Here is a 57671-nt window from a genome sequence, read left to right as displayed (position 1 = left end):
GCATGACGCCGAAAAAAATAGCTGACTTGATTGATGCCATTTTTTTCAAGCAGCTTCTTTCGAAAAAGCAAGTTGATGATACTACCTATGACTTTGAACTTCATGGACGCTCCATTGTGTGGAGCGTCCGTTTAAGTTTTTACTCAACATTTCCATTTAGCTTACCCTTGGTGACATTGTTGAATAAGGAGTACATAGGTCAGATACCACATGTTAATGTCAGTGGGACGGTATGCCTTGAAGAAGGGGATACTGTCTTAATTGACTACCATTCGCCCAAAGAACTTATTGAGGTTTTCCTTCTTCAAACTTTGAGAACGTTGGATCGTTCTTCTCTTAGAGTATTTAAAGATGAACTTTACGATGAGTTAGAAGGTTTTATTCACGGTGTTGATACTGTTAATTCTTTCTTTCGGGCTGGTCAGCAGGCTGAATTTTTGACACTGCGTATTGCGCCATCAATCAACTTTTTGGCACCTTACGATGTCTATCCAGTTGCTATCGCGAAAAACTTTAACGATATCTCAAGTTCTTTCAGTAATACGCAAGTGCTTAGCAAACACCAGTTGGTGAAAATTGTCCACATTCCTTTGATGACCCCAGTTGTTCCTCCAACGTCAGATGAAAACCCACAACGTTTTATTTCGGAAATAAAACAGCAGATATCCGAAGAAAATACACAAACACTAATCGAGCTCATTGGTGATAGCTCTAAAAGGCATCGTCAGTATTTTATTTTGTTAAGTATGCCAAGAAGTGATGGAAGTAGAAGTGAATTTCTTTGCCAATTTACCTCTAAAAATCCAGCGTTTCATCCAGTGCTAGAGTGGGATGCAGATTGGAAAATCAAGTTCTTTTTGCTAAATAGGCACAACAAAGAATACTTATTGGAAAGAGGTGGAGCTAGTTTAAGTCTAAACAATAAGTCAGTAGCGGTCATCGGGTGCGGATCTGTTGGTAGTGAAGTGACCATGTTAGTTGCTAAGTCAGGCGTTGGATCTCTTAAGCTTGTTGATGGAGATCTGCTTGATGCAGACAATATCTACAGGCATAGCTTAGGAGGTCGTTATTTAAACTTCAAGCCATCAGACAGAGACAGAAAGGTTCGGAAACATTCAAAGGTTAGCGCACTAGCTAAGGAACTATCGGTAAACCTCCCGCATATTAATGTAGAAACTTTCCCTCATGCACTCTCAGTTGAGAACATAGAAAGTGTTATTACAGGAGTAGATTTAGTTATTGTAGCTATTGGTAACCCGTCCACTAGCTTGTTGATTAACAGTAACTTGAAGAAACATAAGTTTAACAATGTTATTTTTTGTTGGAATGAGCCCCATGGTTATGGTGGACATTCCATTGCACTAAACTTAGAAGAGGTTTGTTTAGAATGTGTCTTTTATGGGAATAGTGATTCCGACCCTTCGATCCACTTAGTAGAATTTGGGCAGCCCATATCTAGAAACTTAACTGGTTGTGCCGGTGTATTTACACCATTTTCTTATCTAGATTCCACTAAAACAGCGACATTAGCAGCTCAACAAGCAATTACATTTTTGACGTTTGGCACTATTGCGTCACACGTGTCATCGTGGAGAGGTACTGACTCTGGTACTTTACTGACAACTAATAGATTCAAAACAATGGCATTGTCTGAAGACGTGACTTTAACAAGAAATAATGGGTGCAAGTGTTGTGACAATGGAAGCTGAGAACTGGCTTATTGAGTCAGAAGAATATGGTGATTTTGAAATTAAAGCTGATGTTATAGATACGTTGATAAGCCATCGTCAGTTACGATCTCAAGACTTAGAAGCTGGCGGCGCACTTATTGGTTGCATACATACTTCAGATAAAATGCAATCTAGCGATTTAACCACCCCGCAGCCAACTGACCGACGTTCTAGGTGTTCCTTTTATCGGTCTAGTGCTCATAACCATCTCTTAAATGAAAAATGGAAATCTAGCAACGGCAATGCCTATTTAGTGGGGCTTTGGCATACACACCCAGAGCCTATACCTAATTACTCAAACGAAGATAAACGTGATTGGGTCAAAGTGTTAAAACAAGGGCAATATGAGGGAACGCACTTGATGTTTATTATCGTTGGTCAAAGAAAAATGCGTCTTTGGGTTATAGACAATGAATCCTTTAGAACTTCACTTATAGGAGAGTATTCCTTTGAAAAGTAGTACTTGGGATAAAATTAAATGGTTATGGAAAACTTTTTGGAATGCGAAAAAAACGTCTTACCCTCGAACTAAGTGGGGGACAGGGGTCATTATTGCTTCAGTAGGTGTCCCGCTAGCTAACGTTGGACTTTTCACTGTGGAGTTTATCTTCGATCTACCTATCAATAGTATTTCTTATATTAAGAAAGAGTACTCGATGTTGTCTGGTGGTCTAGCGATACTTGGTGTTTTAGCGGGTATAGCATTAATCTACTCAGAATGGAGAAATACCTCACGAAGCACTGCAAAGGTTTTAATATCTTCAATGCCAAATACTAATTTGGAGTTTCCCGAAAATCTTCTTGATCCCGCTGAAAAAGAATCGTTTCGAGAGCCTGTAATACTTGGCGTTCCTTCTAGTACATATGAAGACATTAAGATGCAGTTAAGGCTCTACAATGCCGAATTAACCGCTAATATTTTCAATAGATTTATAATTCAAGAAAATTGTAGAAAACTGTACATTGGTGGGCTGGCGAGAATTCCATTTCTTGTCTCTTATGGAGTACTACTTCGTAACACAAGCATCGACGTTCATTTTTTTGACAAATCTCATAAAGAGCAGCGAGAGTGGATACTCTTAAACGAAGAGAGAACTGAGCTTTCTTATGCGTCTGAATGCAATTGTGTTACTGCAAATGCTAATGGAGACATTGCACTTGCCGTCTCATTTACATGTGAAATTGATAAGGAAGTGATCCCTAATGAGCTCAATGGGCATACACTTTTCATAAGATCAAACGTTAGCCCCCAAAGAAACCTGATAAAAAATCAAGAAAATCTTAGTGAAGCGGCAAGCTTCATTTCTTCAATAGTTGACGAACTTTCACAAAGAAAAAATGTAAAGCGAATACATTTTTTCTTAAGTGTGCAATCTTCGTTAGCTATAGCAATAGGACAACGATATCAAGAAGGTGTGCATCGGAAGTGGGTACTTCACAACTTTAATGCGGAAGAAGGGTTATATGATTGGGGACTAGAGATATCCTCATTGGGAGCAGAGTACTTTAACTCATTAGAGCTAGTAAGCGGACGATTTACAGAAAAAGCGATATGAGCACGTTCATTAAATGTTAGATAGATTTAATGTTTCAGCACGGTTCTACTTTCAATTAAGTTGAGAATTTTTGTTTAAATTTCTCAACTAATCTTCTCCATAGGAAATTTGCCAATGATCTACCTTAGTCTCGATAGGAAAAGGAGTTCTCAATATTCTCAACATTGTTAGTTAATTATTGCGAATCCTGAATCACCCGAATCGCTAGTTATCCTAAAAACAGCTGCTCTTGAGCGGCTGTTTTGCTATTTGACGTCGCCTAAATTTAAAACTCACTTACTCACTCACTTACTTAGCTTAAAGGCTTAAAGGCTTAAAAGCTTAAAACAAAAAACGCCCCGAAGGGCGCTAAAGTTAAACGAGCAAAAAAGATTCAGGCTAGTTTACTTGTTGTTTAATGTACTCACCCAGTTCTGAGTGGTGCATGATTTTCGAAACTGGCAGTATCTTTTCAGCAGGACCCCAAGCAAACACGTTCACTGGTGTGTGAGTGTGTGTACCTGTACCCCAAACGATGTTTTGACCGGTTGCTTGTTCTCGAGCAAGTAGGTTGCCACGGTCGTTATATGGGAAGAAAGCATCGAAATCGTTGATAGCAGGCACTTCTTCTGCCGACAAGTATTTGTGCTGAGCCAATCGGTATGGGTTCGGCTTACTGGCTAATACGTTTTTCGCTTGTTCCGCTGTAATAGGGAACTCACTATTCTTGTTGACGATCTCAGCCAGTTTTTCAGGTGTTTGCAGCGATTTATCTAGCTTCTGAAATTCGCTGATCATGCCGTAGTAGCTTTGCTTCTGATTGTATAAACCATCAAGAATATCGAATGCGCCAAAGTTAAAGTTGGGTGCATAGTCGCGGTCAGCAAAGGCTTCGCCAGAACGTTTCTGTGGTTTTGGTAGGTCGTTAGAAGAGTAGCTGAAACCGAAAGAGCCTGTTTCGTGGTCTGCGGTCACAATCACGATCGTGTCTTCACGATCTTTTGCCCATTCATAAACCGTTTGGATCGCTTCATCAAACTTGAGCAGTTCATGCAGCATGGTGCCTGCATCGTTACTGTGTCCCGCCCAGTCGATTTGGCCACCTTCGACCATTAGGAAAAAGCCATCTTCATCTTTGGATAGGATGTTGAGTGCTTTTTGTGTCATCTCTTTCAGGCTTGGCTGAGTTCGTTCGCCACTCTTTTTCTTGTTGCTGTAAGCGATGCCATCATCCATGCCTGAGTAGGCGAATAGGCCAAGTAGTTTATCGCCCTTAGCATCGTCTAGCATGTTGCGATTAAACGCCAGTTGGTAGCCGCCTTTCTCTGCTTCAGTCAGCAGGTTACGGTCGTCTTTACGCTTCGATTTGAGATAAACATCACCTTGAGTCAGTTTCTCAAGTTGCTTATAGGTTTCACCTTTGTCGTTGGTCGATTTAGGGATCCAATGACGTAGTCCTCCAGAGAGCATCACATCAGCGCCCGTTGCTAACATGTCAGATGCAATTTGATTCTCTAAAGAACGGTGAGGTTGGTGAGCGGCGAAAGAAGCAGGGGTCGCGTGAGTTAAGCGCGTGTCGGAAACTAAGCCGGTCGCTTTGCCTGCTTTTTTCGCTTTCTCAAGTACTGTCTCAACATGGTTACCCTGGGAATCGATACCGATCACTTCTGAACCGCTGTAGATACCCGTTGCAAGCATGGTCGCAGAGCAAGCTGAATCCACTACGATTGCGTCTTCCGGATGCGTTAGGGATGAACCAATAACCCCTTCTTGAGCAAGTTGATAAATGGCCGTTTTGTTCCCTTTATAGATGGAATTTGGCGCTTGGTTTGCGTAGGTTTCCAATAAGCCAACTTGCTGAGGTCCCATGCCGTCGCCGATCATCAGAATGACATTTTTGATTTCTGCTGAAAGTACGTTGAATGAGAGTGTAGAGGTTACCACTGCGGTAACAATTGGTTTCATAAAGTGCTTCATTAGTTATCCCTTTTTATATAAGCGGGATGATTAGAACACCGATTTGTGTCAAAGTCGTTTCATATTTGTTTCATCAATATGAAATTGAGCAATAACTCAAGTTTTTAGAAAGGCCTAAAAAAAGGCTCACATTTCTGTGAGCCTTTGTCGTATTTAGGAGAGTCCAAATAAATGGACTGTGTCATGGCTAATGTCAAGCAAGTGGCAGTTCTGCAACCACCTGATTGAACGCGACTCGAGCTTTCTGAGCTTGCTCTGATAACTCAACTTTTTTCGCTTGAGCTGTGCTTAGGTTGTTTTCAGCCTGCTCAAGTGCTTGTTGTAGGTTTTCAGGAAGCTCATGTGTTTCCATTTGTGCACCCTGTTCAAGAACATAAGCGCGGATTTCTTTCTTCACATCAGCAAGGGCTTTATAAGCTTCACGTTCAAGTTCTGCGGCTTCTTGTGCTGCGTCTTTCTCTTTCTCGAACTGTGCCAGTGCCATCCCTTCTGCCGACCATGGATCCATGTCTGGCAGCTCTTCGATGTTAATCGTCGGCTCGATGTAACTCTCTTGGTGACGTAAATCGAGGCTCGTTGCACGAACGGCTGAAATCATCAACATCACAGAGATAGCCAGTAGCGGTAAGCCACCAACAATCGCAGCCGTTTGAAGCGTGCTTAGACCGCCCAAGAACATCAGAATCGTTGGTAAGAACGACAGTGTGAATGCCCAGAACATACGGTTCCAACGCATTGGCTCTTCGGTCACGTTGTTCTGAACCACAGAAGCCAAAATGTAAGATATAGAGTCAAAGGTTGTCGCCGTAAAAATAATACACAACAGTGTAAATACGGCGATCACTAACGTGCTCATTGGCAGTTGTGCCAGCATCGAGAAGATAGCTTTGGTTGCGCCTTCTTCGTTTAGGATTGCAACGACATCTAGCTCACCAGATAACTGTAGGGATAAACCGTAGTTACCTAAGATCATGAAGAATAAGAAACAGCCTAATGAACCAAAGAAGATAGAGCCTGACACCATTTGTTTAATGGTTCTGCCGCGAGAGATACGCGCAACAAACAGGCCCATGCTTGGTGCAAAAACTAGCCACCATGCCCAGTAGAAAATGGTCCAATCTTGTGGGAAATGGGTATTTTCGAACGTACCGTAGCCGCCGAATGGTTCAGCCCACGTTGCCATCACAAAGAAGTTAGACAATAGGCGACCAATCGAGTCTAGACCCGTTTCAAGCATGAAAATCGTTGGGCCAGCGATTAGGACGAATATCAATAAGCCCATTGCGCCCCAGAAGTTGATGTTACTGAGGATCTTGATGCCTTTTTCCAAACCCGCATACGATGAGTATGCGAATATCGCAGTACAAACCAGAAGCACCATAACTTGAGTGACGTTATTTTTTGGTAGGCCGAATAAGTGGTTAAGGCCTTCAGTAATAAGAGGTGCTGCTAAACCTAACGTTGTTGCTGCGCCGCCTAATAGACCAAAGATGAATAGGATATCTACAACTTTACCTGCAACGCCGCGGCTATGGTGTTCACCCAATACTGGCATTAATGCGCTAGAAATTTTTAGTACAGGTTGTTTACGTACATAGAAAAAGTAGGCAATTGGAATAGCAGGGATTAGGTAGATAGACCAAGCAATTGGACCCCAGTGGAATAAACCATAGGTCGCAGCCCAACGAACGGCTTCTTCACTGCCGGGTTCTAGTTGAAAAGGCGGTGATTGGTAGTAGTAAGCCCACTCGATACAACCCCAATACAAGATACTTGCCCCGATACCACCACAGAAAAGCATTGCTGCCCATGAAGCGGTTTTAAATTCAGGTTCTTCATCGGCTTCACCCAGTTTAATTTGTCCCATATCACTGAACACAACGTAGACCATGAAGGCACAAGCTGCGAGTCCAAGCGCTAGGTACAAGAAACCAAGTTGGTCTGTCATAAAGGTTTTAGCGACCGCGATCCAGTCTGCTCCTTGCGTCGGGAACATAATCAGCGGGAAGATGATCGTGAGTAGGAGTGCTATCGCACCAAAAAAGGTTGGCTTATCAATAAGCGCAAAAGAGTTTTTCACGAGTATTATTCCATTAAAATGAGAGCGGAATTATGTCGTGAACTCGTTTTTTAGGACAAATCAGGTGTGTTGTCGTGACGACAAATCGATTTTTTGCAATGAAAGAGGCTCAGAGCAATAGGGACAATGTAAGCAGTGCTGTGCAAACAATGCACGTGGTGCAGTGAAAGGAATGCCGTAAAGGAAAGTAAGGTTATATAAGAGCGAGAAGAATGCCACCAACCGTTGCCGCTGCGGATAAGTATTGCCCTGCTGAATAAGAACCATCGTCCTCTTCTTCAATCTTATCTGGGTGATCCATACCTAATGCGCCGTGAGCAAATGACTCAACCTTATCAGTAACGGTCGCGTTTTCAGCTTCGACTTTCTTGGCTTCTTTATCGATTTCTTTAAGGGCAGATAATAGGGCTTTGCCCTCATCGGAAAGCTTAACGGTATTTTGCTCAACCTTAAGAGGTGCAGGCTTGTCAGCTTCAATGCTTTTAGCTTGTGCGTTCATTTGCGAAGGTGAATACAGCTGAGTGTTACTCGTTCCTACTGGCGTCATATCGCTCTCCTTACCTATCCTTAAATAGAGTATCGGCAGAGGTGTGAAAAACTTGTGCATTTAATCACCGTGGTGATGTTTTTTTATTCGCACAATATATCTTCGTCTGCTTAATCAAAACTGCTTGGTAATTAAGCAATTCCTATGCCGATATCAATATTTATCTTAGGGCGCGATTGAATAAGCTTTTAGTTTGCCAGACTTATAGCATGCCAGACCTAAACTTGAATAAGATTAAGTCTGGATAGCGATTTTAGTCGCACTTGAGATCGGCTCCGCGCTTAGATAGGTGCTTATATGCCTTCATTCGGTTCTCTTTCTTAACAAAGCGAGCCGGTGGCGAGAGAACTTCAAGCTGATAGTCACTGCTATCCGATGAGATCTCTTCAACTGGGCTGATGATGGCAATTTTCAAATCAGGGTTACGACGTAGAATCGATGCTGCCGTGCCTAAACCACCTTCGGTGTGGAACTTACCGGCCACATGAATCACTTGTTGGTCTGGGTTTGATGCGAGGTAATCAACAATCGACTCTGCCATGGTTTCGTCCCATGTGACTTGAGCCGCAAACTGTTTTTCTGTTTGCTCTGGTGTTCCGTGATGCATCGAAGCCATGAACTTTTCTTTATAAGGGCTATCGCCAGTATCCACTTCTGAAGCAATCCATTGACGTTGTTCCGTCGTTAGCTGATCTAGATAGGATAATCCTTTACGGCCGATACACTGTACAAAGGGTTTTGGTGCGTTTGCCGCAATGATATCGACGTTGTTGGTTTTAGCGAACTCCACTAACGCGCGGTAATCACTTTCGTAATTTGGCCAAGCAGCCGCTTGAGACATAAGAACTTGTTCGCCAATCTCATCATTTAGATATTGGTTTAATGTGTTTTGATGCTCTCGAGTGAATTGTTCCATTGAAAGCGCAATGTTTGATGTGGCATTGCGGCGCGCTTTTAAGAAGTCTGTTTGAAAGCGATGGATTGCCGAGTGAGTGTGCCATTCGCCAATAAGAACCACATCAGCGTCAATCAGCTGTTTAGGTAATGCATTGAGAGAAAGCGCTTCACCTTGTGGAGACGCGAATTGGTAGTCGTAGAATGTGGAAACGGCTTGCGTTTGCGTGTTAGCCACTTTTTGAGAAGTGCTGTTTGAAGGTTGATTAGCACAAGCTGTAAGCAGGGTAGCTAATCCGATAAGAATAATACGTTGCATGAAATGCCTCCTTGAAGAACACGCATACTAAAGGAGGCAAGATGAGATTTCAATGCAAACGATAATCAATATCAATTAAAGTTGTTTGCGGTACACTCGTAGCATAAAGTCAGCTTCACAGTTGAATTGCTCTGCATCGGTGAGTTGTTGTTTAAATTCTTCACTCGCTTTCCAAGCAAACGGCGTCATCTGTAGCAGGTCGAATGCGTCTGACCCCGATAGTTCCATCATATAGTTTAGTTGCTCTTGGTGCTCAAGAGTAAAACCTTCGATCACTTCTGGATCTTCATCGTGCAAACGAACGCCATCATAAATCGCATCGCGCAGCTGATACAGGTGTCGGCTAGCAGGTGTCACGGTAATCACCACACCATTGTCTTTGATCGTGCGTTGCAGCTCTTCTGCCTTGCAAGGCGCGTAAATGCGTAGAATGCCATCTAAGCTATTTTCAGCAAAGGGTAGGCGATGACTCGAAGCGACTGAGAAGGCGACCGCTGGGTAGCGTTTAGCGGCATATTTGATAGCAATCTTAGAGATATCTAGGCCAAAAGTAGCGCCATTCTTTTCTTGAAGGTTTACCGCAATTTCGTTGGTGTAATAACCTTCGCCACAACCAATATCTAATAGGCTAGGAGCCTCTTCTGGCAGATAGCTAGCGCATAAACCAACAACGGCTTGGCGCATTGGATTGTAGTGGTTGCCTTCAAGGAAGCGGCGACGAGCCTGCATCATCTCTTTGTTGTCACCTGGATCTTTTGAGCGTTTGTGGTGTGCTGGCATCAAATTGACATAGCCTTCTTTCGCTAGGTCGAACTGATGGTTCTTCTCACATTTAAACGTACGATCGTTTTGAGATAAAGGTTGGTGACACAAAGGGCATTGGTAAGTCATTGCAAACTCGAGGTAGAAATTTCAAGTCCAAAATTTTAACAGGAAGCATAGTGGGGCGCTAGAATAAACGCAGCTGTCTTGGCTAACGGCAATCCGTGAATAGGTAGAGCCAGTTAGTGAAGAGATAGAGCCAACGTATGGTTGGCTCTATTGGTTATGAGCAAGTCACTGATAGAAACAGTGAACTCGGCTTCTAGCTAAAGAAGTTAACTTGGTTCTTTAACGACTCAGCTTGTTTTTGAAGTTCATCAGCACTGTGAGAGGTCTTAGCGCTCGTTTCACGGCTCTGCTGGTTGAGGTCGCTGATCGCATGTGCGTTTGCAGCGATTTCTTGAGAAACCTGAGCTTGCTCTTCTGATGTCGCAGCGATTGTTTCAGCTTGAGAAGCAATAGATTCAACTTGAGAGGCAATCGACTCTAGAGCCGTACCGGCTTCTTGCGCTTTATCGAGTACTTGGTTGGCATTCGATTGGCTTTGTGTCATCAGGTTTACGGCATTGTTAGTGGAAGATTTTAACTTCTCGATGATGCTCACTACGTCTTGCACTGACGTTTGTGTACGATGAGCCAATGTTCTTACTTCGTCAGCGACAACGGCAAAACCACGACCCTGGTCACCCGCACGTGCTGCTTCTATCGCAGCGTTCAACGCAAGTAAGTTGGTTTGTTCTGCGATGTCATCAATCATCTTGGTGACGGTTTGAATGCTTTCGCTATCAGAACTCACTTGTTCGATGGCCGATGCTGACTTGTCTAATTGATCATTCAGCTGGGCAACATCAATACACACACCTTCAACGACTTCTAAACCTTTCTGGCTGTCTTCATTTGCAAGGCGAACATTTTCAGCAATGCTGTTCACTTGCTGCGCTACAGATTCTGCAGAGGTGGCCATCTCTTCAATGGCCGTAACGACTTGCTCAACCTGTGCTTGCTGGCGATCAGATTGACTCAAGTTGTGGCTGGCATCTTGTGACACACTGCTTGAGCTGTTCTGTACTTGGTCACTGGTCGTACGTATCTCGCCCACGAGTGTATTCAATTGAGCTGCCATGTTCGCAACACCGGTATTTAGGTTGCTGATCTCGTTTTTCGTCTGCTTGCCATTGTTTGGAATATGCAGGCTCACTTCGCCTTTTCCTAAACGCAGCATGTACTCGTTTAACGTCGTTAGTGGCGTCAGTGTACGGTTTAACACGAAGGTTAACGCGACGATGGTAGCGGCAGCAATCAAGGTAGCAATTATAGCGATGAGCTTGAGTAATTCATCACTGCCCTTGGTCACTTCCTTGATAAAAGTACCGCCAAGCAGTTTCCAATCCCACCCGGGAACTTCAGTGTAGACAAGGTACTTCTCACCAACGGTTTCTTTAACCTTGTATGGATATAGAATTAGACCTGATGGCTGTTCAAAGATCTGATAGAAAGGTTTGTTGCCGTCATAGTCAGCAACATCAACAATCGATTTACCACCGCCCACGTTAGTTGGGTGCAGTAAGTACTGGCCTTGATGCTCTTTCTCATTATCAACAATGATGGTGTATCCCGTATCCCCCCAAGAAACAGAGCGTAGAGATTCAAACAGGCTTTGAGTCGCCTCTTCTACTGGCAAACCAATGAAAGAGACACCGTTTACTTTGCCTTGAGCATTGGTCAAAGGCGCATAGTAGGTGATGTAGCGTTGACCGAAGAGCTTAACTTGAGAGTAATAAGGCTGGCCATTTTTGAGCTTGCTATAGCCTGGATGATTTTTCCCTAGCGTGGTCGCAACGACTCGTTCGCCTGAAGGTTTTTTAAGAGACGTAGAGACACGAATAAAGTCGTCGCCAAATGGGGCAAATAGGGTCGCTACGGCGCCGGTGTCGCGAGTAAAGCTATCGACGAGTTTGGTGTCATTGATTAGGCTCTCACCGTATTGAGTCATGTTAGGAATAGAATGACCGTTGAACTCAACGTCATAACTTTCAACATAAACACCTGCTAGGTAGCCGTTACGAAAAGTGGATTCTAAAACTTTAGCGGTATGCAGGTAAGCATCAAACTGACCAGAGATGGTTTTGGCCATCGCTTCTACTTTGGATTGGTGTTCTTTTAACGTGTTGTCTAATAATACCTGTGAGGCATTGCGGTACACGAGTGTTGCAATGGAACCAAAGGCGATAAGCAAGCACAGCAAAATGACCAACTTAAGTTGGAAGCCAACACTTTGATTTTTGTATTTCTCGAACATGAATTCACTATCCTGTCTTCATTGAGGTGTTGTTAAGTGGTTTTAAGGAAGTTTGTTATTGAGCTTTCTATCATAGGTACTTATTTATCGGCAGTAATTGATAATAATTAATGAATTGATAGTTATATTTATAAACTAGAGTGATGAGAACCACGTGGCGTGGGTTTAAACGAAGAGGCGATGGACTACTGGCTTGTGTTAAGACGTTGATTACTGGACGGTACGTGTGAGGTTAGGGGCAATAAAAAATGCAGCTTTATGAGCTGCATTTTTATGTCTAATTGAACTCGCTAGAGGCCTAGTTTGAGGAAATTACCGTAATCAGCTGGTGGTTTTCGCCAGGCTGTAGCGTTTTGCCTGCTTCTAGGCTTGGTGCGTGTAGTGTTGATTCTACACACATCATGGTTAGGTAACCGTCGTCTTGCATGTCGCCCATAGCTGTTGCGCCTTCCGCCCACGGGTTCCACAATACTGCAGAGTTATGACCGTGGTTTTCAACTGTTAGCGTGCGATCCAGCTTTTTGTCAGCAACAAAGATTTGCGCTTCTGGTTGCGTGTAAACGCGGTCAATCGTGTCGGTTAGTACTAGTTCAGAACCACCTTGGCAGATCTTGCCACCTTGCAAGCTATCAATGTACTCAGCACCCATACCGGTTGTGGTTGTGTTGTGAATATCACCAACGTTTAGGTAAGTGTGCAGTGCTCCAGAGAAAGTCCATGGTTGTGAATCTGTATTTTTCACATCCAAAGTTACTTTTAGTTGGTCACCAATCTCAACATTTAAACGTGCATCGAACTGATGCGGCCATACTGCCAGAGTTTCTTCATTCGGCTTTAGGCCTAGGCTTACAATCACACCCGCTTCGCTTTCACGGTGCTCAACTAATTGCCATTCGCTTGAACGTGCAAAGCCATGTGCCGGTGCTGCAATGCGACCAAACCAAGGCCAACATACTGGAATACCACCACGTAAGGCTGTTTTTCCATCGAATTTAGCTTGTTGGCTCATCCAAATAAGGTCTTGTTGACCTTGTGGTTGGAATGACACCACATGGCCTCCAAACAATGAAATGGCTGCGTTTGCTTTATCGTGGATAACGCGAACCAATTTTACACCTTCGTGTTCAACGATAGTCACGTTGTCAGAAAGTACTGTCAGTGTAGGCAGAGTAGATAAATCCATTACATGATCCTTCTAAGGAAATTGAATTCAAATGCTGGCTAGAACAGTGCTTGTGATTTTATGAGCGACAAGCAGAGCCAGTATTGGAATTAAATTTTGCGTTTTGACTTAAGTTTTAGGTTTAGGTTAAGTTTTAGTGTGTGACTAGCCAAGGCATTTTGGCGATCGGGGGCGAAGCCGTTTAAAAGATAGCGGGTATTAAAAAGGCGACACTAAGGTCGCCTTTTTCAAAGTCTGCTCAAAACAGTCTTCGCTAATGCTTATCTAAAGCTATTTCTAAAAAGAAATTACTTAGAGATGTGAGCGATTAGGTCAAGAACTTTGTTTGAGTAACCGATTTCGTTGTCGTACCAAGATACAACTTTAACGAATTTGTCAGTTAGAGCAACACCAGCTTTAGCATCGAATACTGAAGTTTGAACTTCACCGATGAAATCTTGTGATACTACTTGGTCTTCAGTGTAACCAAGAACGCCAGCCATTTCGCCTTCAGAAGCTTCTTTCATTGCAGCACAAATTTCTTCGTAAGATGCAGATGCTTTTAGGTTAACAGTTAGGTCAACTACAGATACGTTAGCAGTTGGTACACGGAAAGCCATACCAGTTAGAAGGCCGTTTAGTTCTGGAAGAACAACGCCTACAGCTTTAGCAGCACCAGTTGAAGATGGGATGATGTTTTGAGAAGCACCACGGCCACCGCGCCAGTCTTTAGCAGAAGGGCCATCTACAGTTTTTTGAGTTGCTGTAGTAGCGTGAACTGTAGTCATAAGACCAGACTCAATGCCCCACTTATCGTTAAGTACTTTAGCGATAGGTGCAAGACAGTTAGTAGTACAAGAAGCGTTAGAAACGATGTCTTGACCAGCGTAAGATGCTTGGTTAACGCCCATTACGAACATTGGAGTTGCATCTTTAGAAGGACCAGTAAGAACTACTTTCTTAGCGCCAGCAGTGATGTGCTTACGTGCAGTCTCGTCAGTTAGGAAAAGACCAGTTGCTTCAGCAACTACGTCTACTTCGATAGCATCCCACTTAAGATCTTCTGGGTTACGCTCAGCTGTAACACGTACAGTTTTACCGTTAACGATTAGGTTACCGCCTTCAACTTCAACAGTACCGTTGAAACGGCCGTGAGTTGAGTCGTACTTAAGCATGTATGCCATGTACTCTACGTCGATTAGATCGTTAATACCTACTACTTCGATGTCTGCACGCTCTTGAGCTGCGCGGAATACGAAACGGCCGATACGGCCAAAACCGTTAATACCTACTTTGATAGTCATTGTAGTTGCTCCACAACTTAATTTCTGATTAAAGATAACTGGTAGTAAAATTACAGAATCCAGTATACATCTGCAATAGATAATCCGACTTAACTTGTTTAATGTCAAAAAAAAGCGACGCTTTTCTTAACAATTGGGCGTAAGTGGTTGAAAATTGACCATTGCAAGTGGCTCTGTACCCTTCCAGTTGGGTAAAATACCCCTAAATGATGATTCACTTATGAGTGTATATGTACAATGTTTCCTGGTGAGAAAGTATGTGCTACAAAACGACTGATATGCAAGCCTTTATAGAAAAAAGTAAATATAATAACAGAGAATGTGGAGAGATATTAACGTGGTTCAAAAGGGAGGAAATATGATAAAGCCTGATGAATACTGGCGTGAGCGCCTAACGGACGACGAATTTGCTGTGTGCCGTGAACGTGGTACTGAAGCCCCATATAGCGGTAAGTTACTGCACAACCATAACACTGGTGTCTATAGCTGCACATGCTGTGAAAGCCCTTTGTTTCTGTCGGATAACAAATATGACTCAGGGTGCGGTTGGCCAAGCTTTGATGCTCCAGTGAATGATGAAGCAGTACGCTATATAGAAGATCTAAGTCACGGAATGAAGCGTGTGGAGATCCGTTGTACTGCATGTGATAGCCATTTAGGTCACGTTTTTCCTGATGGCCCACAGACAACAGGTGAGCGATTCTGTGTTAATTCTGTGTCGTTAATTTTCAACAAAAATGACAAAAGTACGAAATAACTTGTCACAATTGTTTAATCCTTACAGGTCGTACTTGTCGATTAAGGACTATTGAACAACCCAAGATTTCAGAATTAACTCTAGTACAAATAAAAACAGCTACCATGAAGTAGCTGTTTTTTTTGTGCATGAAGAAATCAAAACTAATAGTTCGGCACTATAGACGCGGTGTAAACGCCGTCTTCAATGGCTTCGACAATCTTTTCAGCATCATCATTGAATTGCTTGTATTGAGGTTTGTCGAAACGATACAGCACAGTGAGCTCAGCTTCAGAAGCAATGGGCACATCAAAGTCTTTGGCAACCATTGCCCACACATACGCTTTTTCCATATGACCAAGGCTGTGGTTGATACTGGCCATCGACTTGAAGATTTCAGTGTTGACGACCGAACCATTTGAAAGCGTTAACGCATTATTGAGTAGCTTAAGCGTTTTTGCATGATCGCGGGTGGTATAGAAGGTGGCTAAGGCATATTGCATTTCTGCCGTATTTAACACTTCTTTCCCTTCTAGTTGTAGGAAACTGCGTCTGGCGTTGGTGTCCCCGGTTTGTGACCACAAGAAGTAAAGCGTTTCCGGTGTATTGGATTGTGATAGTTCATCTACAATACGCTCAGACTCTTCGATGCTGTGCATTAAAGAAGTAAAGCGACGCTCTTGCAGCTTAGATTGATCAATCGTCTCGATCTGCGCCGCAAGCTCTAGGCACTTTTTGTACGCAGTGACTAACTTGAACTCTTTAATCTTATTGGCTTCGGAGGGCTGCTTCTGAACTTCAAATCGATGCCAGATGAGGTCGGTACGTGCGACGCGACATTGCCCATCGTTCATGTTCAATTCCTCACACTGCAGCCCCGGATTACTTTGACAGAGTTGATCGGTATTTTTATTTCCTTCAAGACACCCAACCAGAGTGAAAGGTAATAGGCTAATCGCCAACCGTTTCATCATTTTCATATTCCTTCACTTGTGATCGAATGCACTTATTATCGGTCAGGTTCTTGACTCAATTCTGTTACGGGTTATTTTCTGGTGAAAATTGTTAAAACTAAGGCTTTATCATGGATGCAGAACAACTTCTTAGCGCAATGACACCCGAGGTCTACGAACGTTTAACTTACGCCGTTGAGACGGGTAAATGGCCAGAAGGTACGGCGCTCTCTAAAGAACAGCGCGACTCTTGTATGCAAGCAGTTATGTTATATCAATCTAAACATAACTCCGAAGCTCAACATATGACAATTGCAGCTGGTGGTGATATTAGCTTTAAATCTAAGTCTGAGCTTAAGAAGCAATTTAAGTCAGACCAAGAAGATATTGTTAGGGTTAACCCGAATCATTAGGCTTAAATTACAACAAAGGGGCGGCACTGTGCCACCCCTTTAGCTGTTAAGCCGTTTATTTATAAGCAATAAAACGATTTAGTTCACGTTAAACGCCTGCGATACCCATGAAACGACTGGGTTAATGCGAAGGTTTTGGTTAAACCTATAGCTAAACCTAAACCTAAACCTAAACCTCTGAACCTATAGCTCTAAACCTCTAAACCTATAGCTGAACAAGCTTATAAACTCATCTCACCGCGCAACACTTGTTGCATTTGATCCTTCACTTGTTCGTAGCTTAAGTTTTGGCTCAACAGGTAATGTAACTTCGCCAGTGCCGCTTCTGGTGTCATATCGTAACCACTGATAACTCCAGATTCTGCTAGTGCACAACCCGTCGCGTAGCCACCCATATTGACTTTACCGGCCAAACACTGAGTTAGGTTCACTACAATCACACCTCGTTCTGATGCATCTTTTAAGTGCTGAAGTAGCTCTTGATTTTGTGGTGCGTTACCAACACCAAAAGTAAGCAAAATCATTGCGTTAACAGGCTGTAGTAGCGTGTTGCGAATCACCTCATGTGAGATACCTGGGTACATAGTGATTACGCCGATGGGTTGCGGAGTAATGTTATGAACCTTGAAAGCACCTTCAGGTTGCTCGTTTACCTTAACGTTATTGCTGATCTGGATATTGATACCCGCTTCTAGCAATGGGGTTAGGTTTGGAGAGGTAAACGCATTGAAGCCATCTGCGTGTGATTTTGTGCTGCGGTTACCGCGCATCAACTTGTTGTTGAAGAACAGTGTCACTTCGTTGATCGGGTAGTTCGCTGCAATGTGCAGAGCATTCAGCAGGTTTGCTTGTCCGTCTGAACGTAACTCTGCCAATGGGATCTGAGAGCCCGTAACAATCACAGGTTTGCCGAGGTTTTCCAGCATGAAAGACAGAGCAGAGGCGGTGTAAGCCATCGTGTCTGTACCGTGTAGGATAACGAAACCATCGTACTTATCGTAGTTCGCGCGAATATCATCAGCGATAGTCTGCCAATCAAGTGGCGTCATATCTGAAGAGTCCATTAATGGAGAGTATTCATGAATGGTGTACTCAGGCATTTCTGGGCGATGGAATTCAGGCATGCCAGCTAGCTGCTTATCCATAAAACCTGCGACTGGGACATAGCCGTGGTCCAAAGACTTCTGCATGCCAATTGTGCCGCCGGTATACGCGATATAGATGTGTTTTCTTTCCATGGCGTTTAATACTTAGTGTGATATAGGGAACAGGGGGGCGATTATAGCGAATTATCATGCAATAAAAAGAGGCGCCTCACACAGAGGCGCCTCTTGGTAACAAAGCGTTGAGCTTATCTTATTGAACTTGGCAGTTTAAGCAAAAAGCGTATCGGCCTTGTGGGTCGTTAAAGTTGCCTAACAGCTGGCTATCTTGAGCTAACTGCTGAGTAACAGGTTGTAAACTGCTTGGAATCATTGATTCGATATCAAAGCCTATCGACATCTGAACTTGATTCATAAACTCTTGAATAAATTGTTCAGTCGTTGAAAGTGGTTCTTCTACCCAGTAGATGTTGTAGGTTTCAAGCTCTGCAAGTGAAGCCGCTGCCGCAATCGCATCATCAAAATCACCAATTTCATCGACTAGACCTTTCTGGATTGCATCTTGGCCAGTCCATACTCGGCCTTGAGCGATCTGGTCGACAGCATCGACTTCCATGCCGCGATTCTCTCCAACTAGGCTGATGAATCGGCGGTAACCGTTTTCAATGCCCATTTGGAACGCATCTTTCGCGCCGTCGCTAAGCCCAGTCGTAATACCAAGACCAGAGAAAGGCGACGTACCAACGCCATCAGTGTAAACACCAATATCGTTCAACCCTTTTTCGAAAGTTGTGATAACACTAAAGATACCAATCGAACCAGTTAAGGTCGTTGGTTGAGCCAAGATCTTGTCCGCACCCATCGAGATCCAGTAACCACCCGAAGCGGCAAGGCTAGACATAGAGACAACAACCGGCTTGCCCGCTTGCTTGATCGCTTCTATTTCATTGCGAATCACTTCTGAAGCAAATGCGCTACCACCTGGGCTGTCTACACGAAGTACAACGGCTTTTACTTTGTCGTCGTTGCGCGCTTGGCGAAGTAGTGCTGCTGTGGTGTCACCACCAACGGTGCCACGTGGCTGCTTACCATCCATAATTGCGCCGCTAGCAACAATCACAGCAACATCGTGCGATTCACTGGTTAGGTCGGGAAGCATGGTTGTACGGTACTCGTAGTACCCAAACGCGTTATAGCTGTCTTGACCATCACTGCCGAAGACGTCAGCAAGCTCTAGTCGTACTTGCTGGCGAGTCGCCAGTTCGTCAACTAAACCAAGCTTCTCTGCCAGTTTTGCGATATCGCCATCAACCGACTCAAGGTCTTTTAAGAAAGAGTCCATGCTTGGATTCAGCGTTTTCGCGTCGATCTGACGGTTGTTGCTTACGTCATCAACGTATGCGCCCCACAGTTGACCTAACCAACGAGAAGCAGATTCTTTCGCTGCATCTGACATGTCGTCACGAATGAAAGGCTCGATAGCTGACTTATAGGTACCAACACGGAACACGTGCGTGTTGACGTCTAGCTTCTCTAATAACGTTTTGTAGTAAAGCGAATAGGCGCTGTAACCTTTAAGAAGAACCCCACCATCTGGTGATAGGAAGACTTTAGTTGCGTAGCTGGCTAGGTAGTATTGGCTTTGGTTGTAAAAGTCACCCACCGCATAAATTGGTTTGCCTGTTGCTTTGAACTCGTTGAGTGCTTTAGCAATGTAGCGAAGCTTGGTCAGATTGGTTTCTGGCAGTTCTTTGAGTGCTAAAACGATACCAGTAACGTTGTCATCGTCTTTGGCGTAGCGAATCGTTTCAACAATATCAAACAGGACGTTCTCTTTCGGAAGGTCTTTGCCAAGCAGTGAACCTGTGACCGAATCCATCGGGTTGATATAGCGACTTTGCTCCACGATAGGACCAGACAAGTTAAGTACTAAAGCCGATTCCTGTGGAACAGTGGGCTGAGCTGTGTCTGAGTGGAAGTATACAAAGTAGATGATGGCGATACTGAGTAAAAAGAAGAGGTTAACGAGCGCAAGACGCACAAACGTGATGAGCTTCCAAATCCCTTTAAAGATCATACCTATAAATTTGAATATCTTTTTCATTATGTCTCCGCAGTGAGATCACGTGGCTTTAACAAGCAACAGTACTATTAATCTCAATAATATGAACTGCTTAGTATCCTACGATAATTCCCTAGCTCAAACTACACCAAGAATTGTTAATCGATATATATTCTCATTAAGTGTAGACAAATTAAGGGTTTCTGAACGATTAATACCTTCAGCATTATGATCGGTGTTACAAAAATGTAAACGGTTGTTTGAACTTTTGGTGATTGAGTTATATTGTGGTCAGACCACAAGGATATAATAATAGAAGTGATGTCTGCCATGTACCCACATTTACTCGAACCACTCGATCTTGGATTTACTCAGTTACGTAACCGTGTATTGATGGGATCAATGCACACGGGTTTAGAAGAAAATAAAGAAGGCCTCCACAAGCTTGCCGCGTTTTATGAAGAGCGAGCAAAAGGAGGCGTTGGCCTTATTGTTACCGGTGGTTTCTCTCCTAATTTACGTGGCAGATTGACCCCATTTAGTGCTGAGTTCAGTAAAGTTAAGCACGCAAAAGCTCACCAAGTTGTTACCGAGGCCGTGCATAAGCATGGCGGTAAAATTGCCCTTCAGTTGCTACATGCTGGCCGCTATGCAATGCACCCATTCGCGCAAAGTGCTTCGGGCATCAAAGCGCCAATCGCTAAGTTTGCACCGAGTGAGATGAGCCCTCGTCAAATTAAAAAGACCATCGGTGCTTTTGCCAACAGTGCAGAGCTAGCTCAGGTTGCTGGCTATGACGGCATTGAGATCATGGGCTCTGAAGGCTACTTGATTAACCAATTTATCTGTAAGCGTACCAACATGCGTTATGACGAATGGGGCGGTTCTTATGAGAAGCGCATGCGTTTCCCATTAGAGATCGTTAAATCGATTCGCGAAGCGGTGGGTAAAGATTTCATCATTATTTTCCGCTTATCGATGCTGGATTTGGTTGAGCAAGGCAGTACGTTCGAAGATGTTGTACTTCTAGCTCAGAAGCTAGAAGAAGCGGGCGTGACCATTATTAATACCGGCATTGGTTGGCATGAAGCTCGTGTTCCGACTATCGCGACACAAGTTCCAAGAGGGGCATTCTCTTGGGTGACGGAAAAAGTAAAACCATATGTGTCGATCCCAGTGGTGACATGTAACCGAATCAACACGCCAGAAGAGGCCGAACGTATCCTCAGTTCAGGACAGGCCGACATGGTATCAATGGCTCGTCCATTCTTGGCTGACCCTGATTTCGTTAATAAAGCCGCTCAAGACCAAGCTCAGTTCATTAACACCTGTATCGGTTGTAACCAAGCGTGTCTTGATAACGTATTCAAAGGCAAACGAGCGAGCTGCTTGGTGAACCCTCGCGCTTGTTACGAAACTGAAATTGTTGTGCAACCAGCTCAAGCAACCAAAACCATTGCCGTCGTCGGTGCTGGGCCAGCAGGTTTAGCTTGTGCAACAACGTTGGCACAGCGTGGGCATAAGGTTGATCTGATAGAGAAAAATGACCGTATCGGCGGACAATTTAGATTGGCAATGCAGATTCCGGGTAAAGAAGAGTTCAGAGAAACGATTCGTTACTTTGCTAATCAAATCGACGCATCAGGCGTGAACTTAAAACTGGATACTGAAGCGACGTTTGAGATGTTGTTGAAGTACGATGAAGTCGTGATGGCTGCCGGTGTTGAGCCAAGAAAGCTTGATATTGAAGGGATTGACCAAGAAAACGTAATCGATTATCAAACCTTGATTCGTGAAAAGACACCAGTAGGCGAAAAAGTCGCGATTGTTGGTGCCGGTGGTATCGGTATTGATGTGGCAACTATGCTGACAGAGCCGACTTCTCACAGCTTGGATGACTGGCTGCATGAGTGGGGCATTGATAAGAATATGGAACACCCTGGTGGACTTTATCCTTACCCTGATTCGTTCAGTGACAAAACGGTTTGGGTGATGCAGCGTAAAGCGGGTCGTGTCGGTAAAGGTCCGGGTAAGACTACAGGTTGGATTCATAAACGCACATTAGAAAAACGTGGTGTGAACTTACTTGGTGGCGTGAGCTACAACAAGATTGACGACCAAGGTCTGCACATCAGCATTGGTAAGAAAGATCAGGTACTCGATGCCGATTCCGTTATCGTGTGTGCGGGTCAAGTTTCAGTTCGTCCATTCGAAGACATGTGGCAAGAGTTTGGTGGCAAACTGCACGTGATAGGCGGTGCCGATTACGCGGGTGAACTGGATGCCGTGCGTGCGATTCGACAAGGTGTTGAGCTGGCGATTAAGCTCTAACAACAAACAGAATGTTCTCGTTTGATAAGTTTGAATCAGAAAGTTCAATAAGCTGAACTAGACGGGTAACTAAGCTTGGACTAGACAGATAAATAAGGCTCCTAAGTCATAGATTTAGGAGCCTTTATTGTTTTCAGTATTGTTTGAACTATTGTGTCAATTGGACAGCCGTTGAGATTTATTATCGTTTGTATTCTGTGCTACAGTTCAACTATACAAACAATAAAAATTAGTAAGGACTTCAAATGGATGCTTTGGATCTATTGCTCAACAGACGCTCAATCGCAAAACTCTCTGATCCGGCACCTGAAGGTGTGGCGTTAGAAAATATCATTAAAGCGGGCTTACGTGCTCCAGACCACGGCGCATTGACACCATGGCGCTTTGTTATCGCACAAGGCTCAGGGTTACAGAAGCTCTCTGATATTTTGGTTCGTGCGGCACAAGCTGACGAGAGCGAAGAAGCGGTCATTGAGAAAGTTAAAAAAGCGCCGTTTCGAGCACCAATGGTTATCACTATCATCGCAAAGGTAACTGAGCACGAAAAAGTGCCCGCGTTCGAACAACACCTATCTGCGGGTTGCGCTGCACAAGCCATGCAAATGGCTGCCGTCGCTCAAGGTTTCCAAGGTTTTTGGCGCTCAGGTAAGTGGATGTTCCACCCGGAAGTTCACCAAGCTTTCGGCCTAGAAGGCGACGATGAAATCGTTGGTTTCCTATATTTGGGTACTCCGGGCTGTACGCCAATGAAAGCGCCAGAACGTGACTTCTCAAAGTTCGTCGAGTTCTTGTAAAGAAAGCTGAAGCTTGAATAGTGGAATGCTAACTGTATAAACAACCAGTTTTCCTTGATTTCTAGGGGCCACATTAGATAATGTGGCCCTAATTGTTTGTAGCATCTGGAAAAACATGTCTCGTCTTATCATTGCTGAAAAACCAAGCCTAGGCCGCGCCATTGCCGCCGCACTACCGAATCCACAGAAGAAAGACCAAGGGTTTATCAAATGTGGCAATGGGGATGTGGTGACTTGGTGTATTGGACACTTATTGGAGCAAGTTGAGCCGGACGCCTATGACGACCGTTATAAGAAGTGGAACCTAGCCGATCTCCCTATTGTGCCAGAGCAATGGCAGTTAAGACCGCGTAAGACGTCAAGTAAACAGCTTACGGTGATCCGAAAGCTATTGAAGGACGCGACCCAAATTGTCCATGCGGGTGACCCGGATAGAGAAGGGCAGCTGTTAGTCGATGAAGTGATCGACTACTGCAAGGTATCCAAGGCCAAGAAAGAGTCGATGGACAGGCTGCTGATCAGCGATTTGAACTTACCAGCGGTGAAGCGTGCGCTCTCTCAAATGCGCAGCAACCGCGACTTTATTCCACTGTCTATTTCTGCTTTAGCACGCTCTAGAGCCGATTGGCTGTATGGCATGAACATGACTCGCGCGTATACCTTGCTTGGTCAAAAGGCGGGTTACCAAGGCGTGTTGTCGGTAGGGCGAGTGCAAACACCAGTACTTGGTTTGGTTGTAAGACGTGATGAAGAAATCGAGAATTTCATTCCTAAAGATTACTTCACTCTGCACGCTTTGATCCCTTATCAAAACAACGGCCAGAGCTTTGATATTCGAGCGCGTTGGAAACCAAGCGAAGCATGTAAACCTTGGCAAGATGAAGAAGGCCGCGTGCTCAATCGAAAGCTGGTTGAGAACGTGGCTAACCGAATTGCGAATCAACCTGCAACGGTGACAGAATCAGAGCAAAAGCAAAGCAAACAAGCGGCACCGCTCCCTTATTCGCTGTCAGCTCTGCAGATTGATGCGTCCAAGCGTTTTGGAATGAGTGCTCAACAGGTACTCGACACTTGTCAGTCGTTGTACGAGAAACACAAACTCATCACTTACCCGCGTTCTGACAGCCGCTATCTACCTAAAGATCACTACTCACAAAGAGAGTCGGTCGTGGATGCTATCGCTAACAATGCGAAAGAGCTGCAAAGTGGTGCTCAAGGTGCGGATCTTTCTCTTAAATCCAAAGCATGGAACGACAGCAAGGTCGATGCTCACCACGCGATAATTCCTACTCCGAAAAAGTCATCGGTGAACGGCCTGTCTGCCAACGAGATGAAAATCTATCAGCAAATCGCTCGACAGTATCTAATGCAATTCTATCCACCTGCGGTTTTTGCCGATGCTAAGCTGGTTTTTGATATCGCTGGTGGCGTGTTCATAGCTAAAGGACGTCAGCTTATCCACCCGGGCTGGAAAGTGTTGATGGGGAAAACGGACACTGAAGAAAAAGGTGATGGTACGGATACGGTTCCTCCATTGGATAAAGGAACCGTGTTGACGTGTCGTGAAGGCGTGATTGGTGATAAGAAAACCGAACCACCAAAGCACTTCACGGAAGCGACCTTGCTACAAGCGATGACAGGTATCGCGCGCTTTGTTGCAAATAAAGACCTTAAAGCCATTTTGAAAGAGACCGATGGCCTTGGAACGGAAGCAACCCGAGCGGGTATTCTAGATACTTTGTTCAAGAGACAACTGTTAACGCGACAAGGTAAAAGCATCCATAGTAGCCCTGCAGGTAGAGGTTTGATTAATGCTTTACCTGAAGACTCGACCTTTCCCGACATGACAGCTCACTGGGAGCATCAGTTGCAAGGTATGGCTGAGCGAAACCAAGCGTATCAACCCTTCATGCAAGCGCTAGAAAGTAAGATCGATGGCTTAATGGGTAAGGTAAAAACAGGTGAAGTCCCTGAATCCCTGCGTCATCTTCCTAAAGTTGAAAGACCAGCATTCAAGCGCCGTAAAGGCGGTGGGACAAGGAAGAAGACTTACGCGAAGAAAGGCGCTAAAAGTTAATCAGTTAGAAACTGAAAGCTAACAACACCCATTATTGATATTGGGAATCAATATTAACGACCGACCTTGCGCCCACAACGTTTAAACAGCTGCTGCCAATAGTCTACATGGCGACGAGTTGATGATCGAAAGGCGTGATGCGCATCTTTGATGGGAAAGTAATAACTGTGCAAGTCAGGCTGCGCGTCAAACATACCAAGTTGCGGGGCTAACTGCTGATAGTAGCCATCTAATTGCGCCATGTACGGCTGAACTTTGCCTATATATTGCTGCTCGAACACATTGTTGATATAGCGAAACTTAGTCGTATCTCGTTGTTTACCACAGATGATATTGTCATCAAAAGTTGTCAGCTGTTTGGTGATGGTATCAAGTTCGGCTGAAGCTCGCGTGAGCGAGTAGTATAAATCCCCGAGCGTAGAGCTCTTTTCTAATACTTCTTGAACCTCAGTAGTCTTTCCCGAAACGAGCGGAACGTTTAACGCTTGATTGATATGTTCTAAGGCATCACTGGTTTGTCGTACTTGATCGCCGATATCAGCGTGTAACCACTGACTACCACGCATTTGTGACTGCATCGCATCGCTGGCATAGATTAGATTCCACTGGTGCCGCGGAAACTGTGCGAGCTTCTGCTGCTCGATTTCTCTGAGTAGTTCTACGACCTCAGGGTCTAATTCGCTACCGGATAAGCATCTCCCGACACCTGCAAGTAGGGCGACTTGATAATCGTAATTACGAAACTCATCCGCGACTTTCCCAAGAACCGAATTTCTTTCTGCAATCAGATTGAACAATCCACACTGACGAAGCTGGTAACTGTCGATTAAACCGATAGAAAGCGAGGGCACGTCAAGCAGCAGTTCTCGTTTTCTCGGTAGGCTTTCAAATTCCCGTTCCTCTTTTATCTCGTCAGCATCTTGTACTCTGGCTATCTTTGTTTGGTAGTCGTCGAATAAGTCTCCGGGGCCATCACTGAAACAGCCGGTTAGCATCACCGTCAGACAAAACAGTGTTGAGTGCTTAACTAGGTTTGAGAGAGGGCCATCATTCATCTGCGGGTTACCAGTCTATTTTGCTGCCATCGAAATTGAAGAAGTGACCACTTACTTCAGTATTCGCGGACTCGATGACTTTTATAAGCCCAGAAGCTGAGGTGTCGGTGTCGATCAGAGCATTAGGGCCGCCCATTTCAGTCTGTACCCAACCTGGATGCAGTGCTAACACCGTAACGCCGTTATCGGTTAAGTCGTTACTTAAGCTCTTCACAACGGAGTTTAGAGCGGCTTTGGAGGAGCGATAGATGTAGCCGCCTCCTGAGGTGTTCTCTGACATGCTACCGACTCTGGAAGACAGGCAGGCGATCTTTTTGACGTCACTACTTTCTATAAGAGGTAATAGAGTCTCGACAAGCTTTAATGGCGCAATGGTGTTGACTTCGAATACACGGCGCCACTCTTCGACATCGGTATTACCCAGACCATAACCTTTAGGACCATAGTAGCCAGCGTTGTTGATCAAGATATCAATCGACTCTATTTGCGAAGTGAGGTGGCTCACCGCTTGGTAATCGGTTATCTCTAATTGAATGCAGGTCAGGTTGCTATTGTGGTCTGCGAGAGAGAGCAGTTCTTTTGCTGAATTGGCATCACGATAAGTCGCGTACACCTTATGGCTACCTTCCAAGTATTGTTGAGTCAGGCTTAAGCCAATCCCGCGATTTGCTCCAGTAATGAAAATAACGCTCATGGTGATTCCTTTTTAGTTCAATTAGTTAAGTTTGATGGCTTAACACGAGAAAATCAACGCTCCACCAACTGGCCATTAGCATTCCTATAAAAATCATTACTGCTGCTACTGAGCCGCAGATCACCCCAAAGATGAGTATTAGGTTTTTCATTGCTGTCTCTTTTTAAAGCTAAGATAATGATAATTATTATCATCAATTAAGGTTGTCGCCTAGGCTGAGACTGTTATGATTTTGAGAAAGATACGCAATTAACCTGATTATGATTCCTTTAATTTACCACCCAATCTATTCGCAGTTACCTTTACCAGAAGGTCACCGTTACCCGATTAACAAATATCAGTTGTTACACAGTGCTGTTGAAGCGTTAATGGGTAGCGATCCACAATGGGGTAATGCATTCGAAATGTTCCAGCCAACGCCAGTTTCAGTTGAGCAAGTAAAACAAGTACACGATAGCGAATATGTCGATTTGCTTGTGTCTGGTAATTTGCCTGCAGCAAAGATGAGACGCATCGGTTTCCCGTGGAGCGAACAACTTATCGAAAGAACACTCTACTCAAGTGGTGGAACCTGCTTGGCCGCTGAAATGGCAATAGAGAGTGGTTTAGCGATTCATTTGAGTGGTGGTTATCATCATGCGCATCATGATTTTGGCAGTGGCTTTTGTTTGTTGAACGATTTGGTGTTAGCGGCAAAACACGCGCTGACCTTTGAGCATATCGGTAAAGTGCTTATCGTCGACAGCGATGTTCATCATGGTGATGGCACAGCGACTCTTTGCCAAGAGAATGACGACATCATTACTTTGTCGTTCCACTGCGACAAAAACTTCCCTGCACGAAAACCGCTGTCTGATTTAGATGTGCCGTTAAGTCGTGAAACAGAGGATGAAGAGTTCTTACGTTGTTTTGAACAAGTCACTAAGTTAGCGATTGCTCACCATCAACCTGATCTGATTATTTATGATGCGGGGATCGATATCCATCAAGACGATGAATTGGGTTACTTGAATGTTTCGACAAAAGGGATATTTGAACGCGACTGTTTGATGACTGAATTAGCGAAATCAGAGTCTATTCCGATGGCATGCGTAGTCGGTGGCGGGTACCGAACTCAGCACCAAGATCTGGTTCCAATTCACATGCAGTTATTGAAGGCCGTATTTGCTGTTAGCAGTTGAGCGGTGAGCTTGTGTGATCTCCAGATACAAAAAAGCCGCTGATTTCTCAGCGGCTTTCTTTAATGTGGTGGAGGGATAGGGATTTGAACCCTAGAACCGCTATTAACGGTTGCCGGTTTTCAAGACCGGTGCTTTCGACCACTCAGCCATCCCTCCAATGGCGCGAATAATATAGGGGTGTGATTCGCTTGTAAATACCCTTATCAACTGACTGCTTTTTTTATGAACAAGTTTGTGCATTTTTATATGGTTAGAGTGAAAATACATCGAAAAATGTTCCTGATCGTTTCGACTTAAGGGATTAGGTATCGTTTGAGGAAGGAAAATGGAGAAATGATAGAATACAACTGATGTGAGGAACGTAATTAGGACCGAAGCCTTAGCTTTTGGTGTGTAGCCACCATTCCTCATTAGGGTTAACTTGCCTTTGCTGCCTATAAGATTCATAATGAATGCATCTTATAGAGTGAAATATCCCACCATGCATATCACACGTTACACTGATTACTCCCTACGAGTGCTGATCTATTTAGCGATCAACAACCAATCTCTTAGCACCATCGGCGACATTGCTAACAGCTATGGTATTTCTAAAAACCACTTAATGAAGATCGTTCAGCAACTCAACCTCAAAGGACATCTGATCGCCACAAGAGGAAAAAATGGTGGTTTGAAACTCAGTTGCCATCCAAGTCAGATCAACATAGGTACGTTAGTTCGAGAGTTAGAAGACAAACGTAACTTGGTTGAATGTTTTGGCGAGGATAATAGCTGTGTCATTACACCAAATTGCCAATTGAAAACTATCTTTGCTGAAGCTCAAGAGTGTTTTTACAAAAGCTTAGATGCTTATAGCTTGCAAGATCTCCTTGGCGAAGGGCACAGCTACAAGCTAGGGCAACTCTTGGCGGTTGAAGTTATTTAAAAGTAAGCAAGTTTTGTTTACTCACTAGGTTTACGATGATGAAAGATTTAAATCAAAACCCCAACAATGGCGTTTCAATGACGGCATTTTTTGAACTCGCGTTTCGACCATTTTTTTTGTTTGCATCACTTTTTAGTATTGCAGCGTTAGTCGGGTGGGCCGCGTTTTGGAATGGCAGCGCAACCTTAAATGTTTATGGTGGCGCAATGTGGTGGCATATTCATGAAATGTTGTTTGGCTTTGCAGCCACTGTCGTGGTTGGTTTTTTACTGACGGCCGTACAAAATTGGACGGGTGTCCGCAGCATTAACGGACGCGGGTTAATGATACTTCTGGCTATCTGGTTGTGTGCAAGAATAGCCATGTTCCTGCCTGAAGTTCTAAGCCCTTGGCTGGTAGCTGGACTCGATTTACTGTTTTTACCTATCGCTGTAATTTATCTTGCTCACAATATTGTCAGTGTGAAGCTTTGGCGAAACTTGTTGTTCGTCCCCATTTTATTGCTAATGACTTTTGCCAATGCCGCAATGCACTATGGCGTTTTATTTCAGCAGCCACTCTTAATTTCACAAGCTAGCACAAGCATGGTGCTGTTGGTGACCCTAGTCATGTGCATTATGGGTGGGCGAGTTTTTCCTATGTTTACCGCTAATGGCACACAGACACCACGAACCCCTGCATTACCATGGCTTGAAAAGCTGAGCATCGTGAGCACGATTTTCGCCGTTGTGTTGAGCTCTCAGATACTTCCAGTTCCACAAAGTCTCGTTGCTTTCGTGTTTATTGTCAGTGGCTTGGCAAATGCGGTTAGGGCGGTAAGGTGGAAAATATGGGTCGCTTTTAAGACTCCTCTTGTGTGGTCTTTACACTTAAGCTACTGGGCCATTTCGTTAGGATTGGTCTTGTATGGCGTTTCAATCATTTCGTCATTGGTCACGCAATCACAAGCGATTCATGCCTTAACCGTTGGTGGAATGGGAGTGATGATCTTATCAATGATCTCACGTGTCTCTCTTGGACATACAGGTCGAGCTATTGCGATTGGTAAAATAATGACTGCGGCGTTAATCGCCATTGTTTTTGCCTTTATTGTTCGAGTGTTTGGTGGATACTTTACCCATAATATTGTCTCTATCATCACCTTATCCAGTGCTTTGTGGGTTGTCGCGTACAGTTGTTTCGTTGTGTTGTACTTACCAATTTTAATAAAACCAAAAGCTTAAATTACTACAAATTGCGAATGTTCAATATTGACGACTTTAAAGTTGCATTTAAAATGCATCTTTAATATTATGTCTGCAGTGAATGACTTAAATACAATCAAAGAGAGAATGATTATGAGCTGTTGTGGCGGATGTGGTGGTTCAAACCACGAAGAAAAAGCAAAAGAAGCTGAACAAAAGAAGCAAGCAGAGCAGCAAGAAACTAAGCAAGAAAACGCTTAATTAAAGTAGCGCTCAAGCCAAATTTAGAAATCCAGAGACATAGATGAAGCCTCTGGATTTTTTTATTTGATTACCTGTATTGTTCAAAAGTATGTTTGATTGGGAATAGGTATATTGTGTCTGATGTGACCTTGTATGATGACCTATTTTTCGCCATCGTATAAATTCTCGAAATATATGAGTGCATGAATCAACGCTTAGATGACATTCATTGCTTAACTGCTTCTTACAATAAATTGAACCATACTTTTTACACCAATATCGTCTCGTAACTGACAACGGGCTTTGTTGCTTCCTCACCGAATTAAACAACAAAATCTGCCATCTCCAATATTTAGGCGAATATCGTCATCTAGAAAATCAATCATCATAAATTATCTTAGCTCATTTCTTGATACTCACTCGAACTTGATAACTTTACCTCTCCTGTTATTCAGAACTCATAAAATAATGCTCATGTGACATAAAGTAATTATAAATAATTATTACTAAGCAATTGTTTGTTAATGTTTTTATTGAGGTTTTATAGGTATTTTATGGTTGTATTATGATTTACATTTCCTGCTTACTTAAACTTCTCCTCATCAACACAGGGCGATAGGCTGATTTGGGTAACCTTGCTCGCTTAATTACGTAGAGGTACTGCCTCTTTTGTAGTTCGTGTTTTGTGATGAGAAGAATGATGAACCCTCATGAGGTTTCATTCATTGGTTCTCGATCGTCATTATTAAATAGATTAATTGGAAATAAGCATGAAAAAAAATAAGGTTGTAGCTGTAGTTAATACACACGCAGAAGCGGAAGAAGCGATAACAACTTTAGTCAACAGTGGCTTTGATGTAAATCATATGTCTATTGTTGGCAAAGGGTTAGAAAAAGAAGAACACGCTACTGGCTTTTATAACATGCGTGATCGAGTGAAAACCTGGGGTAAATCTGGCGCATTATGGGGCGGGATATGGGGTGCATTATTGGGATCTGGAATGTTTTGGGTTCCAACGTTTGGTGCACTGCTTGTTGCTGGACCTTTAGTGTCAGCATTTGTAGGAGCTATCGAGGGTGCTGCGATTACGGGTGGCTTTAGTGCTCTAGGTGGTGCATTGGTCAGCGTGGGGATACCGAAAGATAGTGTAGTCAAATATGAAACGGCGGTTAAGATGGACAAGTTTTTGATCGTTTTAGACCTTGATGAAGGAGAGGCTGCTGTAGCTAAAGATATCCTGAGTCATCACTCTGTTGATGTTCACGAAGAGCAATGATTGCATAAAGCATTGTTTTAATTAGATAAGTAGAGTGAAGTTTGATTTTAAGAAATCAAACTTAAAATTTGCACAAGAAATCTTATGCAAATTAATAAGGGTATTATTATGAGTAAAATTATTGGCATCGATTTAGGTACAACTAACTCTTGTGTTTCTGTATTAGATGGAGAGACCCCTCGTATTATCGAGAATGCAGAGGGCGAACGCACAACAGCATCTGTTGTAGGGTATACCGATGGTGAGACATTGGTTGGTCAACCAGCAAAGCGTCAAGCTGTAACCAATCCTGAAAACACATTGTTTGCAATTAAGCGTCTGATTGGACGTCGCTTCAAAGATAAAGAAGTGCAGCGTGATATTGAAATTATGCCTTATAAAATCGTAGAAGCGGAGAATGGTGATGCGTGGGTTGAAGCAAAAGGTCAATCAATGTCTGCATCTCAAGTTTCAGCTGAAATTCTAAAGAAAATGAAGAAATCAGCGGAAGACTTCCTTGGTGAGACGGTTACTGGCGCGGTTATTACAGTCCCTGCCTATTTTAACGATGCACAGCGTCAAGCAACAAAAGATGCAGGTCGTATCGCTGGTTTAGAAGTTAAGCGTATTATTAACGAGCCAACAGCAGCTGCACTAGCGTACGGTCTTGATAAAAACGAAGGTGACCGCACTGTTGCAGTTTATGACTTGGGCGGTGGTACATTTGATATTTCAATCATTGAGATTGATGAAGCTGATGGTGAAAAAACCTTCGAAGTGCTTGCGACAAATGGTGACACTCATCTAGGTGGTGAAGACTTCGATAACAGAATGATTAATTACTTGGTTAATGAATTCAAAAAACAACAGGGTATTGATCTTAAGAATGATCCTTTAGCCATGCAGCGTGTAAAAGAAGCGGCTGAAAAAGCAAAGATTGAATTGTCTTCAACTCAGCAAACAGATGTGAATCTTCCTTATGTTACTGCAGATGCTTCAGGGCCTAAACATATGAACGTAAAAGTAACACGTTCTAAATTGGAATCACTTGTTGATGACCTTGTACAACGTTCTTTAGAACCATTGAAAGTTGCTTTGGCAGATGCTGAACTTTCTATAACTGATATTGATGATGTCATTTTGGTGGGCGGTCAAACACGCATGCCGATGGTGCAAAAAAAGGTAACAGAATTCTTCGGCAAAGAGCCACGCAAAGATGTTAACCCTGATGAAGCAGTTGCTATGGGTGCAGCTGTACAAGGTGGCATACTTGTAGGTGATGTTAAAGATGTATTGTTACTCGACGTTACGCCACTATCCCTAGGTATAGAAACCATGGGCGGAGTGATGACCAAACTAGTAGAGAAAAATACAACAATTCCAACAAAAGCGAATCAAATATTCTCTACAGCGGAAGATAACCAAAGCGCTGTGACGATTCATGTCTTACAAGGCGAGCGTAAACAAGCTGGGTTAAATCAATCTTTAGGACAATTTAACCTAGAAGGTATTCAATCTGGACCTCGTGGTTTACCTCAAATTGAAGTGACCTTTGATTTGAATGCTGATGGCATTTTAAATGTGTCTGCAACAGATAAGCTTACGGGCAAAGAGCAAAAAATCACTATTCAAGCCTCTGGTGGTTTGAGTGATGTTGAGATTGAGAAAATGGTTCAAGAAGCAGAAGTAAATAAAGAAGCGGATAAAAAGTTCGAAGATTTAGTTGTTGCTCGAAACCAAGCGGACCAATTAATTCATGCTACTCGCAAGCAATTAGAAGAAGTAGGCTCAAGCCTGGCTGCTGATGATAAACATCAGATAGAAACAGCGATATCAGAACTTGAAAATGCATGTACTTTGGATGACAAAGAAGCTATTGATAGCAAAACGCAAGCCCTTGCTACTGCAGTGAAAACGTTAACAGAACATACTCAACAACAAGTACAATCAAATGCGAATGACGCACAGTCAAACGTAGATGATGATGTAGTTGAAGCTGACTTTGAAGAAATGAAATAACAAGGAGCTCAACTGTGAACTTACTTTAAGAAACAGTTGAGCACTTCATTTTGGAAGAATACCATTGCAGTATTATTTAGCGCGTTAGAGGTCACTCGAGCGCCCTTTTTTCGTTTATTTAGTGAGAAAAAGAGCATGTCCAAAAGAGATTATTATGAAGTGTTAGGTGTCTCTAAGGCTTCCTCGAAAACAGAAATCAAGAAAGCTTATAAGAAACTCGCCATGAAATATCATCCGGATAAAAATCCAGATGATGCGCGTGCAGAAGAAAGCTTTAAAGAAGTTAAAGAAGCATACGAGATTTTAACCAACGCAGAAAAACGTCAAGAGTACGATAGGTTTGGTCATGCTGCGTTTGACAACAGCGGTTCTGGTCAGCGCCAACAACACTCTGCCCAGGGTGGCTTTGAAGATATGTTTAGTGGTGGGTTCCGACAACAAAATCAAGGTTTTGGCGGTGGTGGCTTCGGTGGTTTTGAAGATATCTTTTCACAAGCAAGAGGCGGTGGTCGCGCGCGCCCTAGAAAAGGGCAAGATCTTGAGTTCAATCTGACCGTTGATTTTGTTGATGCGGTAAAAGGGACTGACAAAATCGTTGACCTGCCAATGAATGGGCAGCAAAAGAAGATTAACGTTAAGATACCTGCTGGGATAAAAGACGGAGAAAAAATCCGCTTTTCTGGAAAAGGTGGACTTAGTGCTAACGGTGGACCCGCGGGTGATTTGTTAATCGTCATAAAAACGCGCCCCCACCCAGTATTAAAAAGAGAAGAAAACAATCTAATCTGTACTAGCCATATTGATATAGTAACTGCGGCACTCGGTGGCGAAGTTGAAGTCAAGGTCTTCGATAATAAATTTAAACTTAAAATGCCCGCAGGCACACAGAGCGGACGCAAATTTAAAGTTTCAGGTAGAGGCGTTACTGACCGTAAAGGTGTTACCGGCGATTTATTAGTCAGCATTCACGTAGATACACCGACCCAATTAACGGACCAGCAAAAAGAACTTTTAGAGCAGTTCAAAGAAACACTTTAATCACCTTAAACGTTTGCCTTTGAAGATACAGAAACTCCCCACTTCAAATTAATGGAGTCAACAATACTCGAACGTGTAAATCGTATTAAAGGTGCACCGAAATCAAGGTGTAACCTACATCTGAGAGTGTTTGTCACAATCCTATAAAATAGGCAGATATCGACTTACAGTTAGAGCACTAGATCGTTAGGTTCGGATAGATTGGATTAAAGCAAAAATCGAGTTTGTTAAAGTAAACAGACACTGGAATGATTCAGCCGAGAACTGGCCACTCGGTCCTAGATCAAAGTCGTTTAGCTGGATGTCCTGAATTGATGGTACGGATCACAAAGCTCTGAATAAGCTTGCTGGACTTGGTATGCCTGAAACTTGCCTCGTTGATTAAAAAACACAGAACTGGGCAGTTCCGTTTCTAAACTTAATTGTGCAACAACGTTCTAGGGATTGTGAAAGATCAGATCTTAGGCGCGATTGATTATACGCTAGATGCAAAAAAGCCGCTGATTTCTCAGCGGCTTTCTTTAAAGTGGTGGAGGGATAGGGATTTGAACCCTAGAACCGCTATTAACGGTTGCCGGTTTTCAAGACCGGTGCTTTCGACCACTCAGCCATCCCTCCATTGGCGTGAATAATATAAGGGGGAGACTGCCTTGTAAACCCTTAATTATCATAATCTTGTTTGGTTGCTTGTTTTCTAGTCATTAGCGGCAATAAAAAAGGGAAGCCATTAGCTTCCCTTTTCTGTTTGGTGACTATTTAGTCATTTTTTGTGTAGAAACGCTGTAGCTCAGTCAGGCCTTGCATCAACACAGGTAAGCGAGGGCTTACATCTTTCAGGCGCTTGTAATTCTGGTCGTACAATTTGTAGTTACCAAATTTATCTAACACCGTGGTTTGCTGGTCGGTAACAAGGGCAAGTTCACGTGAGTCACCCGCGAGAATCCACTTTCTTTTGCGCTCATTAAACAGGCTGCGACCGCTACTGAAATCTGTTGGGTTTGAAGATACGCCCAATAGCTCTTGCATCAACGTTACGGACACGTCTAAATGACTAGAACGGTGAGTGTATTCAGAAGCAGCCTTACCAGGCCAGCTGATAAACAGTGGCACTTGTAACTGATAACGACTGTAATTGGAGTTTGCGCCCCAGCTGTTGGTCTTAGTTTCGTTAAACTCGCTACCGTGATTAGAAGTAATGATAACCACCGTGTTGTCGGTTAGCTCTAAGCGTTCCAGTTCAGCGTAGATTGTTGCTAGCTGAGCATCGGCTGCTTGAGCAGACTTTTGATAGTCTGCAGCAAAACGTTCTGCTGTCGTTAACGTTGAGTCTGACTCTGAACTTGAATCGTAGCTAGAGAAGTTATCCAGCGTGGTCAGCTCAATGAAGTTAAACCAAGGACGTTTAGCTTGTGGTGATTGAATCCAGTTAGACCAAGCTTGTATCGCGCTTTTGTCATCATAAGTTGCTTGCTCTGGCATAATATCACGGCCTCGGAAGATGATTTCCGAGTAAAGTGCATCGTCAAAGTTGTCGCCACTGAAAGCCGCAAACTTATAATTGTGATTATCTAATACATCTAACAGTACTGCACTTGAACCCTGAGCTTCGATGCTGCTTGCGTAGCTGCTTGGAAGGCCATAGAACAAACCGAAGATACCAAACATGTCGTTACTTGAACTGTAGTGATTGGTGAAGTTGATCGATTGTTGTGAGTATGCGTAGCTGTTTGGCATCGCTGTGGCATTGAGTGCATCAGAGCGAAGGTTGTTTACACTCACCATCAGGATATTAAGATCATCACTGCGGCGGTTGTATTGAATTTTTTCGAGCGGGTAGCTAACTAAGTTTACGTTCTCTTTGTTGGCTTCTAAACGCTGTAGATACTCTTCACGGTCTAACAGACCATGTTTTTCCATAAAGCTTTTCGCTGTCATTGGGTATGACAGTGGGAAGTTCGCTTTCTGGCTAGTAATTGGGTTGTAGAAATACGCATCAGCCCACATGTAGGTCAAGTGGCTGCTGATAAAACACAAGAAGAAGACGGCAGTAATCGGACGGCCAATGTGTTTATGAGACAGTTTACGTTGCTTACGCCAAACCCACTCAGACAGACCTAGCTGTAATAAGAAGATAAGTGGCATAACAATGAAGAGGTGTTGCAAATCAGATGTGAATGCAGACTCCTCTCCACTGAATAAAACCTCCCACACGACAGGTGTCAGGTGGAGGTTTATATTTTGATACGTTTGGGTATCAATCAGTAGGACAGTTAAACCTATGGTTGCAAAGCAAACGGCAACCAAACGTAATAACTTCCTCGACGGAAGAATAAAAGTGAGCGGAAACAGCACTAATAGATAAAGCGCGAATACTAAAAATCCGAAATGACCAACCCAAGATGCAGCCAAATAAAATTGACCCAATAGGGTTTCTGGCCAAGCAGATTGAGTAATATAACGAGTACCAATCAACATCGCAGCAATGATGTTGAAAAATGCAAACCAGTGACCCCAACCAACAAGTCGAGATACGCGATCGCTATATGAGTTTGCGCTGTCTACCATTTATAATTCTTTTATCCGTCAATCAAATTTAGTGAGACTTTTTATCTTCAAGAGAAGAGATTAAAGCTTCGGCAAATTTTTCAGCAATTCCTTTGCGTTGTGAAGCAGCAACATTCTGATTTAAGACATTGGTTGCGATATTTCCAGCGATCATCAGTGAAAGTTCTGGTGAAGCTTTGTGCTTAGTGAGTACAGCACCTACTTCAGCTAGGATTTTTTCAACTTGATCATCTGTGTATTTAGATATAATCGGCATAAGGACTCTAATAATGATAGTAAAAGCGGCTTATGATAACCTACTATGCACGACAACTGAAACCTGAACGGTAATATTTTCACTATGAGCCTTCACCTTTCCAACGTAATTTTACACCAGCTGAGCAAGAACGATCAGGATGAGCTGATTGTTAACTATCGTGCTGAATCTCTAGAGAACGATGCTTCATCTGAAAGCCTAGTTGCTGAACTTCACCGTGTTTTTAATTCAAAAGCAGGCAAAGGGTTTGGTTCTTTCAAATCCGACAGCGAATTCCAGCAGTCGTTGCATGAATTTCGAGCGGGAGAGCAAAGTTTCTATGATTTCTCTCAAAAAAGTGCGCTACGTCTAAAAGATGAGTTATCGAAGTACCCATTTGCTGACGAAGGCACTTTGGTACTCGCTGAATACCAATCACTGGCGACAGACTACCTTTTCATCGGTTTACTGCCTTCGAACCAAAGTTTGAAAGTGACTGAAGGGCTAGACATCAGTGCGACTGATTACCTTGATATCTCAAAGATGGATATTGTGGCGCGCCTTGATCTTTCAACATACGACACAGACAAAGAGTCAAACCGTTACTTAACTTACATTAAAGGACGTGTTGGCCGTAAAGTCGCGGATTTCTTCTTAGATTTCTTACAAGCTGAAGTCGGTTTGGATGCGAAACAGCAAAACCAAGTACTGATGCAAGCGGTAGAAGATTTCGTTTCAGACTCTAAGTTAGAAAAAGAAGAAGCGATCAGCTATAAAAAGCAGGTTGCGGATTACTGTAACGAACAGCTAAAAGCGGGCGATGAAGTTCAAGTTCGTGAACTTTCTGGAGAACTGCCAGCAAGCACTGATGGTACAAGCTTCTTTGACTATACTAGTGAGCAAGGCTACGAGTTAGAAGACAGTTTCCCTGCTGATCGCGCAACTATGCGTAAACTAACAAAATTTGTTGGTGCTGGTGGCGGTTTGAATGTTAGTTTTGATAGTCTGCTTCTAGGCGAACGTATCTTTTACGATCCGGAGACAGACACGCTAACGATTAAAGGCACACCGCCTAACTTACGTGACCAACTGACTCGCAATAAGTCATAGTCCGAAGTTAACGAGTAAAAGCGGCAGCAATATGTTGTCGCTTGTTTTGTGCTTAGTCTTTTAGCAAGTGTCATGGCTTCAAGTTAACACGCACAAGGAATATAGATGGAACAATCAGTAGCAAAGCCTAAACGCTTTAAAAAACCGGCCACTTTCTTGGTTGTGCTCTTGGCTCTGTGGCTACTTCCTTCATTGGCTCTCCTTAATCTAAGCCGTTCCTACACCAATTCTCTTGCTCAAATTGAAGAACTCGGTATTCGCGTCAATGAATTGAGGCAATCGCTTTATTTCTCTGAGCCGCTGCGAGTTTCTCGTATCAATGAGTTAGCACTTGATGCTCAGTTGGTTTATTCGATCCGACTGCAGATTGAATCTGATTTTCAACACGCCTTGTTTCGCCCTGATGTGAATCAACTGCTTTATGTAGCCGATCAGTTCCTAGAAAAGTTTGATGAGTTCATCCCGATAGAAAGCCAGGTTCAAGACATCGTTGACAATATTAAGATACTGCGCGCTGATAAAGAGCTTTCCCCTAAACTAAAACCGCTACTCAACGAATTCGGCGTTGTTGTCTTTGAAGCGATGTATTCTGACAATCAAAGCTCGTCAGCGACTTATCGTGCGTTTGATTCCATTCTAGAAAAATCATATTCATTAAAAACTGAAGAGCAAGACGCACTGCAACAGTTATTGGCTGATGCTTCAGCGTTGTTGAGTGATTACGCTCAGCTCAATTATTTAGTCGATAAAATCAAGAAAAACTCGGTGAACGAACAGATCATTAAACTTGAAGCTGAGTTCCATGACCGTCAGTTTAACCTATTGCTAGTGATGCTAGGTTTAAGCTTGGTAACGATGATCACATTAGTGTTGTGGGGCGTTAGATCGAGAAAATTGATTCAACAAGCAGACAAAGAACTGAGTCCTGAACCAGTAACCGCTTCAAGTAAGGAAAATGCTCTCTCTGCGGTGAAACAACCAACTAATGACTCTTCTGTATTGGAGATTACGCCAACGAGCAAACATTCCGACCTTCAACCTCAAGAGGGCGTTAACGTAACAAGCCAGAAAATTGTTCAGCAGAACACTGAGGAAGCTCCAGTGGCAGAGAAACACATCGCAAGTGTCACTGATTCAAAGCCTGCGATTGATATTGAAGACATGCTAGAAACGCTTGATGGTGATGCTGAGTCTGTCGAATTGCTACTTGGTGTTTTTGTACAAGATCACGCTGATGATTACACGAAGTTCAAATCTCTTCTCACTAAAGATGAAACCTCTGCTGCTCGCATTGTACATAGCTTAAAAGGTGTGGCTGGCAGTATCAAAGCATCTCGATTAGCGATCATTGCAGCAACCATTGAAATGACAATGAAACAGTCGAGAGCGATCAGTGAACACGATTTAGAAGAACTAGAGGCGGCAATAAAAGCCTCTATAGATGCTGCGTTTGAATATTTAGATAAGCAGCGTTAACTTTTGTAGGAATTTTGACAATACTCTGACGAAGTGCTCATACAATCCGCGCCCTTAGTCTTTGTCAGAGGTTTACATGTTACGATTTTCGAGTCGACGTTGGATGGTGTTGGTGCTTAGTGTTGTGCTAAGTGGTTGTTCTCTATTAGAAGTTAAGTTAGATACTCAGACGACGCCTCTCACTCAACAAGAGCTAAATGCTCGAATCATGACGCGTGAATACGCCAAGATGTTTTTTATGCGAGTAGAAGACTCAGCCGATCTCATTGCTCAATCTTACCCTGCTGATGACACCTTACATCAATCTTACGTCTTGCTTTGGAAGATCCATGCGGAGCAGGGCTTACAGCAAGCGGCTTATCAAACTTCACCGATGTCTGCCTTAATCGACTCGTGGGTGTTCACTGCCCAAATGAATCAGTTTTATCGCCAAGGCGATGGTGCGGATCTGTTCGCGACGGATGATGCGGTAGAGACTGCTCGTTTTCTTGATCAAGAAGCAGAAAAACTGGCAAAGGGTGTATTGAGCTCCAGTGATTTCAAGAACAGCAAAGTGTTCGTTGCGCAGTTTGCTGCTAGCCACCCATTTAAAGACCTCACATTCAGAAGCACACCTGCTTACCGTGAATGGCTGAGCTACCTAGGTAAAGACGAGTCGCAAATTGTCCAGAGCTTAGGCACTATGCCAGAAGCAATGAGTGACGCATCCGATCGTTTAAGTTTGATGGCTGACCAGACGCCTAAACTAATGTCTTGGAAAGCGGAGCTGGTTGCGTTAAACAGCTCGCTAACGGGTGAAGACCTGTCTATGACATTAGAAAGTCTTCGTCAAACGTCAGCAAGCATGCAAGACTTCATCGAGAACAACCCTGAGTACATGCAAACACTGGCTTCTATTATGTCGACAGAAATGCAGCCTCTACTCAACGATCTTAGCGACAAGACAGACCAGAAATTAGCGATGCTCACTGAAGAGCGTGTGGCGTTAGAAAAAATGGTGACACGTGAAAGAGAAGCTCTGGTAGAGATGATTGCGAAAGAGCGCATTGAGATTGCAGGTATCGTGACTTCAGAAAGGGAGTTGTTTACGCAAGACCTTGACCGCGTATCTCAAGAGGTGGTGGTACTGGCGATTGATAAGCTGATGGAGTTAATCAAAAGTGTGATTATCTACTTCATCCTGTTTATCTTAGTGGTGTTCTTTGCACCGTTAGGCATCGGTTACTGGTTGGGTAAGCGAACCATAAATAGATAAATAGATAAATAGATGAACCAGTAGATCAAAAAAAGAGCGCTCTAGGGCGCTCTTTTTGCATTTATATCATTAACGTTTTTGTACTTACTTTCTAAAGCTCTGAGGCATTAACTTATGCTTGCTGCTTAGTAAGCTCTGCCGCTTCTTCAGTTTCAACGGCTGGTGCTGTTGGTTCACACTTATCAACGAACCAACCCATGTAAGAGGTCACGATAGTCACGATGATACAGATGAAGCTTAGCCACATGAACGGTGCGTAAGATAGCGTTGCAACGCCTAGAATACTCGCCATGTAGATACCGTTATCACTCCAAGGAACCATGCCTGACGTTAACGTGCCACCAAACTCAGCATTACGAGATAGGTTCTTACGTTTGTAGCCCAAACGGTCGTAGTTCTTCGCACAGATTTTTGGCGTAAGGATTAACGATACGTACATCGCAGAACCGAACACGTTACCCATGAAAGCCGTACCAATGGTGCTGGTTGCTAGAGAACCTGCGCTGTTTACACGGCGCTCGAACACTTTAGCAATTGTCTCTAGTACGCCCACTTTATCCAGTAAGCCACCAAAACCTAGACCAAATACGATAACCGCGACCGAACCAAGCATTGAAGACATGCCACCACGGTTAAGAATTGAATCAATGAATTCTACGCCAGATGAGATAGAGAACGGTGCCCAAGCAGTGTTGAATGCCGTTAGGAAATCGATCTCTTGGATCATGACTGCCCAGATAATACCAAGCAGAGAACCAAAGCTGATTACTGGGAATGAAGGCATACGGAAAGCCAACAGGCCAAGCACGATAAGTACTGGAACGAATGAATAAGGCGTGATGTAGAACTGAACTTCCATTGCTTTGATGACAGAATCTACTTGGCTCATGTCAACATTACCTGCGTAGTGGAAACCAAACGCAGTAAACATGATGCCAGTAATAATGTAGCTGATTAGCGCAACAGGCAGCATGCCTTTGATGTGTTCAACCACTTCGACACCAGACATTGAAGAAGCCAGAATCACTGAATCAGAAAGTGGAGACATCTTGTCACCGAAGTAACAGCCTGATAGCACCGCACCCGCTGTAATTGGTGCTGGAACACCTAAGCCTTGGCCAATACCCATCATCGCGATGCCTGCAGTACCCGCGGCACCCCAAGACGTACCGGTCGCCAATGCGGTTAGAGAACAGATGATCATGGTCGCTAAAAGGAAGATAGAAGGGTGAATAGCTTTCAGACCATAGTAAATGATAGTAGGTACGATCCCGCCTGAGATCCAAGTACCAACAAGAGCGCCAACGGCTAAAAGTATTAAAACCGCGCCTAAGCCATTGGATATTCCTTTGAGTGCTGCTTTTTCTAAGTCTTTGTATTCGTGGCCAAGACGAATACCAAGAACCATGATAATGAACCAACCAATATACAAGGCAAGTTGAATTGGAAGGTCAAGCTTTGCTGTAAAGGAAAAAGCAAGGGATAGAAATAGTCCTAACGCGATGAATACCTGTAATAGGTTCGGTAGGCGAGTTTTACTCTGCTTCATAAAAGCCTCTTGTTAATTCGAGCATTTATAGTGCTTCGTTATAGTGTGTGGTGCAAAACGGACACTACAGTAATTAGTTTATTATATCGAAAAAATACGCCCAAGTTGTGATATTTGACTGTTAACTCAATCAATTGTGGTTTCATAATCTGAAATTTTGTTAAATTCATGATTGTTACATGTTGAAGTTTGTCGCACGTTGTTTTCGTTTTGTAAAATATAATTCTGATTAACCTTGGTTTAAAAGAGGGATTTACTGTTTGTGATGGGTGTCGATTCAAGCGGTTTTGGCGATGTAAATGTTTGAATTTGACGATAATGGGTGCTTTAACAATGGTCCTGACATTGAATGTCGATACAGAGATAACTGCACGATTCATTACGTTCACTTAAAAGAAACGAAAAAGTTACACTTTTTGACAAAAAGCGCTTGAGTTCTGTTTCTGAAAAACTTATAGATGGGGGAGAGCAATTTTTAATTTATACATGGAGAGTGAGCGATGAGAGTAGGTCTAGTTGGTTGGCGCGGTATGGTTGGTTCTGTACTAATGCAACGTATGGTTGAAGAGAAAGACTTCGACTTGATTGAGCCTGTTTATTACAGCACATCTCAGATTGGTATTCCTGCCCCTGTTCTAGGTGGTAAAGATGCGGGTCTACTTCAAGACGCTTTTGATATTGATAGCCTAAAACAGCTTGATGCTGTGATTACCTGTCAAGGTGGCGATTACACATCAAAAGTATACCCAGCATTGCGTCAAGCAGGTTGGAAAGGTTACTGGATTGATGCGGCTTCTACCTTACGTATGGACGCTGATTCAATCATCACTCTTGATCCTGTTAACTTGGCTCAAATTCAGCAAGGCATTCACGGCGGTACTAACACTTTCGTTGGTGGTAACTGTACTGTGAGCTTAATGCTTATGGCTTTGGGTGGCCTTTACGAGAAAGGCATGGTCGAGTGGATGAGTGCCATGACTTACCAAGCGGCTTCTGGTGCAGGTGCTAAGAACATGCGTGAACTGATCTCACAAATGGGTGTGATCAACGATAGCGTAAGTTCAGAGCTAGCAAACCCTTCAAGTTCCATCCTTGATATTGATAAAAAAGTCGCTGATACCATTCGTTCATCTTCATTCCCAACAGACCAATTTGGTGCTCCGCTTGCGGGCTCACTAATCCCATGGATCGATGTGAAGCGTGAAAATGGTCAAAGCAAAGAAGAATGGAAAGCAGGTGTTGAAGCGAACAAGATTCTTGGCCTAGATGGTCAGCCAATCCCGATTGATGGTACTTGTGTACGAATCGGTGCAATGCGTTGTCATGCTCAAGCACTAACAATCAAGCTTAAGCAAGACGTGCCAATGGACGAGATCGAAGAGATCATCGCGACGCACAATGATTGGGTTAAAGTGGTTCCTAATGACCGTGACATCACGGCACAGGAGCTAACGCCAGCGAAAGTAACAGGCACTATGTCTGTACCAGTAGGTCGTCTGCGTAAGATGTCTATGGGTAACGACTTCCTGAACGCGTTCACTGTCGGTGACCAATTACTTTGGGGTGCTGCAGAACCACTACGTCGTACTTTGCGCATTATCCTTGCTGAGAAAGCGTAATAGGCAAGATTGCTTAAATTCTATTAGCTGATAAACCGAAAGGGTTGACGATAAACGTCAACCCTTTTTAGTTTATTGATATCTCGTTATTCGGCCCTCGAAACTGCCCTTAAATCTCTTCGCATCTCGTGTCTGCTTTTATTCCTCGTCGGTAACGACACGCTTGTCTGGGTCTGCCAATTCACTCGCACAGTGCTTGCAATACATCGCGTCCGAATCATGACCCGCTCGGTTGCAGTTCGGGCACTTAACCAACTCTTTGTGTGAGTTCATCTCATTACTGAGTTCTGCGGTAATGATCCCGGTTGGCACCGCCAAGATAGAGTAACCCAATAGCATGGTAAGCGAAGCGATCGCTTTACCTAACGCGGTTTGGGGGATCATGTCACCGTAGCCAACCGTAGTGATGGTTACAATTGCCCAATAAATACTGTGGGGAATACTGGTGAAGCCATTTTCTGGTCCTTCAATAACAAAGATAAGAGCGCCGAAGATAACGACCAAGATACCCACTGTACTGAAGAAGATCAGTATCTTTCGTCGTGCCATCAACAGTGAGCGCAACAAGATATTGGAATCTTGCAGGTAGCGAACCAGTTTTAGGATTCGGAAGATACGCATCACACGCAGCAGTCTCACTACACCCATAAATGAAGCGCCTGGGAAGATGATCGCTAGGTAGGTTGGAAGAATCGCCAATAGGTCAACGACACCATAAAAGCTGGTGGCGTAGGATTTGGGTTTTGGAGAGCAATAAAGTCTCAACAAATACTCGAGAGTAAAGAGGGCTGTAAAGGTGTATTCGATATAACGCAGCTGCTGTGACCATTCGGTCATCACATTAGGGATGGACTCTAAGATCAGAACCAACAGCGAAGCCAAGATTGCAACGATCAGAGAGATATCAAATGCACGTCCGGCTGGCGTGTGAGTACCAAAGATAATGACGTACAAATGATGCTTTAGTGGCTTGCGTGACATAAGGAAAGATTCATCTTCTGTTAAATGCATTAACAATCATTATACAAGCTTCATAATAACGAGGCGAGTGAAAGCCCAATTGCTTTACTCGCCTCATCTATATTTCAATATTGTTGCCCTTTATAGAGCAACCGAAATGCCGTTAAACGTTATGCCAAACCTGGGAACAGATTACGTAGGCCATTGGCGATGAACTCGATGCCCAATGCGCCAAGAATCAAGCCCATGATACGAGTGATCACGTTGATACCCGTTTGACCTAAAAAGCGAACGATAACCGGCGCTGAACGGAACAGAAGCCAAGAGCATGTTGCAAACGCGATGATACTAATGCCGATGCCTACGGTATCAATGGCTGCTGGATAGCGAGACCCATAAACAATGGTCGAGCTGATTGCACCCGGACCCGCCATTAGCGGCATAGCCAGTGGAACAACTCCGATTTGCTCTTTGCTGATGTATTCAGATTTCTCTTGTTTGTTCTGTTTATCTTCACCGAGCTTACCGCTCATCATCGAAAATGCGATGCTCAGCAATAGCAAACCACCTGCAACACGAAATGAATCTAGCGAGATGCTGAACATATCAAGCAGCATTTGCCCCGCAACAAGCGACACAATCAGGATAACGGCAACAGCAATGTTTGCTTGTAAGGCTGTCCTGTTCCTCTCTTCTGGCGGCATATGAGCCGTAAGAGAAACAAAAACAGGCATGATGCCGATAGGGTTTACGGCAGCAACAAGCCCAAGGAAGAATTGCATAAAAATTGCGAGTTCTAAGCCTTGCATGAGAGCGGTCTCCAGTTAGCGTACTTAAAGTAGAAGTGTTGATCTGAGAATAGTCAGAGCGCGTAATGTAAGGGACAAACTGAATTTGCACGAATGAAAAAAACTAACCTGAAATAGGGGATTTTTTTTAGAAAAACTAATTGAATCTCACTTTTGTATTCGCCTTGTTGAAAGCTAGTTGTTAGTGTTTCATTTTGTAACTTGTTATTGAGTAACTGTTAACCATCGCACGAATTTAATAAAAATTATGTCAGAATCTAGCCGCTGCAACGGTATGGATATACTCTCAGTAGCACGAATATAGCTGTATACATGTAATTTAACGGACTAAAAATGAAACTTTTTTACAGTTTATGACGCTATGTAGAAAAAAGTTGTCTGTTTGCTTGTTTTTTGCGCTAACGAAAAGTGTGATTTTAATCTATGTAAATCATGCTCTTAAGTTGATTTTTGCGATTGCCTTACTACTTTCTGGTTAATTCTTTTTGGGTAACTGATCTGGGTCAATTTTTTTCACACAGTGAAATAATATACTCAGTCCTGAAAGCAATTTACTAAGAACGCTGATGTTTAAGGTTAAAAGCAAGCAGCGAATTTAATAAAAAGTTTTTAATATTTATTATTTTAGGAGATCCACCATGCCTGTAACTAACTTAGCGGAACTTGATGCTCTAGTAGCTCGCGTTAAAGCAGCACAAGAAGAATTTGCAACATTCTCTCAAGAGAAAGTAGACGCAATCTTCCGTGCAGCTTCTCTTGCTGCTAACCACGCTCGTATCCCACTTGCACAACAAGCAGTTGCTGAATCTGGAATGGGTATTGTTGAAGATAAGGTTATCAAAAACCACTTTGCATCTGAATTTATCTACAACAAATACAAAGACGAAAAAACATGTGGCATCTTAGAAGAAGATGACAGCCTAGGCACAATGACTATCGCTGAGCCTGTAGGTATCATCTGTGGTATCGTTCCAACAACGAACCCAACTTCTACAGCAATCTTCAAATCTCTAATCTCTCTTAAGACACGTAACGGCATCATCTTCTCGCCACACCCACGTGCAAAGAATTCTACTAACGACGCTGCTAAACTTGTTTTAGACGCGGCTGTTAAAGCGGGCGCACCAAAAGACATCATCGGTTGGATCGACCAACCATCTGTAGAGCTTTCTAACGCGCTTATGAAGCACGACGGTATCGCGCTTATCCTAGCTACTGGTGGTCCAGGCATGGTTAAAGCAGCATACTCTTCTGGTAAGCCTGCTATCGGTGTTGGTGCTGGTAACGTTCCTGTAGTTATCGATGAAACAGCTGACATCAAACGTGCTGTAGCATCTATTCTTATGTCTAAAACATTCGATAACGGCGTAGTATGTGCTTCTGAGCAAGCTGCAATCGTAGTTAGCGAAGTATATGACGAAGTTAAAGAGCGTTTTGCTTCTCACAAAGCTCACGTTCTATCTAAAACTGACGCAGATAAAGTACGTAAAGTTCTTCTTATCGACGGCAACCTAAACGCTAAAATCGTAGGTCAACCTGCTCCAGCAATCGCTGAAATGGCGGGTGTTAAAGTTCCTGCTGATACTAAAGTTCTTGTAGGTGAAGGTCTTGGTAAAGTTTCTTACGATGACGAATTCGCTCACGAGAAACTGTCTCCAACTCTAGGTCTATTCCGCGCAGACGATTTCGAAGACGCTGTTGCTCAAGCGGTAACGATGGTTGAAATCGGTGGTATCGGTCACACGTCTGGTCTTTACACTAACCAAGACGTAAACGCAGATCGTATTCGTTACTTCGGTGACAAGATGAAGACGGCTCGTATCCTAATCAACATCCCTACTACTCACGGTGGTATCGGTGACCTGTACAACTTCAACGTTGCACCTTCTCTAACTCTTGGTTGTGGTTCATGGGGTGGTAACTCTATCTCTGAGAACGTAGGTCCTAAGCACCTTATCAACAAGAAAACTGTAGCGAAGCGAGCTGAAAATATGTTGTGGCACAAACTACCTAAGTCTATCTACTTCCGTCGTGGCAGCCTTCCAATCGCAATGAGCGACCTAGAAGGTAAGAAACGCGCATTCCTAGTAACTGACCGTTTCTTGTTCAACAACGGTTACGCAGATGACGTAGTACAAATCCTGAAATCTCAAGGTATTGAAGTTCAAGTATTCTTCGATGTAGAAGCGGATCCAACATTGTCTGTTGTTGAGAAAGGCGCTGAAGCAATGAAGAGCTTCCAGCCTGACGTAATCCTTGCTCTAGGTGGCGGTTCTCCAATGGATGCTGCTAAGATCATGTGGGTTATGTACGAGCACCCAGAAACTCACTTCGAAGAACTTGCAATGCGCTTTATGGATATCCGTAAACGTATCTACAAGTTCCCTAAAATGGGTAAAAAAGCTGAGCTTGTATGTATCACTACAACTTCAGGTACGGGTTCAGAAGTTACGCCTTTCGCCGTTGTTACTGACGACAAGACTGGTGCTAAATACCCACTAGCGGATTACGAAATCACGCCAAACATGGCTGTTGTTGATGCTAACCTAGTAATGAACATGCCTAAGTCTCTAACAGCGTTCGGTGGTTACGATGCCGTAACTCACGCTCTTGAAGCTTACGTATCAGTTCTTGCGAACGAATACTCTGATGGTCAAGCTCTACAAGCTCTTAAGATGCTTAAAGAATACCTGCCATCAAGCTACAAAAACGGTTCAGCAGACCCAATCGCTCGTGAGAAAGTACATAACGCTGCAACGATTGCTGGTATTGCCTTTGCGAACGCATTCCTAGGTGTGTGTCACTCAATGGCTCACAAAATTGGTGCTGAGTTCCACATACCACACGGTCTTGCTAACGCACTACTTATCTCAAACGTTGTACGTTACAACGCGAACGATAACCCGACGAAGCAAACTGCATTCTCTCAGTACGACCGCCCACAAGCACGTCGTCGTTACGCTGAAGTTGCTGACCACCTAGGCCTAAGCCAAGCTGGTGACCGTACTGCTCAGAAGATTGAACGTCTACTAACTTGGTTAGAAGAGCTTAAGAACGACCTAGACATCCCACTATCAATCCAAGCTGCGGGTGTTAACGAGTCTGACTTCATTGCTAAACTAGACGAGCTAGCTGTTGAAGCGTTCGATGACCAGTGTACAGGTGCTAACCCACGTTACCCACTAATCACTGAGCTAAAAGAAGTACTAACAACGTCTTACTTCGGTACTCCTTACGTTGAAGGTGAAACTTTCGAAGGCACTACAGTGATTCTTAAGAAAGCTGACCAAAAGCCAGCTGACGCGAAAGCGCCAAAAGCTAAAAAAGAAAAAGCTAACGCGTAATAAGTAAGCATTAGTTTTGAGATAAGTTTTCGCTAGCACGAACCTTATCTATCGGGAAAAGATCAAAGCCCTAGTCGAGAGACTGGGGCTTTTTTTATGTTTGTTGCCTGATCTACGCGGCTTGAAAGGCTAGAGAAATGTCACTCGATTAGAAATGAATGGCTCAAATGTGCTTGGCATCGGGGAAGAACTAAACCTCAGCAGCGACCACTCGCCCACTAAAGTAATCATTAGAGACGATGTATTCCGTTGTTCTGGTCAGTTCATCTTGCAGCTGAGCCCAGTGGCATCGGTTGAGCTTGCCATCGGAGTTATGGATTGCAGGGACAACACCGCCGACTCGAATACCAAATGGAGTCAGTTCTTTGGCCCAGCTATGGGTAAAGCCAGTAATCATTGAGTTCGCACTTTCTAAGCCGGACACGTCATGGAAGTCATCGTGAGAGATCACATTCACAATAACGCCTTCTTTATCCTCCTCTCGCAATCTCTCGGCACTGATTTGCCCAAATGCGAAAAGAGTCGTAGCCATAGAAGAAAGATCATTGATAAAGCTACTGACAGGTTGATCGCCAATTAGGCTTGGCATCGGGGAGCTTATCCAATTATTGACCAGTACATCGGGCGTAGTGTTGAAGGTGGTTTGAATAAAATCAAACACGCTGAGAATTGCTTGGTTGTCATTACTTTTGAGCGTGTAGTGGTAAACCGAGTCAGAAAAACGAGCACATTGTAAATAGGTCGCTTGAAGTGCTTCCGTGTCTTTATCACAAAGGATGACTGTGGCTCCAAGGTTAACAAAGTGGTTCGCAATCGTCCCTCCGAGTTGCGAGCCTGCAGATGTCACCAATATGATTGAGCTTTTTATTTCCATCCCAGCACCTAAATAAATCGTCCATGTCGGATAAGGATGGGTTAAATTTCATACAATGGGTGTGAAGAGGTTCAAACTAAGGCGTGCCAATTGATAAGTTTTTATGAACTTAGTGGCAGCTCACATTTCGCAGTAACTTCAAGTAGTAATCGACAACTCGTATTTCATGTTCACCCAAGGCTGGTGGTTCATATCACGCATGTGAATGATTTGAAATGCGCGAACTAATCAAGAATAGCAGTGGATAGAGAACGAAAAAGAGGAAAGGTAAGTGACAGCTATACTTGAGCTTGAATTTGGTACTGACGCTGAGCAGTTGATAGTTCATTGTAGAGCGTAGCAAGTGGCAAATCAGGAACCTGTTTGTTTGCCAATTTACGTCGGTCATGACCAGAAAGGTTTTGGTAAACCTCTTCGGGTAAGTCGGCTGTATCTTCAGGCATGAAGGCAAGCGCTTCCGGTTTCAAGTAATGGCTGAGTTTTGCGCTGGCAAGGCTAGCTTGATGAAAATGATTAGATTGCTGAGCTGAAATTTCATACGAAGATTGGTTCGAACGCAGCTGTTGCGGTTCTGCCACGCCGAAGTGTTTACGTAGGCGATCTTCAGTTGTTTCTGTGACTTCAATGGTGTCAATCGGCGTGCAATCACGAACGTCATTAGAAAACATAGACAACAGCAACGCGAAATCTGCACGGCGACCTTGCTCAACCGCTTGGCTGATCCCGATGCCGAACTTCAGTTCGTTGATGATTCCTGCTTTGTCTAAAGTATGTATTTGCATGCTGCCTCTCATTGGATACACCTTTAACGGCATGGAGTCGGCAAACTTTAGTGTTTAATTACAGGCAAATAGAGAATTTATGCAGGGCGGGGAAGAGTGCTAGGAGTTGGTCGAGAAGTAAGCTCTCTTGGCTAACTGGTTAACTGGTTAACTGGTTAATAGGTTAATAGGTTAATAGGCTAAGAAAGGTCTAGATTTTGTGGAATACGACAGATACAAAAAAGCTCACGCCGAGGCATGAGCTTTCAATAGATAACTCGCTATAAATAGCGCAGCGTAAGTAATAATTACTTAGCTAGGTTCTCTTCTACGAAAGACCAGTTTACTAGGTTCCAGAATGCAGCCATGTAGTCAGGGCGAACATTGCGGAAATCGATGTAGTAAGCGTGTTCCCATAGGTCAACAGTTAGAAGTGGAGTAACACCTTCTTCTGTTAGAGGAGTAGCAGCGTTAGAAGTGTTAACGATGTCTAGAGAACCGTCAGCTTTCTTAACTAACCAAGTCCAAGAAGAACCGAAGTTGTTGATTGCTGAATCAGTGAATTTCGCTTTGAATTCTTCGAAAGAACCGAATGCAGCGTTGATAGCTTCTGCAACAGCGCCAGTTGGTTCGCCGCCTGCTTTAGGAGCAAGACAGTGCCAGTAGAACGTGTGGTTCCAGATTTGAGCAGCGTTATTGAAAACACCACCAGTAGAAGTCTTAACGATCTCTTCTAGTGTTTTGCCTTCAAACTCAGTACCTGGGATAAGACCGTTTAGCTTAACAACGTAAGTGTTGTGGTGCTTACCGTGGTGGAAATCTAGCGTTTCTGCTGAGATGTGTGGTTCTAGCGCGTCTTTCGCGTAAGGAAGAGCCGGTAGTTCAAATGCCATTGCTCAATTCTCCATTGATATGAAAGAGTTAACTCTTTCGATTGCTTCCAGTGATATTATTATTCATGGTTCGCTTTACAGCCAACCATGGTCAATTTGCTGACTTGCGATATAGTTTAGCAAGTTTTTACTTTATTAAAAGCTTAATTCATCACTTTTGTGTGAATTGTTAGCTTAGCTCGTAAACCGCTTTTTTTATATGGTTTTTATTCTTTTGGTTTGGGGTAGAATAAAGGCAATAAAAGCCGTAATCCATTAACGAGGAAGCAATGGAAACTATCGATAAAATCAAACAGCAAATTGAAGAAAACACCATTCTACTTTACATGAAAGGTTCTCCTAAGCTGCCAAGCTGTGGTTTTTCTTCTCAAGCATCTCAAGCTCTAATGGCATGTGGTGAAAAATTTGCTTACGTAGATATCCTACAAAACCCTGACATCCGTGCAGAGCTTCCAGCTTACGCACAATGGCCAACGTTCCCACAACTTTGGGTTGACGGTGAGCTGATCGGTGGTTGTGACATCATTCTTGAGATGTTCCAAAAAGGCGAACTTCAGCCAATCGTTAAAGAAGCGGCTGCTAAAGTAGCTGGCGACGACGCTGAGTAAGCTTTAAGCCTTTGCGCTTAAATATTGAATGGAAGGGGCCCTTAATGAGGCTCCTTTTTTGTTTGAATGGTTTGAAAGACTCGATAAGGAATGAACAATGGACGTAAAACTTCATTATGTGCATGACCCAATGTGCAGTTGGTGCTGGGGTTATAAGCCAACATTAGAACTCTTAAAACAGCAGCTACCTGCGAGTATTGAGTTTAACTACGTAGTTGGTGGTTTGGCCCCTGATTCTGAAGATCCAATGTCAGAAGAGATGAAAGGTAAGCTGCAAGCTATCTGGAAGCAGATTGAAGCTAAGTTGGGTACTGAGTTCAACCACGAATTTTGGACTGAATGCCAACCAGTTCGCAGCACTTACCCTGCTTGTCGTGCCGTGATCGCTGCTGGTTTTCAAGACCATTACGAAGCGATGCTTGAAGCAATTCAACACGCTTACTACCTTCGTGCGATGTTGCCACACAGTCAAGAAACGCATTTGCAGTTAGCGGAAGAGCTAGGGATGAATGTACAACAGTTTGAAAATGATCTTTCTAGTAAGTTATTGGAAAGCGAATTAGATGACCAGTTAGGCTTTAAAGAAGCGATCGGTGTGCATTCTTACCCGACGTTAATGCTTGAAGTTAACGGTATTTTTACGGCAGTAGAACTGGATTACCATTCAACGGAAGCGACGCTTAAGTCTATTCGCGAAGTATTGGTGAATAACGTTCCCGCTGTATAATTCAGCGAGAGTTGTCTGTATTAAAGCAAATTATTTCCAAGGCTTACTCATCAGAGTAAGCCTTTTTTGTTTGGCGTTGCCGGTTCATTGAGAGTGAGAGGAAGAGGAAGGAAGAGTGGAATGAATCTCAGGAACAAAAAAGACCGCACGAGGCGGTCTTTACAATGTCTTTCTTTAGCTTACAGCTTACAGCTTACAGCTTACTACTTACGGTTTATTGCGTATTGATTCTTAGCTAAAGAACCCAATTACAGAACCATAGCCGCAACCCAACCGAATACGATCAGTGGGATGTTGTAGTGTAAGAATGTCGGTACAACGGTTTCCCAAACGTGCTCATGCTGTCCATCAACATTTAGACCCGATGTTGGACCTAATGTTGAGTCAGAAGCAGGAGAGCCCGCATCACCTAGCGCTGCGGCTGTACCTACTAAAGCAATGGTTGCCATTGGTGAGAAACCAAATGCTGCCGCAAGAGGAACGTAGATAGTCGCAAGGATTGGAATCGTAGAGAACGATGAGCCGATACCCATTGTTACCAATAGGCCAACGATTAGCATAAGCAGTGCTGCTAGAGGCTTGTTGTCGCCAATGCTGGTTGAAAGTGCTTCAACCAGAGATTCAACGCCACCTGTTTGCTTCATAACTGCCGCGAAACCTGCCGCTGCAATCATGATGAAACCGATCATTGCCATCATGTGAACGCCTTTAGTGAAGACATCGTGTGTCTCTTTCCAAGCGATTACACCACCGAAGGTGAATACCATGAAACCAGCCAAAGCACCGATGATCATAGAACCTGTCGATAGTTGAACCGTTAGCGCAGCAACAATACCAGCAGCAGCCACTAGGATGTGCTTCTTGTTGATCTCTTTCACTTCGGTTGAAACAACAGTATGAGACGTTTCTTTGTATTGACGTGGCTTACGGTAAGTAAAGAACACTGCCGTAAGAAGGCCAAAGATCATGCCTGCAGCTGGTAACAACATTGCCATTGGTACTTGGCTTGCTACTACGTTTTCAAGACCGTTGTCGTGAAGGTTTTTAAGTAGGATATTGTTTAGGAAGATGCCACCAAAACCGATAGGTAGAACCATATACGGAGTAATCAGACCAAAAGTAAGTACACACGCAACCAGACGACGGTCTAGGTTCATTTTTGCGAATACGCCTAATAGAGGTGGGATTAAGATTGGGATAAAGGCGATATGTACAGGGATTACATTTTGCGAAGACATGGTCACTAGGATCAAAGACGCTAGGATGCCATATTTTAGACCATTAGATGCTGCACTGTTCTCTTTACCGTGAATACGCTTAATGACGCTTTGAGCAAGCAGGTCTGTGATACCAGAACGTGAGATAGCAACAGCGAATGTACCAAGCATAGCGTAGCTAAGTGCGATAGTTGCACCGCCACCTAATCCACTTTCGAAAGCCGCGACTGCGTCGTTCAAGCCCATACCAGAGGCTACGCCACCGATAATTGCGCTGAACGTGAGAGCAACGACTACGTTTACGCGCATCAAAGCTAAAACAAGCATGATGCAAACTGAAATTACAACAGGATTCATATTATTCTCGGGATGTTGTGTTTTTTATGAAGGCAATACGAGTGAACGTTTACCGACTCTATTTTTTATTCTTCGTCAACAAGAGGCCAACCACCAAGGGCTTTCCATTTGTTTACAATGCCGCAAAATAACTCTGTGGTTTTTTGCGTATCATACAAAGCAGAGTGTGCTTCTTTGTTGTCAAATTCCATCCCTGCAGTGCGGCAAGCTTTAGCCAAAACGGTTTGACCGTAGGCAAGACCACTAAGAGCTGCAGTGTCAAAAGTAGCAAATGGATGGAAAGGGACGCGTTTAAGCTTACAGCGCTCACTTGCTGCATTAACGAAGTTCAAATCGAATGTAGCGTTGTGAGCAACCATGATTGCGCGACTGCAATCTGAAGCTTTTTGTTCTTTTCTCACTAGCTTGTAGATTTCTTTAAGGGCTTCTTGTTCCGACACAGCACCACGTAATGGGCTAAATGGGTCTTTAATTCCGTTAAAGTCTAATGCTGCCTGCTCTATATTTGCGCCTTCAAAAGGCTCAATGTGAAAATGAAGCGTTGATGCAGGGTGCAGATCTCCGTTCTCATCCATTTTTAATGTAATGGCACAGATTTCTAATAATGCATCGGTTTCAGCGTTAAACCCTGCGGTTTCCACGTCGATGACCACTGGAAAATAGCCGCGAAAGCGTTTTTTTAGGGTCAGAGCTTCGTTTTCTACAGTCATGTTAGCCCAAATAAGTGTGATTAAGGCTGCATTATTGCAGATAATAGCAGTGATAAAAACTAGGGAAGGGCAATAAATCATAAATTACCTAATCCATTGCGGCTTGATAATTGCATATTTAAACGTGAGAGAAAAATGCGGCAATTGGCTGCATTGTTAAACGAATTGCTTAAGAGATACTCCACTTTATGAAGAAACAACTCATAACAGGTTCAATGCTATTTTCGCTACTTATGTCGTTACCAGTAATGGCACAAGAAAAGCGTTATGGAGCATCTCCTCAACAGTCAACGTGGGAGATGGTGGCTAACACGCCACTCGAATGCCGCTTGGTTCACCCTATCCCAAATTTTGGTGATGCTGAGTTTTCATCTCGCGCGAGTAAAAAAATCATTTTGGACTTTGAGCTTAAAATGCGTCGCCCAATGGGTGCTACGCGTAATGTCAGCTTGATTTCGATGCCGCCACCTTGGCGTCCGGGTGAAAGTGCTGATCGCATGACAACCATTAAGTTCTTCCAACAATTTGATGGCTACGTTGGCGGTCAAACGGCGTGGGGAATCTTGAGTGAGTTGGAGAAAGGGCGCTACCCGACATTCAGTTACCAAGAGTGGCAGAGCCGAGATCAGCGAATCGAAGTGTCGCTGTCGTCGGTGTTATTCCAAGAAAAATACAATGTGTTCAGTGACTGTGTTGCTAACCTGTTGCCTTACAGCTTTGAAGATATCTCTTTCACGATTTTGCACTACGATCGTAATAGTGATCAGCTGAACAAGTCGTCGCGCAAAAGGCTGAGCCAGATCGCCGATTACGTTCGCTATAACCAAGACATCGATCTTGTACTGGTGGCAACGTACACCGATTCTGTCGACAGCAAAGGTATTAGCCAAAACCTTTCAGAGCGCAGAGCAGAATCGTTAAGAGAGTACTTCAAATCTTTAGGCTTGCCAGAAGATCGTATCCAAGTTCAGGGCTATGGTAAACGTCGCCCGATTGCAGACAACAATTCGCCAATTGGTAAAGACAAGAACCGACGCGTTGTTATCTCTTTAGGTCGTACGCAGGTTTAATCAGAATAATTGCTTGTTTTGAAATCAGATAGTCCGTCGTAATGACGGGCTTTTTTGTCTTTAAAATTTGGAGCCATTGTCTAAACGTAACTCGTTTAGTTCAAGCGGAAACGAGCGATCATTTCACAGTTGGTCGCGGTATCGATCTTTTCTACCATAGAAGCAATTTTAGGATTGGGATGGCGTTTCATGAAATCGATCAGCGCTTTCTTACAGCAACCAATAGAATCGATAAAGCTGGAACATTGAGTGTTAGGGCACTGCGGGATCAGTGTCAGCACTTTTTCTGAAGCCAATTGAAGATACTTGAGCTCGTATTCGGTATCACCAGCCCATCGCCAGAATTGTGCGAGATTGTGACAAGAGATCACCGAGATCAGTAGGCGTTCGTCAGCCTGAATATCGGTACGCTCAGTGATTTCTTCGCTTAAGTTCAGTGCTTGCTGATAGTGAAGAATACTTCGTACAGGATCGTCGAGCTGCAATGCAGTATCGGCAAGTAACGTGTGTTTTTCCCATTCGCTAATCATTGTATTACCTCACTAATCAATAGGTGGTTAATTTAAATGATAATCATTATCATGTAAAGTTTCATTGGTGAGATTGTTAATAATAATTGGTGAAGGGTATTGTTCGTGCGTGGAAACATAAAAAAGAAGCGAGCACAGTGCTTAATGCCGATCAGTTAAAGCCAAAGCGATCGGTTGAAGGATCCTTCAGAGCTGTCAAAATCCAAGTGTATTTAATGCACTTGGATTTTTTTATGGATGTTTCTCAAGCTCTAAACATAATTAATGAT

General features: G+C 43.6%; 48 protein-coding genes and 2 tRNA genes (1 of these 50 running past the window's edge). 24 read left to right on the top strand and 26 right to left on the bottom strand.

Annotated elements, in window-relative coordinates; genetic code table 11:
* The 4 genes in view from L3V36_RS14305 to L3V36_RS14290 are tightly spaced (each overlapping or abutting the next) and all read left to right on the top strand, a layout consistent with a single transcriptional unit that may run on beyond the window.
* Window positions 1–6 carry the 3' portion of a nucleotidyltransferase gene (locus L3V36_RS14305; RefSeq protein ID WP_237296681.1) on the top strand. It extends 1083 nt beyond the left edge of the window, so the window shows 6 of its 1089 coding nt (coding positions 1084–1089); its start codon lies beyond the left edge, outside the window; the stop codon is at window positions 4–6.
* Window positions 3–1709, top strand: a complete 1707-nt coding sequence (locus L3V36_RS14300; RefSeq protein ID WP_208774987.1) for a ThiF family adenylyltransferase — start codon at window positions 3–5, stop codon at window positions 1707–1709. The genes L3V36_RS14305 and L3V36_RS14300 overlap by 4 nt, the downstream gene beginning before the upstream one ends.
* Complete coding sequence (locus L3V36_RS14295; RefSeq protein ID WP_208774988.1) at window positions 1699–2190, top strand: Mov34/MPN/PAD-1 family protein; 492 nt, start codon at window positions 1699–1701, stop codon at window positions 2188–2190. Before L3V36_RS14300 ends, L3V36_RS14295 begins: the two co-directional genes overlap by 11 nt.
* Entirely contained in the window at window positions 2180–3286 is a 1107-nt protein-coding gene (locus tag L3V36_RS14290; protein WP_208774990.1) for an SAVED domain-containing protein, read from the top strand. The genes L3V36_RS14295 and L3V36_RS14290 overlap by 11 nt, the downstream gene beginning before the upstream one ends.
* 378 nt (window positions 3287–3664) lie before the next feature.
* Here the strand turns inward: L3V36_RS14290 and L3V36_RS14285 are convergent, their stop codons facing one another.
* From L3V36_RS14285 to gap, 8 genes are all read right to left on the bottom strand, one after another.
* Window positions 3665–5242 carry an alkaline phosphatase gene (locus L3V36_RS14285; protein ID WP_208774992.1) on the bottom strand — a complete coding sequence of 526 codons (1578 nt, stop codon included), beginning with the start codon at window positions 5240–5242 and terminating at the stop codon, window positions 3665–3667.
* 193 nt (window positions 5243–5435) lie between these two features.
* Window positions 5436–7322, bottom strand: a complete 1887-nt coding sequence (locus tag L3V36_RS14280; RefSeq protein ID WP_017079506.1) for a BCCT family transporter — start codon at window positions 7320–7322, stop codon at window positions 5436–5438.
* Between the two features lie 193 nt (window positions 7323–7515).
* A complete protein-coding gene (locus L3V36_RS14275) occupies window positions 7516–7869 on the bottom strand; it encodes a hypothetical protein (RefSeq protein WP_004734101.1) in 354 nt (117 codons plus the stop codon).
* A 253-nt stretch (window positions 7870–8122) separates the two neighbouring features.
* Window positions 8123–9082, bottom strand: coding sequence for a ChaN family lipoprotein (locus tag L3V36_RS14270; RefSeq protein ID WP_208774993.1), 960 nt, complete (start codon window positions 9080–9082; stop codon window positions 8123–8125).
* 75 nt (window positions 9083–9157) lie between these two features.
* Entirely contained in the window at window positions 9158–9973 is an 816-nt protein-coding gene (gene rlmA, locus L3V36_RS14265; RefSeq protein WP_208774994.1) for a 23S rRNA (guanine(745)-N(1))-methyltransferase, read from the bottom strand.
* A 193-nt stretch (window positions 9974–10166) separates the two neighbouring features.
* Window positions 10167–12203, bottom strand: a complete 2037-nt coding sequence (locus L3V36_RS14260; protein WP_004734098.1) for a methyl-accepting chemotaxis protein — start codon at window positions 12201–12203, stop codon at window positions 10167–10169.
* A 298-nt stretch (window positions 12204–12501) separates the two neighbouring features.
* The gene (locus L3V36_RS14255) at window positions 12502–13386 is read right to left on the bottom strand and encodes a D-hexose-6-phosphate mutarotase (RefSeq protein ID WP_054542244.1); all 885 of its coding nucleotides are present in this window, start codon (window positions 13384–13386) and stop codon (window positions 12502–12504) included.
* Window positions 13387–13673: 287 nt separating this feature from the next.
* Window positions 13674–14669: a type I glyceraldehyde-3-phosphate dehydrogenase gene (gene gap, locus L3V36_RS14250; RefSeq protein WP_026012234.1), complete on the bottom strand. Its 996-nt coding sequence runs from the start codon at window positions 14667–14669 to the stop codon at window positions 13674–13676.
* Between the two features lie 319 nt (window positions 14670–14988).
* Between gap and msrB the strand changes: the two genes are divergently transcribed.
* On the top strand, window positions 14989–15426 hold the full coding sequence (gene msrB / locus L3V36_RS14245; protein WP_017079511.1) for a peptide-methionine (R)-S-oxide reductase MsrB: 438 nt from the start codon (window positions 14989–14991) through the stop codon (window positions 15424–15426).
* Between the two features lie 143 nt (window positions 15427–15569).
* On the opposite strand, the gene L3V36_RS14240 is transcribed toward msrB, so the two are convergent.
* Window positions 15570–16376 (bottom strand): DUF2989 domain-containing protein, encoded by an 807-nt coding sequence (locus tag L3V36_RS14240; protein WP_208775008.1) that lies wholly within the window; start codon window positions 16374–16376, stop codon window positions 15570–15572.
* 113 nt (window positions 16377–16489) lie between these two features.
* Between L3V36_RS14240 and L3V36_RS14235 the strand changes: the two genes are divergently transcribed.
* Window positions 16490–16771 (top strand): DUF1315 family protein, encoded by a 282-nt coding sequence (locus L3V36_RS14235; RefSeq protein ID WP_004734093.1) that lies wholly within the window; start codon window positions 16490–16492, stop codon window positions 16769–16771.
* Between the two features lie 221 nt (window positions 16772–16992).
* Here the strand turns inward: L3V36_RS14235 and ansA are convergent, their stop codons facing one another.
* Window positions 16993–18009 carry an asparaginase gene (gene ansA / locus L3V36_RS14230; RefSeq protein WP_017084059.1) on the bottom strand — a complete coding sequence of 339 codons (1017 nt, stop codon included), beginning with the start codon at window positions 18007–18009 and terminating at the stop codon, window positions 16993–16995.
* A 118-nt stretch (window positions 18010–18127) separates the two neighbouring features.
* Window positions 18128–19978, bottom strand: coding sequence for a signal peptide peptidase SppA (gene sppA, locus L3V36_RS14225; RefSeq protein ID WP_208774996.1), 1851 nt, complete (start codon window positions 19976–19978; stop codon window positions 18128–18130).
* A gap of 279 nt (window positions 19979–20257) precedes the next feature.
* Here sppA and L3V36_RS14220 point away from each other — a divergent pair, with 279 nt between their 5' ends.
* The 3 genes from L3V36_RS14220 (at window position 20258) to L3V36_RS14210 (ending at window position 25138) form a co-directional block, all read left to right on the top strand.
* A complete protein-coding gene (locus L3V36_RS14220) occupies window positions 20258–22267 on the top strand; it encodes an NADPH-dependent 2,4-dienoyl-CoA reductase (protein ID WP_208775009.1) in 2010 nt (669 codons plus the stop codon).
* A 245-nt stretch (window positions 22268–22512) separates the two neighbouring features.
* Entirely contained in the window at window positions 22513–23061 is a 549-nt protein-coding gene (locus L3V36_RS14215) for an NAD(P)H nitroreductase (protein ID WP_004734087.1), read from the top strand.
* Window positions 23062–23176: 115 nt separating this feature from the next.
* Window positions 23177–25138 carry a DNA topoisomerase III gene (locus L3V36_RS14210; RefSeq protein ID WP_208774997.1) on the top strand — a complete coding sequence of 654 codons (1962 nt, stop codon included), beginning with the start codon at window positions 23177–23179 and terminating at the stop codon, window positions 25136–25138.
* 53 nt (window positions 25139–25191) lie between these two features.
* Here L3V36_RS14210 and L3V36_RS14205 read toward each other — a convergent pair whose 3' ends face one another.
* Window positions 25192–26193, bottom strand: a complete 1002-nt coding sequence (locus tag L3V36_RS14205; RefSeq protein ID WP_208774999.1) for a DUF3080 domain-containing protein — start codon at window positions 26191–26193, stop codon at window positions 25192–25194.
* 7 nt (window positions 26194–26200) lie between these two features.
* The gene (locus L3V36_RS14200) at window positions 26201–26887 is read right to left on the bottom strand and encodes an SDR family oxidoreductase (RefSeq protein ID WP_102449318.1); all 687 of its coding nucleotides are present in this window, start codon (window positions 26885–26887) and stop codon (window positions 26201–26203) included.
* Between the two features lie 260 nt (window positions 26888–27147).
* Here L3V36_RS14200 and L3V36_RS14195 point away from each other — a divergent pair, with 260 nt between their 5' ends.
* Complete coding sequence (locus L3V36_RS14195; protein WP_208775000.1) at window positions 27148–28068, top strand: histone deacetylase; 921 nt, start codon at window positions 27148–27150, stop codon at window positions 28066–28068.
* Between the two features lie 65 nt (window positions 28069–28133).
* On the opposite strand, the gene L3V36_RS14190 is transcribed toward L3V36_RS14195, so the two are convergent.
* Window positions 28134–28224 (bottom strand) — tRNA-Ser (locus tag L3V36_RS14190).
* A gap of 325 nt (window positions 28225–28549) precedes the next feature.
* Between L3V36_RS14190 and L3V36_RS14185 the strand changes: the two genes are divergently transcribed.
* The 5 genes from L3V36_RS14185 (at window position 28550) to L3V36_RS14165 (ending at window position 34733) form a co-directional block, all read left to right on the top strand.
* A complete protein-coding gene (locus tag L3V36_RS14185; RefSeq protein WP_004734067.1) occupies window positions 28550–28993 on the top strand; it encodes an Rrf2 family transcriptional regulator in 444 nt (147 codons plus the stop codon).
* Window positions 28994–29031: 38 nt separating this feature from the next.
* On the top strand, window positions 29032–30216 hold the full coding sequence (locus tag L3V36_RS14180) for an NnrS family protein (protein WP_208775011.1): 1185 nt from the start codon (window positions 29032–29034) through the stop codon (window positions 30214–30216).
* Window positions 30217–31190: 974 nt separating this feature from the next.
* Window positions 31191–31697 (top strand): general stress protein, encoded by a 507-nt coding sequence (locus tag L3V36_RS14175; RefSeq protein WP_017084050.1) that lies wholly within the window; start codon window positions 31191–31193, stop codon window positions 31695–31697.
* Between the two features lie 108 nt (window positions 31698–31805).
* Window positions 31806–33695 (top strand): molecular chaperone DnaK, encoded by a 1890-nt coding sequence (dnaK, locus tag L3V36_RS14170; protein WP_102448198.1) that lies wholly within the window; start codon window positions 31806–31808, stop codon window positions 33693–33695.
* Between the two features lie 135 nt (window positions 33696–33830).
* On the top strand, window positions 33831–34733 hold the full coding sequence (locus tag L3V36_RS14165; protein ID WP_102448190.1) for a DnaJ C-terminal domain-containing protein: 903 nt from the start codon (window positions 33831–33833) through the stop codon (window positions 34731–34733).
* Between the two features lie 527 nt (window positions 34734–35260).
* On the opposite strand, the gene L3V36_RS14160 is transcribed toward L3V36_RS14165, so the two are convergent.
* The 3 genes from L3V36_RS14160 to L3V36_RS14150 all read right to left on the bottom strand — a co-directional run bounded on the left by L3V36_RS14160 (window position 35261) and on the right by L3V36_RS14150 (window position 37554).
* Window positions 35261–35351: transfer RNA gene (locus tag L3V36_RS14160), tRNA-Ser, on the bottom strand.
* A 138-nt stretch (window positions 35352–35489) separates the two neighbouring features.
* Window positions 35490–37298 carry a DUF3413 domain-containing protein gene (locus tag L3V36_RS14155; RefSeq protein WP_102448191.1) on the bottom strand — a complete coding sequence of 603 codons (1809 nt, stop codon included), beginning with the start codon at window positions 37296–37298 and terminating at the stop codon, window positions 35490–35492.
* A gap of 28 nt (window positions 37299–37326) precedes the next feature.
* Window positions 37327–37554 (bottom strand): YejL family protein, encoded by a 228-nt coding sequence (locus L3V36_RS14150; protein ID WP_004734063.1) that lies wholly within the window; start codon window positions 37552–37554, stop codon window positions 37327–37329.
* A gap of 84 nt (window positions 37555–37638) precedes the next feature.
* Between L3V36_RS14150 and yejK the strand changes: the two genes are divergently transcribed.
* The 3 genes from yejK (at window position 37639) to L3V36_RS14135 (ending at window position 41374) form a co-directional block, all read left to right on the top strand.
* On the top strand, window positions 37639–38643 hold the full coding sequence (gene yejK / locus L3V36_RS14145; protein WP_017079528.1) for a nucleoid-associated protein YejK: 1005 nt from the start codon (window positions 37639–37641) through the stop codon (window positions 38641–38643).
* A gap of 105 nt (window positions 38644–38748) precedes the next feature.
* Window positions 38749–40119 carry an Hpt domain-containing protein gene (locus tag L3V36_RS14140; protein WP_102462242.1) on the top strand — a complete coding sequence of 457 codons (1371 nt, stop codon included), beginning with the start codon at window positions 38749–38751 and terminating at the stop codon, window positions 40117–40119.
* 76 nt (window positions 40120–40195) lie between these two features.
* Window positions 40196–41374, top strand: coding sequence for a hypothetical protein (locus L3V36_RS14135; protein WP_017085646.1), 1179 nt, complete (start codon window positions 40196–40198; stop codon window positions 41372–41374).
* A gap of 112 nt (window positions 41375–41486) precedes the next feature.
* Here the strand turns inward: L3V36_RS14135 and nhaC are convergent, their stop codons facing one another.
* Window positions 41487–42923 carry a Na+/H+ antiporter NhaC gene (nhaC, locus tag L3V36_RS14130; protein WP_017079531.1) on the bottom strand — a complete coding sequence of 479 codons (1437 nt, stop codon included), beginning with the start codon at window positions 42921–42923 and terminating at the stop codon, window positions 41487–41489.
* Window positions 42924–43423: 500 nt separating this feature from the next.
* On the opposite strand from nhaC, the gene asd reads away from it, so the two are divergent.
* Window positions 43424–44542, top strand: coding sequence for an aspartate-semialdehyde dehydrogenase (asd, locus tag L3V36_RS14125; protein WP_017079532.1), 1119 nt, complete (start codon window positions 43424–43426; stop codon window positions 44540–44542).
* A gap of 138 nt (window positions 44543–44680) precedes the next feature.
* On the opposite strand, the gene L3V36_RS14120 is transcribed toward asd, so the two are convergent.
* Both L3V36_RS14120 and L3V36_RS14115 read right to left on the bottom strand, forming a co-directional pair.
* A complete protein-coding gene (locus L3V36_RS14120) occupies window positions 44681–45523 on the bottom strand; it encodes an ion transporter (RefSeq protein WP_029405983.1) in 843 nt (280 codons plus the stop codon).
* Window positions 45524–45672: 149 nt separating this feature from the next.
* A complete protein-coding gene (locus L3V36_RS14115) occupies window positions 45673–46311 on the bottom strand; it encodes a YchE family NAAT transporter (RefSeq protein ID WP_004734056.1) in 639 nt (212 codons plus the stop codon).
* 638 nt (window positions 46312–46949) lie between these two features.
* Here L3V36_RS14115 and adhE point away from each other — a divergent pair.
* Complete coding sequence (gene adhE / locus L3V36_RS14110; RefSeq protein ID WP_017079534.1) at window positions 46950–49655, top strand: bifunctional acetaldehyde-CoA/alcohol dehydrogenase; 2706 nt, start codon at window positions 46950–46952, stop codon at window positions 49653–49655.
* A gap of 190 nt (window positions 49656–49845) precedes the next feature.
* Here adhE and L3V36_RS14105 read toward each other — a convergent pair whose 3' ends face one another.
* The 3 genes from L3V36_RS14105 to sodB all read right to left on the bottom strand — a co-directional run bounded on the left by L3V36_RS14105 (window position 49846) and on the right by sodB (window position 52183).
* On the bottom strand, window positions 49846–50529 hold the full coding sequence (locus L3V36_RS14105) for an SDR family oxidoreductase (RefSeq protein ID WP_004734052.1): 684 nt from the start codon (window positions 50527–50529) through the stop codon (window positions 49846–49848).
* 278 nt (window positions 50530–50807) lie between these two features.
* The gene (locus L3V36_RS14100; protein ID WP_004734051.1) at window positions 50808–51311 is read right to left on the bottom strand and encodes a VC2046/SO_2500 family protein; all 504 of its coding nucleotides are present in this window, start codon (window positions 51309–51311) and stop codon (window positions 50808–50810) included.
* Between the two features lie 287 nt (window positions 51312–51598).
* Complete coding sequence (sodB, locus tag L3V36_RS14095; RefSeq protein ID WP_004734050.1) at window positions 51599–52183, bottom strand: superoxide dismutase [Fe]; 585 nt, start codon at window positions 52181–52183, stop codon at window positions 51599–51601.
* A gap of 269 nt (window positions 52184–52452) precedes the next feature.
* Between sodB and L3V36_RS14090 the strand changes: the two genes are divergently transcribed.
* Window positions 52453–52791 (top strand): Grx4 family monothiol glutaredoxin, encoded by a 339-nt coding sequence (locus L3V36_RS14090; RefSeq protein WP_017076187.1) that lies wholly within the window; start codon window positions 52453–52455, stop codon window positions 52789–52791.
* Window positions 52792–52888: 97 nt separating this feature from the next.
* Entirely contained in the window at window positions 52889–53518 is a 630-nt protein-coding gene (locus tag L3V36_RS14085; protein ID WP_061024369.1) for a DsbA family protein, read from the top strand.
* Window positions 53519–53766: 248 nt separating this feature from the next.
* Here the strand turns inward: L3V36_RS14085 and L3V36_RS14080 are convergent, their stop codons facing one another.
* On the bottom strand, window positions 53767–55092 hold the full coding sequence (locus L3V36_RS14080) for a Na+/H+ antiporter family protein (protein WP_208775003.1): 1326 nt from the start codon (window positions 55090–55092) through the stop codon (window positions 53767–53769).
* A gap of 65 nt (window positions 55093–55157) precedes the next feature.
* Window positions 55158–55802, bottom strand: a complete 645-nt coding sequence (gene rnt, locus L3V36_RS14075; protein WP_017061178.1) for a ribonuclease T — start codon at window positions 55800–55802, stop codon at window positions 55158–55160.
* 188 nt (window positions 55803–55990) lie between these two features.
* Between rnt and L3V36_RS14070 the strand changes: the two genes are divergently transcribed.
* Window positions 55991–56872 (top strand): OmpA family protein, encoded by an 882-nt coding sequence (locus tag L3V36_RS14070; protein ID WP_102481776.1) that lies wholly within the window; start codon window positions 55991–55993, stop codon window positions 56870–56872.
* Window positions 56873–56967: 95 nt separating this feature from the next.
* Here the strand turns inward: L3V36_RS14070 and L3V36_RS14065 are convergent, their stop codons facing one another.
* Window positions 56968–57402 (bottom strand): DUF2753 domain-containing protein, encoded by a 435-nt coding sequence (locus tag L3V36_RS14065; protein ID WP_004734047.1) that lies wholly within the window; start codon window positions 57400–57402, stop codon window positions 56968–56970.
* Between the two features lie 89 nt (window positions 57403–57491).
* Here L3V36_RS14065 and L3V36_RS14060 point away from each other — a divergent pair.
* On the top strand, window positions 57492–57671 hold a 180-nt coding region (locus L3V36_RS14060; RefSeq protein WP_237296678.1), incomplete at its 3' end, for a hypothetical protein.

It is taken from the genome of Vibrio sp. G-C-1, from assembly GCF_021728015.1.
Classification (GTDB): domain Bacteria; phylum Pseudomonadota; class Gammaproteobacteria; order Enterobacterales; family Vibrionaceae; genus Vibrio; species Vibrio splendidus.
The sequence above is the reverse complement of the archived record's forward strand: the minus strand, read 5'-3'. Positions and strand labels throughout refer to the sequence as shown.

What these genes read in the sequence shown, in the direction of transcription:
- L3V36_RS14300 (WP_208774987.1), top strand. Translation starts at nt 3, where the DNA reads ATGACGCCGAAAAAAATAGCTGACTTGATTGATGCCATTTTTTTCAAG.
- L3V36_RS14295 (WP_208774988.1), top strand. Translation starts at nt 1,699, where the DNA reads ATGGAAGCTGAGAACTGGCTTATTGAGTCAGAAGAATATGGTGATTTT.
- L3V36_RS14285 (WP_208774992.1), bottom strand. Translation starts at nt 5,242, where the DNA reads ATGAAGCACTTTATGAAACCAATTGTTACCGCAGTGGTAACCTCTACA.
- L3V36_RS14275 (WP_004734101.1), bottom strand. Translation starts at nt 7,869, where the DNA reads ATGACGCCAGTAGGAACGAGTAACACTCAGCTGTATTCACCTTCGCAA.
- L3V36_RS14270 (WP_208774993.1), bottom strand. Translation starts at nt 9,082, where the DNA reads ATGCAACGTATTATTCTTATCGGATTAGCTACCCTGCTTACAGCTTGT.
- rlmA (WP_208774994.1), bottom strand. Translation starts at nt 9,973, where the DNA reads ATGACTTACCAATGCCCTTTGTGTCACCAACCTTTATCTCAAAACGAT.
- L3V36_RS14260 (WP_004734098.1), bottom strand. Translation starts at nt 12,203, where the DNA reads ATGTTCGAGAAATACAAAAATCAAAGTGTTGGCTTCCAACTTAAGTTG.
- L3V36_RS14255 (WP_054542244.1), bottom strand. Translation starts at nt 13,386, where the DNA reads ATGGATTTATCTACTCTGCCTACACTGACAGTACTTTCTGACAACGTG.
- gap (WP_026012234.1), bottom strand. Translation starts at nt 14,669, where the DNA reads ATGACTATCAAAGTAGGTATTAACGGTTTTGGCCGTATCGGCCGTTTC.
- msrB (WP_017079511.1), top strand. Translation starts at nt 14,989, where the DNA reads ATGTGGAGAGATATTAACGTGGTTCAAAAGGGAGGAAATATGATAAAG.
- L3V36_RS14240 (WP_208775008.1), bottom strand. Translation starts at nt 16,376, where the DNA reads ATGAAACGGTTGGCGATTAGCCTATTACCTTTCACTCTGGTTGGGTGT.
- L3V36_RS14235 (WP_004734093.1), top strand. Translation starts at nt 16,490, where the DNA reads ATGGATGCAGAACAACTTCTTAGCGCAATGACACCCGAGGTCTACGAA.
- ansA (WP_017084059.1), bottom strand. Translation starts at nt 18,009, where the DNA reads ATGGAAAGAAAACACATCTATATCGCGTATACCGGCGGCACAATTGGC.
- sppA (WP_208774996.1), bottom strand. Translation starts at nt 19,978, where the DNA reads ATGAAAAAGATATTCAAATTTATAGGTATGATCTTTAAAGGGATTTGG.
- L3V36_RS14220 (WP_208775009.1), top strand. Translation starts at nt 20,258, where the DNA reads ATGTCTGCCATGTACCCACATTTACTCGAACCACTCGATCTTGGATTT.
- L3V36_RS14215 (WP_004734087.1), top strand. Translation starts at nt 22,513, where the DNA reads ATGGATGCTTTGGATCTATTGCTCAACAGACGCTCAATCGCAAAACTC.
- L3V36_RS14210 (WP_208774997.1), top strand. Translation starts at nt 23,177, where the DNA reads ATGTCTCGTCTTATCATTGCTGAAAAACCAAGCCTAGGCCGCGCCATT.
- L3V36_RS14205 (WP_208774999.1), bottom strand. Translation starts at nt 26,193, where the DNA reads ATGAATGATGGCCCTCTCTCAAACCTAGTTAAGCACTCAACACTGTTT.
- L3V36_RS14200 (WP_102449318.1), bottom strand. Translation starts at nt 26,887, where the DNA reads ATGAGCGTTATTTTCATTACTGGAGCAAATCGCGGGATTGGCTTAAGC.
- L3V36_RS14195 (WP_208775000.1), top strand. Translation starts at nt 27,148, where the DNA reads ATGATTCCTTTAATTTACCACCCAATCTATTCGCAGTTACCTTTACCA.
- L3V36_RS14185 (WP_004734067.1), top strand. Translation starts at nt 28,550, where the DNA reads ATGCATATCACACGTTACACTGATTACTCCCTACGAGTGCTGATCTAT.
- L3V36_RS14180 (WP_208775011.1), top strand. Translation starts at nt 29,032, where the DNA reads ATGAAAGATTTAAATCAAAACCCCAACAATGGCGTTTCAATGACGGCA.
- L3V36_RS14175 (WP_017084050.1), top strand. Translation starts at nt 31,191, where the DNA reads ATGAAAAAAAATAAGGTTGTAGCTGTAGTTAATACACACGCAGAAGCG.
- dnaK (WP_102448198.1), top strand. Translation starts at nt 31,806, where the DNA reads ATGAGTAAAATTATTGGCATCGATTTAGGTACAACTAACTCTTGTGTT.
- L3V36_RS14165 (WP_102448190.1), top strand. Translation starts at nt 33,831, where the DNA reads ATGTCCAAAAGAGATTATTATGAAGTGTTAGGTGTCTCTAAGGCTTCC.
- L3V36_RS14155 (WP_102448191.1), bottom strand. Translation starts at nt 37,298, where the DNA reads ATGGTAGACAGCGCAAACTCATATAGCGATCGCGTATCTCGACTTGTT.
- L3V36_RS14150 (WP_004734063.1), bottom strand. Translation starts at nt 37,554, where the DNA reads ATGCCGATTATATCTAAATACACAGATGATCAAGTTGAAAAAATCCTA.
- yejK (WP_017079528.1), top strand. Translation starts at nt 37,639, where the DNA reads ATGAGCCTTCACCTTTCCAACGTAATTTTACACCAGCTGAGCAAGAAC.
- L3V36_RS14140 (WP_102462242.1), top strand. Translation starts at nt 38,749, where the DNA reads ATGGAACAATCAGTAGCAAAGCCTAAACGCTTTAAAAAACCGGCCACT.
- L3V36_RS14135 (WP_017085646.1), top strand. Translation starts at nt 40,196, where the DNA reads ATGTTACGATTTTCGAGTCGACGTTGGATGGTGTTGGTGCTTAGTGTT.
- nhaC (WP_017079531.1), bottom strand. Translation starts at nt 42,923, where the DNA reads ATGAAGCAGAGTAAAACTCGCCTACCGAACCTATTACAGGTATTCATC.
- asd (WP_017079532.1), top strand. Translation starts at nt 43,424, where the DNA reads ATGAGAGTAGGTCTAGTTGGTTGGCGCGGTATGGTTGGTTCTGTACTA.
- L3V36_RS14120 (WP_029405983.1), bottom strand. Translation starts at nt 45,523, where the DNA reads ATGTCACGCAAGCCACTAAAGCATCATTTGTACGTCATTATCTTTGGT.
- L3V36_RS14115 (WP_004734056.1), bottom strand. Translation starts at nt 46,311, where the DNA reads ATGCAAGGCTTAGAACTCGCAATTTTTATGCAATTCTTCCTTGGGCTT.
- adhE (WP_017079534.1), top strand. Translation starts at nt 46,950, where the DNA reads ATGCCTGTAACTAACTTAGCGGAACTTGATGCTCTAGTAGCTCGCGTT.
- L3V36_RS14105 (WP_004734052.1), bottom strand. Translation starts at nt 50,529, where the DNA reads ATGGAAATAAAAAGCTCAATCATATTGGTGACATCTGCAGGCTCGCAA.
- L3V36_RS14100 (WP_004734051.1), bottom strand. Translation starts at nt 51,311, where the DNA reads ATGCAAATACATACTTTAGACAAAGCAGGAATCATCAACGAACTGAAG.
- sodB (WP_004734050.1), bottom strand. Translation starts at nt 52,183, where the DNA reads ATGGCATTTGAACTACCGGCTCTTCCTTACGCGAAAGACGCGCTAGAA.
- L3V36_RS14090 (WP_017076187.1), top strand. Translation starts at nt 52,453, where the DNA reads ATGGAAACTATCGATAAAATCAAACAGCAAATTGAAGAAAACACCATT.
- L3V36_RS14085 (WP_061024369.1), top strand. Translation starts at nt 52,889, where the DNA reads ATGGACGTAAAACTTCATTATGTGCATGACCCAATGTGCAGTTGGTGC.
- L3V36_RS14080 (WP_208775003.1), bottom strand. Translation starts at nt 55,092, where the DNA reads ATGAATCCTGTTGTAATTTCAGTTTGCATCATGCTTGTTTTAGCTTTG.
- rnt (WP_017061178.1), bottom strand. Translation starts at nt 55,802, where the DNA reads ATGACTGTAGAAAACGAAGCTCTGACCCTAAAAAAACGCTTTCGCGGC.
- L3V36_RS14070 (WP_102481776.1), top strand. Translation starts at nt 55,991, where the DNA reads ATGAAGAAACAACTCATAACAGGTTCAATGCTATTTTCGCTACTTATG.
- L3V36_RS14065 (WP_004734047.1), bottom strand. Translation starts at nt 57,402, where the DNA reads ATGATTAGCGAATGGGAAAAACACACGTTACTTGCCGATACTGCATTG.